The following is a 56,529-nucleotide window of genomic DNA, read 5'->3' on the forward strand; positions in this document are numbered from 1 at the left end:
TACCGGCGTTGAAATGTTCCGCAAGCTGCTGGATCAGGGCCAGGCGGGCGACAATATCGGTGCTCTGGTTCGCGGCATCCAGCGTGATGACGTCGAGCGTGGCCAGGTTCTGGTGAAGCCGGGTTCGGTCAAGCCGCACAAGAAGTTCAAGGCTGAAGCTTACATCCTGACGAAGGAAGAAGGCGGCCGTCATACGCCGTTCTTCACGAACTACCGTCCGCAGTTCTACTTCCGCACCACCGACGTGACGGGGATCGTCACGCTTCCGGAAGGTACGGAAATGGTCATGCCAGGCGACAACGTTACCGTTGACGTCGAACTGATCGTGCCGATCGCGATGGAAGAAAAGCTGCGCTTCGCTATCCGCGAAGGCGGCCGTACCGTCGGCGCAGGTATCGTCGCTTCGATCACCGAGTAAGCTTTTTAAAGCTTTCTGACTGATAAAACCCGGGGGCGGAAACGTCTCCGGGTTTTATATTGGCTTCGCCCAGCGGCGGACCTGGAACTTGCCGACGTACTGCGCATTGAGTCCGATTGTTCACATGAACGGTTTGTCTGTGTGTGGAGGGCAGCGTGAGTGGTTCATCAAGTGGAGTAAGGCGACGCGTGAGCGTGGAGACGACGTTTCCCGAACTTACGGTTCTTTTTCAGCGCATCAGAGAAACCTATGATCCGCTTGGCGTGTTTCTCTATGGAAGCCATGCCCGGGGAGATGCGGATCCTGATAGCGACTGGGAGATTAAGGTCATCCTTGGTGACGACGCGCCGGAGGCGCTTTTTTCACCGGAACTTGGATGGGAGGTGCAGGAGGGAAGCGGCGTCTATGCCGAGGTCTCTTGCGCGCGGATCTCCAAGTTCAAGAACGACCTTTCGATCGAAAACTCGATCGCGCGCGAAATTTCGAAGGAAGGAATTGTCCTTGAACTTGATTGATCGCGAGACGCGTCAATCAACATACCCGGCATCGTCCGGAGCGTTTTCGGAAAGCAGAACCTCGACGTCCTGATTATTGCCAGCCTTGACGGTGAAATCGTGCTGGTAGATACGGTCGCGATTCTTCGCGATGGCGGTATATTCGCCTTCTGAAAGCACCAAAGAGGCAAAGGCGCCCACCGACTCGCGTACCGGATCGCCGGAGCTTGTCAGGACCGACCACGCCGTATCGGCAATCGCTTCGCCGCCATGCTCACGCACCAGCTTCAGCGTTACTTCGGCTGCGTTGTGCTCGATCGTTGCCTCGGTAAGTTTACCCGCCTCGACGCGAATGTCGGAGCGCACGATGGCATTGACCCCGCCATAGGTGGAAACGACGTGATAAGTGCCCTCATTGAGACGGACAACGGTTCCGGGTGCGATGTCGCGCATGATGAGATTGCGTTCGCCGGCATCTTCATCGCCTTCGGATATGGAGAAGCGAAGCTTGTCTGCTTTGATCAATCGGCCGTCCGAAAGCGTGGCGTTCAGTTTCAGCCCGCCCGCGTCCAGCACAATGTTTTCGCGACGCGGGTCGCGCCCGACAGTGATGCGCTTGGTGGCACCGGCGCGGCCGAAGGCTGCATGAACGAGATAGCTGCCAGGTTCGAGCTGGAAGGTGGTCGTGCCGCCACGCGCGGTGGCAACCAGCGGCAGATTGCCGTCGGCGCCAGCCTCGGGACGGAAAACGCGCCAGACCATCCCCCGGGCAATATCCTTGCCCTCCCGAATTAGCTTGGCAGAAAGGGTGATATTTCCATCGGCTGCCACTGCGAGACTTTCATGCTGCTGCGGCGCGGCATAATTGGAAATTCCGGGAATATGGATATGCTTTGTAGGATCGATATCCGGTTGCGGCAACTCCTGCGCGACCACAGACGAGATGACAGAGAGTGGAAGCAGAATCGTGAGAGCAAGGCGGATGGATTGATGCATGGAAAAACCTTGAACCCCAAAGCGGTGGTTTTTTCAAGGCGTCATCGCCGTTCTCCGATACGTCCTGCTGCTTGACGCGCGCCGACAGATGAAAGACAGGTAGCCGAACCCGAAATCTGGAGCCAAATCATCTTGTCTTCCCCCATCCTCGATTTTCTTCTTTCCCGTCGTTCCGCGCCAATCAGTGCCATGACCGACCCCGGTCCGAGCGAGCAGGAAATCGAGACGCTGATTCGCATTGCCTCGCGCGTACCGGATCATGGCCGCCTTGTGCCTTGGCGCTTCATTCTCTATCGGGGCGATGCGCGCCTTGAAATTGGCGAGAAGCTGGCGGCCCTGGCTGTGGAGCGGGAAGGGGAATTGCCACAAGCGCGGCTGGACCAGGAGCGGCAACGCTTCGCCCGCGCGCCCCTGGTGATCGGAATCGTGTTTTGCCCGCGCGAAAGCATCAAGATCCCGCAATGGGAAATGTTCCTCTCGGGTGGCGCTTCTGCCATGAATCTTCTGACCGCTGCCAGCGCCATGGGATATGGCGCCGCCTGGATTACCAATTGGTATTCAGATGATGAAAAGGGTCGCGCGATCCTGGGCCTGGCGCCGGAGGAGCGCGTGGTCGGCTTCGTCCATATAGGCAATTATGATGGATCGAATGCGGATCGCCCGCGCCCTGAACTCGACGCGATCGTCAGCAACTATACCGGCCCATACGCAGGAGCAAAGTGATTATGTTCTATGAACCGAAGAATGGCCACGGGCTTCCGCACGATCCCTTCAAGGCGTTAGTCGGCCCGCGCCCCGTCGGCTGGATTTCGTCGATTGCGAAAGATGGCACCTACAATCTCGCTCCATACTCGTTCTTCAATGCGATCGGAGGCAATCCGCCGCTGGTCATGTTTTCGTCCGGCGGCTTGAAACACTCCGCCGCGAATATCCGCGAAACGGGTGAGTTTGTCTGCAACATCGTGAGCCGCCCGCTGGCGGAAAAAATGAACGCGACGAGCATAGATGCGCCGGAGAATATCAGCGAGTTCGACCATGCTGGCTTGACGCCCGCACAATGTCAGATCGTGAAGCCACCGCGCGTTGCCCAAGCGCCGGCCGCTCTTGAATGCATGGTCACGGAGATCATCGAACCCCGCGACATAACGCGAGAGAAGACCGGCGACATTGTCGTTATTGGTCAGGTTGTCGGGGTGCATATCGACGAGAGCGTGCTCAAGGACGGTCTCGTCGATGCGGTGGCTTTGGCGCAGGTTTCGCGCCTCGGCTATATGGATTTCTCTTTCGTCGAAAGCGTCTTTCAGCTCTACCGTCCGCGCTGGAAGGACTGAGCACGATCCAGAAGCCTTTCCGCCCGCCGCAGATGCGGGCGGTCGTACATTTTTCCTTCGATGCCGACGACGCCCCGATTTCCTGCCTGGGCAAAAGCGTCCACGATGCGCAGTGCTTGCGCAATGGCGTCCTTGCTGGGCGTGAAGACGTCGTTGATGATTGGTACCTGTGCCGGGTGGATCGCCATCTTGCCGGTGAAGCCGTCGCGCAACGCGGCTTCGCATTCACGTCGCAAGCCGCTCTCATCGCGATAATCGACAAATACCGTATCGATGGCCGCTGTCTGACAGGCATTGGCCGAAAGCAGTGTCACGGCGCGGGCAAGTCGGAAAACGTCCGTATAGGCGCCATTTGCATCGCGTGTGGCCAGCGCGCCAATATCGGCCGAAAGGTCTTCTGCCCCCCAGCTGAGGCCGGCGAGCCGCGGATGTGGCGCATTCCAGCTCGGCGTCGCGAGAACGCTGGCGGCGGTTTCCGTAATGATGGCGATGATCCGGGTGGCACCATCTGTGACATTAGCTTGCGCTTCGGCAACGCGCAGCATGACCGAAAATTCTGACAGGCTCGCCATGCCGCAGGCTTTCGGCAGCATGACGGCTTCGGGCTGTGCGCCCATGATTGCCTGAAGATCGCCGTCGGTTAGCTGGGTGTCGAGCGCATTCACGCGCACAAAAAGGCGAGGGCCTTCCTTTTCCTTACATGCATCTAGAAAGCTTCGAGTAATCTGGCGCGCTTCTGCCTTGTTTTCCTGCGAAACGGAATCCTCCAGGTCGATCAGCAGAACGTCTGCCCCGCTTGCAAAGCCCTTCTCGAGCTTGCGCTGCGAATCACCCGGCACAAAAAGCAAAGAACGCATCAGGCAGGTTTCCTCTGGATCATCGTTTGACGGGCGCACTGTGCAACGAGCCGGTCATGTTGATTATAGGCGCGATGTTCAAATTCGACGATGCCGCGGTCCGGCTTCGACTTCGAACCCCGTACGGAAAGGATGGTCGATTCGACCCGGATCGTATCGCCGTGGAAAACTGGATGGGGAAACTTCACGTCCGTCATGCCGAGATTGGCGATGATGGTCCCGAGCGTCGTTTCATGCACGGAGATGCCGATCATCAACCCAAGAGTAAAGAGCGAATTGACCAGCGGCTTGCCCCATTCGGACCTGGCCGCGTAGTCAAAATCTATGTGCAATGGCTGCGGATTGAGTGTCATGACGGAGAAGAGCATATTATCGCTCTCCGTTACCGTCTTGCGCATCACGTGGTGAAGCACCTGTCCTTCGTGGAACTCCTCCAGATAAAATCCCGCCATGCCATCCTCCCGAAATTGCTTAAGCATGATGGATAAAAGGTCTTCCGGTCGAGAACAACTATGTCAATGCGCAAGGGCTTGGAGAGAATTTTTCGTCAGGATGGAATCGAGCTTCCTTCGGCTATCCGGCTAGGTATTATCCTGCCTTGGACACGACATGATTTTGTAGCAAGCTGAGGCAAAGAAGAAGGATCAGCACTCCGGCTAGAGAGGAAACCTCGGACGCCGGAGCGGCGAAAATCGAGAGAGCAGTTTAGGCTTCCAAACAAGCTGCCTCTGGCGGACCGGGATCGCATTTTATGGCAAGTTCGCAAATCACCGATGACATGCTGATGGCCTATGTCGAGGGTGCGCTTGCACCCGATATAGCTGCCCAGGTGGAAGAAGCGCTTGCCGATGATCCCACGCTGAAAGCGCGCGCCCGGATGCTGCGCCAGACCAGACGGCGCGTACGTGCGACCATGGCGGCGGCCATCGCCAATGCTGCTACCCTGGAAAACTCCGCATCGGACAAAAAGGGATCGGGAAAGCGCTTTCGTGATGGGGGACGCTCTGCCGATGTTCCGCCTGTTGGCGAGACAGACAAGATCGCGCTTACACGCTCGCCGATCTATATATGTATTGGCGCATTCGGGCTTCTTCTGCTGGCTGCTGCGACGGGCTATCTTTCGGCTCTGCCAGAGCGTAGCAGGCTCGAAGTGCCGGTCGGCGCTTTGACGAGCGCGGAGACGGACAGGCAATTATCGCAATTACCGTCGGGGCAGGGCAAGACGCTTATGGATGCACGGGAGCTCGGCATGGTCGCTTCTTTCCGGGACGGTGACGGCAATCTATGCCGGCAGTACCGCCTGGTGGGCACCGATTTCGTGACAGATGCCGTGTCCTGCCTCTTTCAGGACAGGTGGAGCGTACGTCTGGCTGTGTCGGCACCGATTGTAGGAACAACGCCGATCATGATTCCGCCGCCGTCCAATATGGCTACCATCGACGCCTATCGGGCCGCAACGAGAGCCAGCGTACCGCTTAGCCCAGACGAGGAGCAACAGGTTCTTGCGCGGTTGAAACGATAGTCTGCGTATATAGGCGATTGCTAAAATAATTCTTTGTTTTCCGCCTGTTAACCAAATTGCGCCAATCATGGTTAACAGAAATGCTCGGGGGCGAGCATGGGGCAGCGGGGCAGGTCGCAGATATGGTGATTGGCGATTTTCTGAAATGGACGCGCAACGCGTCTGCGACGGATCGTGCGGCGGCGGCAACCGCATTGGCGCATGCCTATCTTGTCGATGAACTGGATTTGGACACGCGATGTGCGGCGGAAGCGGCGCTCACCTATCTGCTGGATGATCCCTCGCCGAAAGTGCGCCTGGCGCTGGCCGAAGTGCTGGCTCACAGTCCTGGCGCTCCGATCCAGGTCATCAGCGGTCTTGCGGATGACAATCCGGATATTGCCGGGCTTGTTCTTGCGCGCTCACCGATCCTTCAGGAGTACGATCTTGTCGATCGCGTGTTTGCCGGCCGCACCGATACGCAATGCGCTATTGCAGGCCGGCCGCAGGTGCCGATGGCATTATCTGCCGCGATTGCCGAAGTGGGATGTGCCGAATCTTGCGTTGCGCTGCTGCGAAATGACGGAGCCGATATTAAAGCGCTGAGTTTTCGCCGGATGAGCGAACGCCACGGTGCGGTCGCCGACGTGCGGGGGGCGTTGCTGGATGACGTCCGTCTTCCCAGCGATTGCCGCTATCACCTGCTTGACCATGTTTCGCAGGCCCTTGCTTCCTCGCCGCTGCTTTTGCGCGTCGTTGGAGAAGCGCGCGCCGATCGACTGACCAGGGAAGCGTGTTCTCGCGCATCAGTGCAGATTCTCGATCTAACACCGGTAGAGGATTTTCCTGCCCTGATCTCGCATCTGCGGCTCTCTGGCGAACTCACTACCTCGTTCCTGATTCGCACCGTTACCCACGGCAAGATTGATTTCTTCGGGGCGGCCCTTTCCGCACTGACGGGGCAAAGTGAAACACGTGTGCGCTTGATCTTGTCGTCTCGCCAGCGCTCGGTTCTGGTCGCACTGTTCGCCAAGGCGGGACTGCCTGCCTCCGCGCATCAAATATTGGGTGACGCAATCTTCCTTTGGCACGACGTGGCCCGTGGCAAACGCCTGGCGGGCGCGCAGGAAATTTCCTACGAGCTTTTGCAGCGCACATCCTGCGAACCGGGCGGGCGCGGCGATCTCGCACGTCTGCTCAAGGGCATTCATGTCGATCTTCTGCGTCAGAACGCGCGCAACCACGCGGTGGAGATCGCAGCCGCCTGATTGACCGGCCTTGTTTGAGGCCTATCATCATCCCGATCGAACATGAGGGATGATCATGACCGCAGAAATATCCAAGCTCGCCATCGTACCCTTTGTCAGCGTCGAGAACATGATGAGGCTAGTGCTGAAGGTCGGCGTCGAGGCGTTTCTGACCGGGTTGGCGCAGGCGATCGAAGAGGATTTCCTCCGGTGGGAAAGTTTTGACAAGACGCCGCGCGTAGCTTCTCACTCGGCCGACGGCGTGATCGAACTGATGCCGACCAGTGACGGCACGCTCTACGGCTTCAAATATGTAAACGGCCACCCGAAGAACATGCGCGAGGGACGCCAAACCGTTACGGCTTTCGGCGTTCTGGCTGATGTGGGTAATGGTTATCCGATGCTGCTCTCCGAAATGACGATCCTGACGGCGCTGCGCACGGCTGCGACATCTGCCGTTGCAGCTCGATATCTGGCTCGTAAGAATGCAAGGACGATGGCCATCATCGGCAATGGCGCGCAGAGTGAATTTCAGGCCCTGGCCTTCAAGGCACTGCTCGGGATTGACAAGGTGCGGCTCTACGATCTCGATCCGGCTGCGACGCAGAAATGCATGGGCAACCTCCGGGGAACAGGCATCGAACTCATCTCTTGTACTTCGGCACAGGAAGCGGTGGAGGGGGCCGATATCATCACCACCGTGACCGCCGATAAACAATATGCAACGATCCTGACAGACAACATGGTCGGACCGGGCGTCCATATCAACGCGGTGGGCGGAGATTGTCCGGGTAAGACCGAGCTGCACAAGGACATTTTGATGCGCTCCGATATATTCGTCGAATATCCGCCGCAGACTCGTATCGAGGGTGAAATCCAGCAATTGCCGCAAGATCATCCCGTTGTCGAATTATGGGAAGTGATGGCTGGCAAGGTCGAGGGGCGCAAGAATGAGCAGCAGATCACGCTCTTCGACAGTGTAGGCTTTGCGACCGAGGATTTTTCCGCGCTGCGCTTTGTACGCGAGAAGCTGCAGACCACCGGTCTCTACGAAGATCTCGATCTTCTGGCCGATCCGGACGAGCCCCGCGACCTCTATGGAATGCTGCGGCGTTTCGAACAGGGTATGAAGGAATGAGGCAATGTTGCAATCTGTCGCTGCCGTGACGCTCGGTATAGAAGATATTGCCCGGTCGAAGCGTTTCTATACGCAAGGTTTCGGCTGGAACCCTGTTTGGGAAAACGAAGAAATCATCTTCTATCAGATGAATGGATTTGTGCTCGGCACCTTTCTCAACACGTCGCTCGAAGAGGATATGAACCGCTCGGCTTCCGGCAATAGCGCGTTTTCTCTCGCGCATAATGTTACCGCGCAGGTGGAGGTGGAGAAGGTGATGCAGGCCTTGATCGATGCTGGCGGATCGCTCCTGCGGAAGGCGGATGCGCCACCGCATGGCGGTTTTCGCGGTTATGTCGCCGATCCGGACGGCCACGCGTGGGAAATCGCCCATAATGCGCAATGGCCGATCGATGCGCAGGGTCACGTAAGCTTCAGGCTCTGAGCCTACTCGGTTACAGACAGCACGATACCCGTATCGTGCTGTCGCACATAATCGACGCGACTGCCGTTCCAGTGATAGCTGTAATGACGGCCTTGCGTCGGGATCGGGATGAGGTCAGGCCAGAAGATACCGATACATTGACCACCTTCCATGCGAACGCTTTCCCAGACCAGACCATCGCTGCCGCCGTCGCGTAAAGCGGCACCGAGTTTCTGCGATACGCTGTAATCTACCGGATTGCGCGCGCCGGACACGGCGCTGACATCGTCCAGATCGAGATCCACGGAACCGATCAAGACGCGAAAATCTGCGGTCCAGCCTGGCCGCTCCGCTGTCGCCCGCATGAAGGAGGCATGATGATGGATGGTCTCTGCAACAGCAACTTCCTCGCGGTCGGCAGCATAATAAATACCGAAAGTGCCGTCACTGAACCTTCCCGGGTGTAGTGGCGAGCAATGGACAAAGGGTGCCATCACGAGGCTGGAGCCGGGACCGGAAACACGGCGTGCCGGAGGAACCTTCCCGAGATCGCCGATCTCCATGCGGATGCGCGGGTTGGTCTTCGATTCCACGGCAACCAACGCTTCCCAGTCATGCGGATCGGCGATGTCCTCGAACAGATGGATCGGCGGATGTATGGAACGAATGATGCGGTGGGTCTTTGGCCAACGGACACGCTTCTTCACCACGCGCCGCGCTCCGCATCGATCCATTCGCGCATGGTCGCCAGATCGGCAAGTTCGCCGCGCAGCATGAACTCGAGCGCGGATAGCCCGCCGAAGGTGGCGTTTGGTTTCCTGATCCACTCATAACCGCGCGCCGGTTCCTTGAAGAGGTAGCGTAAGCCTTTGTGGATGCCCATGAGATGCGCCATGCGCATACGCAGGTCCCGATCAATGCGGCCGATCTCACCATCCTTCCAGCGTGCCCAGGTGCGCGCAGCCATGTCACCAAGCAGAATTCGAGCTTCCGTGTCGCTCAATTGCCAGGCCCGAAAGAGGTTGACGGTCGTGCGGGCAAGGGCTGCTGCTTCCTCATCCGTGATGACCGGAGAGATCTCGACAGCGGGCGTATGTGCTAACTGATGAAGCTGCATGTTAGGTCTCCATTTGGCATAAATATAGTATAATTTCGCCAAATGACAAGTCTGGGAAGTTCCCAGAAGTTTGACTATGATTTTCCATGAAGAGCGCCGACCGAACCACCTGCATCTAGCTCCCGCGTTTAGCGAGGAGCGTGTGAGTCAGTCATGCGGCTCGTGCTTTTGCGCGCCTGCATGGCAAAAGTCGTCATCATCGGCACGGATGCTTGGAGTTCTTCAGGTGACCAATCCCAACATTATAGTCGGGGCGCTACAGCTACTATTCAAGCTATTATCATGGCCACAGTTTCGACGATTGCGCGCGTTTTCTCCTGCCGGTTGAGGGCAGGACCGCCTGATCATCGGAAGTTTCTGCTCGATCGGCTCTGGTGCGGCCTTTATCATGGCCGGTAATCAGGGCCATCGGCACGATTGGATCAGCACATTTCCATTTACTGGATGCCGGAGGTGGAATCCTTCGGATGTCGAAAACGGATATATGCCCGTTGGCGACCGGTGACGGCAATGACGTCTGGATAGGCTCGGAAGCAATCATCATGCCGGGTGTCACGGTAGGCAACGGCGCTATCATCGGCACGCACGCACTGGTAACGCGCAATGTGGAACCTTATGCTATTGTCGGCGGAAATCCGGCGGGACTGTCCGGACATGCTGGAGCGATGCGCAGGCATCCCAGCTTCTGGAAATGCAATGGTGGAACTGGAGCGATGTGCAGTTGAAGGGCGCTATGACGCTTCTGACGAGCGGTGATATCGTCCGTCTCTATCAGTACTCGAAAGAGAGCATTCAGACGATATAATTACCGACGGATCTGCCCGCCAATGACGGGCAGACTCCCGGTAAGATCAAATATCCAGGTCCTGCGCGAATTCCGCGCGTTCCTGAATGAAATTGAAGCGGGCTTCAGGCTTGGTACCCATCAAGGCATCGACGGCGTTCTTGGTCGTCTCCTGACTCTCGCGAACCTCGACTCGCAGAAGCATGCGCTTCTTCGGGTCCATCGTGGTTTCCTTGAGCTGGCTTGCCAGCATCTCACCAAGGCCCTTGAAGCGACCGATCTCGATCTTGCCGCGGCCGTTGAATTCCTTGGCCATCAGCTCCTCCTTATGCGCGTCGTCACGCGCATACATGGTCTTGCCGCCCTGGGTAATCTTGTAGAGCGGTGGCACGGCCAGGAAAAGATGACCTTCCTGAATGAGCTGCGGCATCTCCTGATAGAAGAAGGTGATGAGAAGCGAGGCAATATGCGCGCCATCCACGTCGGCGTCGGTCATGATGATGACGCGCTCGTAGCGAAGATCTTCCTCGCGATATTTTGAACGTGTACCGCAACCGAGTGCCTGCGTGAGATCGCCAATCTGCTGATTGGCCGTGAGCTTGTCACGACCAGCGCTGGCGACGTTCAAGATCTTGCCGCGTAGCGGAAGAACGGCCTGCGTGGCGCGATCGCGCGCCTGCTTGGCCGATCCCCCTGCCGAATCGCCCTCGACGATGAATATCTCGGCGCCCGCCGCCGAATTCTGCGAGCAATCCGCCAGCTTGCCGGGCAGGCGCAGCTTGCGCACGGCCGTCTTGCGATTAACCTCTTTTTCCTGGCGGCGTTTGATGCGCTCGTCGGCGCGTGCAATCACCCAGTCGAGCAGCTTGGAAGCTTCCTGCGGGCTGTCGGCGAGGAAGTGATCGAACTTGTCGCGGATCGCGTTCTCAACGATTCGTTGGGCTTCGACGGTCGCAAGCTTATCCTTGGTCTGGCCGACAAATTCGGGTTCACGGATGAAGACTGAGAGCATGCCAGCGGCCGTGGCCATCACATCGTCGGAGGTAATGACCGCGGCGCGCTTGTTGCCAACGAGTTCGGCATAGGCTTTCAGGCCGCGTGTCAGGACGTTGCGCAGGCCCGTCTCATGCGTACCGCCGTCGCCGGTTGGGATCGTATTACAATAGGAATGAATCAGACCATCGCCGGTATGCCAGGTGACTGCCCATTCGACCGCGCCATGTCCGTTCTGCTTCTCGCTCTTGCCGGCGAAAATATCACGCGTGACCTGGGTTTCGCCTTCGAGCGACGCGGACAGATAATCCTTCAGCCCGCCAGGAAAATGAAACTCGGCCTTGGCAGGAACGCCAGCCTTTTCGTTGACAAGAGAAGCGTCGCAGGACCAGCGGATCTTGACGCCGCCGAACAGATAGGCCTTTGAACGCGCCATCTTCATGATGCGCGCGGCTTCGAATTTAGAGCCCTTGCCGAAGATTTGTTCGTCCGGGTGGAAGCGCACCTTCGTTCCGCGACGATTGTGAACCTCGCCCAGATCTTCCAGCCCGCCTTGTGGAACGCCGCGCGAGAATGTCTGGCGATAGAGGCGCTTGCCACGCGCGACCTCAACAATGAGATCATCCGACAGTGCATTGACGACGGAAACGCCGACGCCGTGCAGGCCACCCGAGGTCTCGTAGGCCTTGGAATCGAACTTGCCGCCAGCATGCAGCGTTGTCATGATCACTTCGAGGGCCGACTTATCCTTGAATTTCGGATGCGGATCGACCGGAATGCCGCGCCCATTGTCCGTCACGGAAAGATAGCCCTCCGCATCGAGCTCGACATCGATCCAGGTCGCATGGCCGGCCACCGCTTCGTCCATCGAATTGTCGATGACCTCCGCAAAAAGGTGATGCAGCGCCTTGTCGTCGGTGCCCCCGATATACATGCCCGGTCGCCGGCGCACGGGTTCAAGCCCTTCAAGGACCTCGATGTCGGCTGCCGAATAGCTTTCATTGGGGTCGCGCGGTGCGACGGCGGAAGGAGTTGCCGCCTTCTTCGGTTTCTCCACGACAGGCTTTGGAGCAAGCTGGGGCTTGCTCGCCGGCGCCTGATCCGCAGTTCCGAAAAGATCGATTTCGTCCGCCATGCGTTTGCCTATGTCTCTCGTCGCAGCGAATGCAGGATGCATCCACAAATGCCCGTCATGCAATCTGTGTTTTCGTTCTGTTCTAAATGCAGAGGATCGGGATTACCAGTCCAATCTGCCGCACGAAAAGGCAAAAAGCGAGGCTGTGTAAGGCTTCAAGGGCGGTTTTGCCCAGAAAAACGTGGCCGGGAGCGGCTGTACAGGCTGCTTGTGACTCGTGGGAGCAAGTCTTGTCAGCGCATCCAGAACAGAATTGCTGGAAGCGTGAGAAGCGAGGTCGCCGTGGTGACGACGACCGTTGCCGAAGCGCGCTCCTGCCAGACGCCATATTGCTGCGCCAGCACGAAGACATTCGTCGCCGTCGGCAAGGCTGCCAGGAGGACGGCGGCACTGATCCAGATGGGTTCGAATGTGCCGAGACTGGTAAGGATCACATAAGCTAGCAAGGGGTGCAGCAGTAGCTTTGCGGGAACGAGATAGCCGATCTCGGCAGGGACACGTTTGATGGGACGCAGGGCAAGGGTGACGCCCATTGCAAACAGAGCGCAGGGAGCAGCGCATTGTGCGAGATAGTCGATCAGTTGCTGAATGGGCACGTATGGCCTGATTTCCAACAAGGCTGCCACGAAGCCCGCGATCATCGCGACGATAAACGGATGGGTGAGAACATTGCGTACAACGCTTGCGACGATGGCCAGTCCGGAGCGGCGATCGCCCTGCACGGCCATCAGGGCAGGCGCGGTGATGAAATGCGCAGCGTTTTCAAGGCACACGATCAGCGCCACGGGCGCCACGGCCTGCTCACCAAGCGCTACGATGGCAATGCCGGGTCCCATGTAGCCGATATTGCCATAGCTGCCGCCATATGCCTGAATCGCCGCCTCGCGTAACGATGCCTTCCGGAGGAAGAGCCCTGTGAGGAAAATCAGCGTGAAGATGCAATAGGTTGCCAGCAGGCTGAGACCAATGAAATCGAACCTGACGAGTTGGTCGAGCGGTGTGCTGATGATCAGGTCGAAAAAAAGCGCCGGTAGGGCGATGTAGATGATGAAGGTGTTCAGCCAGCCAAGGGCTTCGACCGGCTGTCTGGTGATGCGCGCTGCGATGTAGCCAATGGCAATGAGGCCGAAGAACGGCAGCATGAGCGCGGCGATTTCCAACATGAAGACTATCCGAGAATTGCAATGTCGACGTCAACGATTCGGCGCACAGCTTGCAACTGTTTGGCGACGATAGCGACGTGCAAAAATGAAATACCGCTGTGCCAGCCGGATAAAAGAACAACGCCGGCCACGGTGGCCGGCGTTGTGTAACGGTTACATATCAGTGCAATCAGCTTGCCAGGGCTTCCACCGGCGGGCAGGAGCAGATCAGGTTGCGGTCGCCGCCAACATTGTCGATGCGCGAGACCGGTGACCAGTATTTGGATGCAAACTCGCCCTTGCCCAGCGGAAAAGCGGCATCCGCGCGGGAATAGGGGTGCTGCCAGTGGTCCGACATGACTTCGGCGGAGGTATGCGGGGCGTTGACCAGAGGGTTGTCACCCTTCGGCCAGGTACCCTTGGCCACTTTGTCTGCTTCTTCGGCAATAGAGATCATCGCATCGCAGAAGCGGTCAAGCTCCTGCTTCGGCTCTGATTCTGTTGGCTCCACCATCAGAGTGCCCGGAACCGGGAATGACATGGTCGGTGCATGGAAACCGTAATCGATGAGGCGCTTGGCGATATCCTCGACGGTAACGCCGGTTTCAGCCTTCATGACGCGCGTATCGAGAATGCACTCATGCGCGACACGGCCGCGCTTGCCCTTGAAGAGGATCGGATAATGCTTCTCGAGGCGCGCGGCGATGTAATTGGCTGAGAGGATGGCAGCCTGCGTTGCCGCCTTCAGCCCGTTGCCGCCCATCATGCGAATATACATCCAAGTGATAGGTAGGATTGAGGCCGAGCCGAATGGCGCCGCCGAAACAGCGTTCTTGGTGCCTTGAACCACATGGCCGGGCAGGAACGGTGCAAGATGCGCTGCGACGCCGATCGGCCCGATGCCGGGGCCTCCGCCACCATGCGGGATGCAGAAGGTCTTGTGCAGGTTCATGTGGCAAACATCGGCGCCGATGTCGCCCGGTCGTGCAAGGCCGACCATGGCATTCAGGTTAGCGCCGTCGAGATAGACCTGACCGCCATGCGAATGGACGATCTCACAAATCTCCCTGATGCCTTCCTCGAACACGCCATGCGTGGACGGATAGGTGATCATCAGGCAGGCGATGCGGTCGGAGAACTGTTCGGCCTTGGCCTGCAGATCCTCAATGTCGACGTCGCCTTCCTCGAGGCATTTCACCACGACAATATCCATGCCGGCCATGGAGGCCGACGCCGGATTGGTGCCGTGTGCGGAGGCAGGAATGAGACAGACGGTGCGCTGGTCATCGCCGTTCTGCTTGTGATAGGCGCGGATTGCGAGCAATCCCGCATATTCGCCTTGGCTGCCGGCATTGGGCTGCAGGGAAACCGCGTCAAAGCCGGTAATTTCGCAGAGCCAGGCTTCCAGATCCGCGGTCATGGCGGCGTAACCCTTGGCGTGGCCGGCCGGGGCGAAAGGATGCATATGCGCGACATTCGCCCAGCTGACCGGCATCATCTCTGCGGCGGCGTTGAGCTTCATCGTGCAGGAACCGAGCGGGATCATCGCACGATCCAGCGCGAGATCCTTGTCTGCCAGACGACGCAGGAAGCGCATCATCTCCGTTTCGGAGCGATTCTCGCGGAAGGCAGGCTGCGTGAGGAATTTCTCGTCGCGCATCCGACCCGGAATTGTGCGTTCCGGCTTTTCAGCCGGCTGCGCGCCAAACAGAGCGGCGAGTGCAACGAGGTCTTCTTCCGTGGAGGTCTCGTCAAAGGCGATGGCCACGCGGTTGTCGTCCAGCACCCGAATGAGGCGGTTGTCCTTTTCCGCCTCGACCGCCAGGGCGTTCGACTTGCCCTTAACTGTAGCGGTAACCGTATCGAAAAAGCGGTCGGATGCGATTTCGATGCCAGCAGCCTTCAAGCCGGCAGCAAAACGCGATGCCAAGCCATGGACACGCGAGGCGATCATCTGCAGGCCCGCAGGGCCGTGGTAAATCGCATAGGCTGCCGCCATATTGGCAAGCAGGGCCTGCGCCGTGCAGATGTTGGAGGTCGCCTTGTCGCGGCGAATATGCTGTTCACGAGTCTGGAGCGCCAGACGGTAGCCGACGCGGCCCTGCGCATCCACCGACTGGCCGACGAGACGCCCCGGCATGAGGCGCGTCAGCTTGTCGGAAACGGCGCAATAGGCTGCATGCGGGCCACCAAAGCCCATCGGGACGCCGTAGCGCTGCATGGAGCCGACGGCGATATCAGCACCAAGTGAGGCGGGCGTATCGGAGATCGTCAGCGCAAGTGGATCGGCTGCAAAGATGACGATGGCACCAGCTTCCTTCGCCTTGGCGATAGCCTCTGCATGGTCGCCATAAACGCCATGCGTGTCAGGCCAGGAAACGATGAGTGCTGCCGTCTTGTCCGAAATTTCAGTCGATTCGACCAGGCCAAGCGGCTCCGCGCGGGTGATGACCACATCGCGCGTCTGCGCATGTGGCTCGCCGGCGAAAACGATTTCGGCACGACCCATGCGGTGATGGCGACAGGCAATACCCATGGCTTCGGCGACAGCCGTCCCTTCGTCGAGCAGCGAAGCGGAGGCGACAGGAAGCCCGGTCAACTCGTTTACCAGCGTCTGGAAATGGAAAAGCATTTCCAGACGACCTTGGCTGATCTCTGCCTGATAGGGCGTATAGGCGGTGTACCAGGCGGGATTTTCGAACATGTTGCGCTGAATGACGGGGGGCGTGTGCACACCGTAGTAGCCCGCGCCGATAAAGCTCTTCATCAGCACATTCTGCGCCATCTTCTGCGACAGTTCCTGAAGCGCTTCGGCTTCGGAAAGGGCAGCAGGAAGATCGAGTGCGCGATCGAGACGGATGGAAGCCGGAACGGCCTGCGAAATCAGCGTCTCGACGGAAGGAAGGCTGAGTTCTTTCAGCATGGCGCGTGTGTCATCGGCACTAGCACCGATATGACGACGCGAAAAGGGAATGCTCATCTCAGTCATAAGATTTCAACCTTATGCAATGGTTGCGTCGTAGGCGGCCTTGTCCATCAGGCCCCCAAGCTGGGAAACGTCGGCAAGCTTCATCTTCCAGAGCCAGCCGTCGCTTTCCGCGGCGTTGTTGACCAGCGCCGGGTCGGAGGACAATGCGTCGTTGACTTCCGTCACTTCGCCATCGACCGGACCGTAGACGTCTGATGCGGCCTTGACAGATTCAACGACCACGACGGCTTCACCCTTGGAGAACGTCTTGCCGACTTCCGGAAGCTCGACGAAGACCAGATCGCCCAGCTGTTCCTGCGCGTAATTGGTGATGCCGACGGTTGCGACGTCGCCTTCGACGGAAAGCCATTCGTGGTCGGCGGTGTAGTAGATCGTGCTCATGGGGATCAGCCTTTGAAATAGCGATGGGGAGTGAAGGGAAGGGGATGGATGGAGATGGCGATGCGGCGTCCGCGCACATCGGCAAAGAGCGGCGTGGCACCATCGGCATATTCCTTGGCAATCATGCCCATGGCGACAGGATGATCTGCGGAAGGGCCGAAGCCGCCCGAGGTGATGGCGCCGGCATGCACGCCGTCTCCGGTGACGAGACTTGTTCCCCCACGGACTGGCTGGCGGCCGTCGGCCTTAAGGCCGACGCGCTTTTGCGTCGCACCCTTTTCGCGGATGATCCGGAAGGCCTCTGCGCCGACGAAGGAACCACCCTCGCGGATCTCTTTTGGAATGGGCCACAGAAGCGTCGCGTTGACGGGGTCGGTCGCCGGCGTGATGTCATTGCCATGCAAACAGAGCCCCGCTTCCAGACGAAGCGAATCGCGGGCGGCCAAGCCGATCCATTCCACATCGGCGTCGGCCAGGAGTTTTTCGGCGAAGGGGCGGGCATCATCGAGCGGCAGGCCGATTTCGAACCCGTCCTCGCCCGTATAGCCCGAACGGCTGACGAACCAGCCTTTCTGCGTTTCCTTGCCCTGCATGAAGACAAGGCCTTCCATATCGAGCCCGACACGCTTTGCCACCTCCGCGGCCCTCGGCCCCTGGAGGGCCAGAAAGACGCGATCAAGCGGTGTAACCGTTACTTCGAAGCCCTTGGCGATTGTGCGCATATGCGCCTCGTCTTCTTCTGCGTTGCCGGCATTGGCCACAAGCATGAAGCGCAAATCGGACAGGCGCGTGACGATGAGATCGTCGATGATTCCAGCCTGCTCGTTGAGAAAGAAGGTATATTTCGCCTGAGATGGCGCAAGCTTCGATGCGTCGAGCGGGCAGGCGCGGTTCAGAAATTCGACCGCTTGCTTGCCCTCGATAGTAAAGAGCTTCATATGCGAAATGTCGAAGAGGCCAGCCTTTTCACGCGTGTGCAAATGTTCCTTCATCACGCCGAGCGGGTAGGTGAGCGGCATGTCCCATCCGGCGAAGCCACCAAACTTTGCGCCTGCCGCGATGTGTAGATCCTTGAGGGGAAGCGCCTTCAGCGCAGTGTTTTCGCCCATGTCTCCATCAGCCTTCGATACGAGTGCACGCTGACCAGCCGCTTGTCGCGTTTGGCCTGTTCGTGCCCCTCTGTCTGAAGCCTGAGAGACTTGCGTATGCAGAATACAGACGCTTACACCTTCGGCGCGGCCAGTTTGGATGCTGGCCGACTTTCCAGAGTTGTCGTTTCCGGCGACGGTTCATTTGCCTGAGAGATTTCGGGCGTTTTCCCCTTCGGCGGCAGATTTCTCTGCTCTCTCCCGCAACCGGACAGGGCATTTGCGCCCATGACAGCCCGCCAATACAGAAATTGACGGGAGCTGTCATTACAATGACGCGCGATTTCCCGCAAAATAATGCTGAATCGTTCAATTACGAAAGAAAGTTGCGTTGCCTCAAGGCAACGCAACCCAGCTGGGCGGCGGTTGTTTCGTACTCCGAAGCCCTTGCTGCGAGATCATATCATGGACGTTCTTCGCATTCTTATCGCCATCCTGCTGCCTCCGCTCGGCGTGTTCCTGCAAGTCGGGATAGGCCTGCATTTCTGGCTGAACATCCTGCTGACGCTGCTTGGTTATATTCCAGGTATCATCCATGCAGTCTGGGTGATCATGCGAAAGTAACGCCCCGGTTATGCATCCTGATCAGCCGCGTCCGCGATATCCGGGCACGCCCGTCTCCGGCAACCAGATGTGCTCCGGTGCCTTGCCTGTCTGCCAGAAAACATCGATAGGAATGCCGCCGCGGGGATACCAGTAGCCGCCAATGCGCAACCAGCGCGGTTCCAGAAGCTCGACCAGGCGACGGCCGATCGACACGGTGCAATCTTCATGAAACGCACCATGATTGCGAAACGAGGTCAAATAAAGCTTGAGCGACTTTGATTCGACCAGCCATTCGCCGGGAACGTAGTCGATTACAAGATGGGCGAAGTCCGGTTGACCGGTAACAGGGCAGAGCGAGGTGAATTCCGGTGCCGTAAAACGCGCGACATAATCCGTATCGGCCTGCGGATTGGGCACGCGCTCCAGTACGGCTTCTTCAGGCGATGCCGCAACAATGTTTGCACCGCCAAGCTGGGTGAGATGTTCGAGCGGATTTTTTGACATAGTTAGCTCCATGCGTTCGGGCAAGACAGGCCCGGGCATCCGGTATGTGGAAACAGAGGTGATAATGGCGCATCTTCATGCGAGGCGCGCCACTCTCGAATAACAGATGATCTGGAAAAGAAAGTGGCGCGAGTGACGGGGCTCGAACCCGCGACCCCCGGCGTGACAGGCCGGTACTCTAACCAACTGAGCTACACCCGCGCATTGGACCGAAGCAGGTCGTTTCGCTTCGGTGAGCGGCGATATACGGGGAGGATAGAGCCGTGTCAACGCGGCTTTTTCATTTAGCGGCGATTCTTTTCGACAAATTTGTTAAAAGAGGCGGCCGGGAATCTTACGAAATTTCAGGGAGATATGACGGCTTCTTCGCATCATGCTTCGAGCGCGCGCTTAAGCGGGCGGCCTGATTCGCAACATGTATAAAAAGGAGAAAATGGCGCGAGTGACGGGGCTCGAACCCGCGACCCCCGGCGTGACAGGCCGGTACTCTAACCAACTGAGCTACACCCGCGCATTGGACCGAAGCAGGTCGTTTCGCTTCGATGAATGGGCGTATACGGGGCGGGCATTTTCAAGTCAACTGCCTTTTGCCGATTTCATAACGTCGCTGGGGAAATTTTTGCTCCCGCACCGCCAAGCCAACATGAAGAGCAGAAATTCACAAACTTTATGCGACGATTTGATGAAAGGGCCCTTGCGTGGGCAAATCAAATCGCTTAGAGACGCGGCACACTGGCTTTTCGGGCGATTAGCTCAGTTGGTAGAGCGCCTCGTTTACACCGAGGATGTCGGGAGTTCGAGTCTCTCATCGCCCACCATTTTCCCATGTATGTCACCAGATGCCGTTTCCGGAACAAGTATCCATCATCGGCAGTTTTGTCCTTGCGTAAAATCCTGTGATTATCTGTCGCGCGTGCTTTCTTCCGAGCATCTGTGCGGCGACAACGCCTTTCATGGCCAAGCTCTATTTCCATTACGCAACGATGAATGCCGGCAAGTCGACACTGCTCCTGCAGGCATCCTATAATTACCGCGAACGCGGTATGCGCACGGTGATCTTTATCGCAGCGCTGGACGACCGGGCCGGGAAGGGACGCGTTTCCTCCCGGATCGGCCTTTCTTCCGAGGCGATTCCATTTGCGGAGGGGGACGATCTGTTCTCGATCATCTCCGAAATGCATGCGGTTGAGCCGATTGCCTGCGTTTTCATTGATGAGGCGCAGTTTCTGTCTGCCCGGCAGGTGTGGCAGTTGGCGCGCGTTTCAGACAGAAACGGCATTCCGGTGATGGCCTATGGCTTGCGAACCGATTTTCAAGGCAAGCTGTTTCCCGGTTCGCTCGAGCTCTTGGCCTTGGCCGACGAACTGCGCGAAATCAGAACTATCTGTTTTTGCGGACGCAAGGCGACAATGGTCGTCCGAGTCGATGAAGCGGGCAATGTCATACGGGAAGGCGCTCAGATCGAAGTGGGCGGCAATGAAAAATATGTATCGCTTTGCCGGCGCCACTGGGACGACAAGATGCGCTGCGACTAAGCCGCATTCGCATCTGCTTGCCGGTGCGCGCTTCTTGGCCCCGTCACCTTGATATTGACTGCGAAGCGGCGCGCGAAACTTCCACCATGTCGCAGTGACTTTTCGTGCTCGCTGTGCCATCGCTTCTTGTCATGAAAGCGATGCGCGCATTTTCGAGAGACAGGTTGCTTGCCTGGCCCATGCTGGGGCTGGTTGCTTATCTGCTCGTGCTGCAAGGCTTGATCGGCAATTACGCCCAGGCCGCGAGCGTTATGGGCGATGCCACCGGCGGGTCGGTCATCTGTACGCATCTTGGTGTGGTCGACAATAGCGAGCCAGGCGCGCCCGATCCGCTCAAGCATGATTGCTGCGCGATCGCGTGCCAGTCCGCGGGCGGCAAGGTGATGGGAAACGGTGCTGCCGCGCCCGTTCTGGCCCGGAATTTTACGGAAATTCGCGTTTCGCTGGATATGCGGGGGGCTGCCGCATGCCCGACCACCTGGACCGCGCAAGTGCCGGATGCGCGCGCACCGCCAGCCTTCTCCTGATTTTATTTCTCCACTCGCTATCGCAATGAACGCGCTTGCCCTGAGGCCAGTGCGTCGCGATGCAATTTCTCTTGCCAGAACAGGACTATTTCCATGCGCAAGTTTGCAGGCACTGCCGCTCTTCTTCTTTCGCTCGTTGCATCGGCTGCGGCGGCTCACGAATACAAGGTCGGTAATCTTGAAATCGGCCATCCCTGGAGCCGGGCTACGCTTCCGGGCGCTGTCGTAGGGGGCGGCTATCTCACGATAACCAATAATGGCACGGAAGACGACCGTCTCGTCGGCGGCACGACACCCGTCGCAAAGAAGGTCGAAATCCACGAAATGAAGATGGATGGCGGCGTCATGCAGATGCGTCAGCTCGATGGCGGCGTGGCCATTCCGGCAGGTCAGACGGTGAAGCTCGACACTGGCGGTTATCATCTGATGCTGCAGGAATTGAACGCGCCGTTGGAGAAGGATACGCGCGTGCCGCTGACCCTGGTTTTCGAGAAGGCGGGTAGCGTGCAGGTCGAACTTGCGGTCGGTCCAGCGGGCGGACGTGCGCCAGCACAGGACCATTCCAGTCACGGTGAGCATTCTCACGGCGCGCATCACTCGCACGAAGACGGGCATAAACATGACTGACGAGGCAGTTCTGCTTCCGGGAGAGCGGGTAAATGCCGGGCAAAGGGCAGCCGATCTTTATCGCGCTGTCTGGCGCTGGCATTTCTATGCCGGGCTTTTGGTTCTGCCCTTTCTCGTTTCATTGTCCCTTACCGGCGGCCTTTATCTCTTCAAGGATGAGATCGATCGCGCTGTGCACTCCGATCTTTTCGTCGTGGAGCAGGGAGCGGCGACTGTCGCACCTTCGCAGATAATTGACGCCGCAACGGCCCTGGTACCTGGCGCGGCGGTAAAATTCACCACCCCGCCGGACAGAACCCGTTCTGCGGAAGTCACCATCGTCGATGCGGGTGGGGCGCGGCAGGCCGTTTATGTCAATCCCTATACAGGCAAAGCACTTGGCACATTGCCTGATCGCGGCACTGTCATGTGGGTTGTGCGTTACTTGCACAGCCTGAAATTTTTCGGTCCCTATGCCCGCGCATTGATCGAGATTGCAGCGGGCTGGTCTATCCTTCTGGTGGCGACCGGCCTCTATCTCTGGTGGCCAAGGGGAAGGAATGGCGGTGTGCTAAGCGTGCGCGGCAAGCCGCGCCAGCGCATCTTCTGGCGCGACACGCACGCCGTGACGGGCGTCGTCGTGGGCGGTGTCATCGTCTTTCTGGCCATTACAGGCATGCCCTGGTCGAACGTCTGGGGCGGGAAGATCAATGAATGGGCAAACGGGAATAATTTCGGCTATCCCGCGGGCGTCCGCGTGGAGGTGCCGATGTCGGATCGTAAGCTGTCCGAAAATGGTCTCACGGCATGGTCAATGGAACAGGCGCAAATCCCGCGCTCGGCCCATGCCGGTCATGATGGACACATCGCCCAAGATCCGCATGCAGGCCATGGAGGGCATGAAAGCACCACGATTGTCGAAGCGGCTGGCGTGGATGCCGTCGGCATTGACCGCGTGGTTGAAAAATTCGAGACTCTCGGGTTGCATCCGGGCTTCGCCATCGTCTTGCCGAACGGCCCGACCGGCGTCTATAGCGGCTCGGTGTATCCGGACGATCTGAGCCAGCAGCGCGTCGTGCATCTCGATCAATATACCGGAGAGCCATTGCTCGATGCCTCTTATGCCGATTACGGCCCGATGGGGAGGGCGCTCGAATTCGGCATCAATGTTCACCTAGGCCAGGAATTCGGACTTACAAACCAGATCATCCTGGCGATCTTCTGCCTCGGAATCATCCTGCTCTCGGTGTCGGCGGGCGTCATGTGGTGGAAGCGGCGCCCGAGCGGACGGATGGGTGTGCCGCCCATGCCATCCGATCCACGTATCTTGCATGGTGTCGTGGCGATCCTGATTATTGGCGGGATCCTGTTTCCTCTGGTCGGGCTTTCGCTGATCATTATTCTCGTCATCGATGTCATGACCCGCAGAACGGTGCTATCGAAATGAACAAAAAACAGCGGTAAATTAAAGGTTTACCGCTGTTTCCGTATTCGAAAGATCAACCTTCGCTTCTGCGTTCCCCATCAACGAGAAGCTGACGAACCTTTTGGACTGCGACGTCGTTGCTGGTGCCATAAGGGATAAGCCCTTTCAGACGGCCATCCGAGCCCACCAGAAGAACATCCATGCTGTGCGCCATCGAATAACCGCCATTGCCGTTTGGCACTTTCCGCGCATAGAGTTTCCATCCATCTATCATCTTGCGCATTTCCGGCAGTTCGCCCGTAACGCCGGTGATGCGATCTGAAAACGCGTTTGCATAGGCATTTACCGTCTTCACATCGTCGCGCTCCGGATCGACGGTGAAGAAATAGGCATTCAAATTGCTGCCATCCTCGCCAAGAGCTTCCATCCATCCGGCCATCTCGTAAAGCGTGGTCGGGCAGACCTCCGGGCAGCGCGTGTAGCCGAAGGACATGATGGCAGGCGCGCCTTTCAGATTTTCCTCAGTGAAGGGGCGGCCTTCATCGTCGACAAGATGGAAGGCCGAATCAAAACGCTCATGGCTTGGCAGATTGAAGAAGAGCCAGGCCAGAACCGCAATGGTGAAGGCAGCAAGAAAGCTGCCTACGATTGCCGCAAAGCCCATATGGGGATTATTACGGTTCTTGTCAGAGAAAAGGTCGGATTTCTGATAAGCGGCCACACAGCTGCTCCATTTCATCGTCGTCGTTACGAAGGGTTTCTAGCGTACAAAAGTCCGGGTCCGCGATGTGGCAGATTGACCGGCTACCCTTTACGTTCTTCATTGCGTCGTTATCCTGCATATTCTACCTAAAAAAGGGCGTGGCGTCGTTGAAAGTCAAAATATTATGAAGGCTGGTTGGCCGTTTTTTGCACCTACGAGTGAGATGGCCCGGCAGATCATCGCTTTCGACTGGGCGGCACACCCGCTTGGACCGATAGATACCTGGCCGAAAACGCTTCTGATTACGGCTGGCATGATGCTGCGTTCGCCCTTTCCGAAGGCGATCGTCTGGGGCGAAAACATGACAACGCTCTATAATGATGCCTTCCGCCCGATCCTCGGCGCGAAAGAGAACACGCTGGGCGCTTCATTCTCGGATGTGTGGGCCGAAGCATGGGACGATCTGGGCGAGATCGCCGACCGTGCCTACGCGGGCGAGGGGACGTTTGTCGAAGACTTCCCCATGGTCATCAATCGGTTCGGCTACGAAGAGCAGGCCTATTTCACTTTTTCCTATAGTCCGATTCACGATGAGCAGGGTGATGTTTTGGGCTTCATGAACACAGTGATCGAGACGACAGGAAAGATCGAAGCTAATCGACGTTCTGCGATCGTCAACACGGAACTCGCGCATCGGATCAAGAACACGCTGACTATCGTACAATCCATCGCCAGTCAGACCTTGCGCACGGCGCCCGACATGCCTACAGCGCGCCGCCTGCTTTCGCAAAGATTGCAGACCCTTGCGCAGACGCATTCACTGCTGACCGGCGGAAGCAAGGGCGATGCACCCGTTCGCGACGTCGTGGAGAGTGCGCTCGCACTGCATATAGGCGATGGCTCTCGCGTTACATTGTCCGGGCCAGCACTGCATCTGGGTGAGCGCCAGGCTCTCTCGCTGGGTATGGCGGTGAATGAACTCGCGACCAATGCGCTGAAATATGGCGCCTTGTCGGTCGAGACGGGAAAAGTCCGGATCGAGTGGACGACCGGGGAAACGTTCCAGTTCCACTGGCTCGAACAGGGCGGTCCGATCATTTCCCCACCAAAACGGATCGGTTTTGGGTCCCGGCTTCTTAAAGACGTGGTTTCCTATGATTTCAAAGGGGTGGTGACGCTTGAGTTTGCGTCCACTGGCCTTTGTTACAAACTCAACTGCGACCCGCGCAACCTGCGGCCCGAGATGGCTTCTCAGCCAGGAGAAACTCAGCTGAAGCCGTGATAGCGGCCCGGCTTGTGGTTGACGGCAAGAATGACGTTCAGGATCGTCGCGCCAATGATCGATAGAAGAATGCCTTCCGGCGATAGCACAAACAAGGAAGCGACCAGAATTGCCAGATCCAGCCCCAGCTGGAAAAATCCCGCTCGAATGCCGAAATTCTCCTGAAGATAGATCGCCAGAATGTTTATGCCGCCGAGTCCGGTGCGATGGCGGAACAGAATGAGCAGGCCAACGCCGGAAAGCATTCCGCCAATGATCGCCGCATAAAGCGGTGACAGATGAGAAAAGTCGATCCAGTCGCCGTTCAGGCGAGAGAAGATGGACACAAGTCCGACGGCGATGAAGGTACGCAGCGTGAACTTCCAGCCGAGTCGCTTCCAGGCAAGAAGATAAAACGGCAGGTTGATTATAAAGAAGACGAGTCCAAAGGAGTAGCCGCTAATATATTGCAGGAGCAGGGCGATGCCAGCAGTGCTGCCAACGAGCAGCATGGACTTTGTATAAAGCAGCATGCCGAGTGAAACCAGAAGCGTTCCCATTATCAACGCCATTGCGTCTTCGAGAATGGAGTGGCGCTCGGTATGGGCTTCGATTGCTGGCGGATTGCTCAAAATCTTCTCCGAGTCGGTAGGTGCCGTGCGACTCTTTGCCTGCTTGCTGAAACCGGCGCAAGCGGCCAGATAAACGTCCCCTGTAGCGACTTTTGTTTTCCTCAAGAATCGTATGTGCGGGGAGCATTCTCGAAACTCGCCCATTCGAACAAATAAAACTTGACTATAATTATCACCTTTAATAAACGAAATATGTTAACAGCACGAAGTTGAGCGTTTGCGCCAATTCGTCTTCGTACCGTCTTTTTTTGGCCGACTTTCTTCGACTGCGGGCTTGCGTCCGCGGTCGCGCTGCGCTAACCGTCGCCGCGATGCAACTGGACACTATAGCTATGGGTCCACTGGTATAATCATTAGCGATTTACCCAAGGTTCCCGCGCTAAAGTCGCTCCAAATGCCAGCTACATGGAAAGTCGGACCATGGACGAACTTCTTACGTCTTATCTGCCCATCGTCGTTTTTCTTGGCGTTGCGGTACTTGTAGGCCTTTCGCTCACGATCGCGCCCTTCATCATTGCCTACCGCAATCCAGACCCGGAGAAGCTCTCTGCTTATGAGTGCGGCTTTAACGCGTTCGACGACGCGCGCATGAAATTTGACGTGCGCTTCTATCTTGTATCGATCCTCTTCATCATCTTCGATCTGGAAGTCGCATTCCTCTTCCCATGGGCGGTCGTATTTGGCGATATCGGCTGGTTCGGCTTCGCGTCGATGATGATCTTCCTCGGCGTTCTGACCATCGGCTTCATCTATGAATGGAAGAAGGGAGCGCTGGAATGGGATTGACCAGCAACAACCAGACGCTCGTTGCACCGCAGCCAAAGGGCATCATCGATCCGAACACCGGCAAGCCGGTTGGTTCCGACGACGCCTTCTTCGGTTCGATCAATGACGAGCTTTCCGACAAGGGCTTCATCCTGACCTCTTCGGAAGCGCTGATCACGTGGGCGCGTTCCGGTTCACTCATGTTCATGACATTCGGTCTTGCATGCTGCGCCGTGGAGATGATCCATACCTCCATGCCGCGCTATGATTCCGAACGTTTCGGCGTTGCGCCCCGCGCATCACCGCGCCAGTCCGACGTCATGATCGTCGCCGGCACACTGACCAACAAGATGGCGCCCGCTCTGCGCAAGGTCTATGACCAGATGCCTGAGCCGCGCTACGTCATCTCGATGGGTTCCTGCGCCAACGGCGGCGGCTATTATCACTATTCTTATTCGGTCGTGCGCGGCTGCGATCGCGTGGTTCCTGTCGACATTTATGTTCCAGGCTGCCCGCCCTCCGCCGAGGCGCTTCTCTATGGCATTCTCATGCTGCAGAAGAAGATCCGCCGCACCGGTACGATCGAGCGCTGAGGGCTAAGGCATGAGCGAATCCTTGAAAGAGCTGCAGGCCTATCTGGATGAGAAACTGGGCGCCAGAATCGAAGAAAGCGTTATGGCTTTCGGCGAACTTTCCATCACCGTTGCCCCGGTCGATCTGATTGCGACGCTGGAGTTCCTGAAGAACGACGTGCAGTGCCAGTTCGTCTCCTATATTGATGCCAGCGGCGCGGATTATCCGGCCCGCGAGCGTCGTTTCGATCTGGTGCATCACCTTCTTTCGCCGCGTCAGAACCTGCGTATCCGCGTCCGCGTGATGGTTGACGAGGACACTGCCGTTCCTTCGGCAACAGGCGTCTATCCAGGTGCCAACTGGTTCGAGCGCGAGGCGTATGATCTCTACGGCATTCTTTTCTCCGGCCACCCGGATTTGCGTCGCATCCTGACCGACTATGGTTTCGAAGGTCATCCGCTGCGCAAGGATTTCCCGCTGACGGGCTTTGTTGAAGTGCGCTACGACGATGAAATCAAGCGCGTTGTCTACGAGCCGGTTTCCCTGCGCCAGGAGTTTCGCAATTTCGATTTCACGTCTCCTTGGGAAGGGACGGATTACGTTCTTCCCGGCGATGAGAAGGCGCAAGCATGAGTGACGCCGGTTTCGAAGCAAAAGGTGCATGTCTTTGCGGCGCTGTAAAATTCACTGCGACCGCGCAAGGTCACATGGATGTTTGCCATTGCTCCATGTGTCGTCGCTGGACGGGTGGTGTATTCATGGGCGTAAGCTGCTCCGACGTGCAGATCGAGGATGAAAGCGCGCTTGGCGTTTACGCTTCCTCCGAACATGGCGAGCGCTGTTTCTGCAAGACTTGCGGCTCGTCCTTCATGTGGCGTTCGGAGCAGCTCGGCTTCTACTCCGTATCCGCACAGGCTTTCGAAGATCCGGCAGCTTTCGATTTTACCACTGAAATCTTCATAGACAGCAAGCCTGCCAATTATGATTTCGCCAATCCGACGCAGAAACTGACCGCTGCCGAGGTGATGGCCATGTTCTCGTCCGAGGGAGCACCGGAATGACCGAACACAATGTTCGAAATTTCAATATCAACTTTGGCCCGCAGCACCCTGCCGCCCACGGCGTGCTGCGCCTTGTGCTGGAGCTGGACGGCGAAGTATGCGAACGCGTCGATCCGCATATCGGCCTGCTGCATCGCGGCACCGAAAAGCTGATCGAGAACAAGACTTATCTTCAGGCGGTTCCCTATCTCGATCGCCTCGACTATTGCGCGCCGATGAACCAGGAGCATGCGTTCGCTCTCGGCGTCGAACGTTTGCTCGGCATCGAAGTGCCGCGTCGCGGCCAGCTCATCCGCGTACTCTACTCCGAAATAAGCCGCATCATGTCGCACATTCTGAATGTGACGACGCAGGCCATGGATGTCGGCGCGTTGACGCCGCCGCTATGGGGCTTCGAAGAACGCGAAAAGCTCATGGTTTTTTATGAGCGCGCCTCGGGTTCGCGCATGCATGCTGCATATTTTCGCCCTGGCGGCGTTCACCAGGATCTTCCCGATCAGCTGGTTGAGGATATCGGCAAGTGGATCGATCCGTTCCTGCAGATTGTGCAGGATCTCGATGATCTCCTGACGCCCAACCGCATCTTCAAGCAGCGTAACGTCGATATTGGCGTAGTTTCACTGGAAGACGCATGGGCGCTCGGCTTCTCCGGCGTCATGGTTCGCGGCTCCGGTGCGGCGTGGGATTTGCGCAAGTCGCAGCCCTATGAGTGCTATGAGGAAATGGAATTCGACGTGCCGATCGGCAAGAACGGCGACTGCTACGACCGCTATCTCATCCGCATGGAAGAGATGCGCCAGTCGGCCTCGATCATTCGTCAGTGCGTCAACCTGTTGATGCAGGACAAGAACCGTGGCCCGGTTTCCAATGTCGATGGCAAGATCGTTCCGCCGAAGCGACAGGCAATGAAGCGTTCGATGGAAGCGCTTATCCACCATTTCAAGCTTTACACCGAGGGCTATCACGTCCCTGCCGGTGAAGTGTATGCGGCGGTGGAAGCGCCAAAGGGCGAATTCGGCGTCTATCTCGTGTCCGACGGCACTAACAAGCCGTATCGCTGCAAGCTGCGCGCTCCGGGCTTTGCCCATCTGAGCGCCATGGATTTCATGTGCCGAGGCCATCTGCTGGCAGACGTTTCTGCCGTTCTTGGTTCTCTCGACATCGTCTTCGGAGAGGTCGATCGATAATGTCCGTCCGCCGTCTAGCAGATAATGCCGTCCAACCCGCGATCTTTGCATTCTCCGAGGAGAACAAGGTCTGGGCGGAAGCCACCATCAGAAAATACCCGGAAGGTCGCCAGCAATCGGCGGTCATTCCGCTTCTGATGCGTGCACAGGAACAGGATGGTTGGGTCACCAAGGCCGCTATCGAATATGTCGCGGACCTGCTTCGCATGCCTTATATTCGTGTGCTCGAAGTCGCGACCTTCTATACGCAGTTTCAGCTGAAGCCGGTGGGGCGCCACGCGCATATCCAGGTTTGCGGCACGACGCCCTGCATGTTGCGTGGCTCGGAAGCTTTGATGGAAGTGTGCAAGCGCCGCATCCATACCGAGCAGTTCGAGACCAATGCCGACGGCACGCTGTCCTGGGAAGAAGTCGAATGCCTCGGTGCTTGCGTCAACGCGCCGATGGTCATGGTCTTCAAGGACACCTACGAGGATCTGACGCCGGAACGTCTGGAGCAGATGATCGACATGTTCGAGGCAGGCAAGACGGCGGAAGTGCCGGTCGGCCCGCAGAATGACCGTGCCAATTCCGAGCCGGAAGGCGGCCTTACATCGCTGACCGACGAAAGCGTCGTGACTGGCTCTGTCGCGCGCCGTAATCCTGCGCCTGCCGCAGATCAGGGTAATGGCGTGACACCGCCTTCCGAGGCTGCGCGTCCGAAGACGGATGCCGCTGAAACCGATCCCGCCATCAAGTCTCCTTCGCCAGTAAAGACAAGCACGGCTGGCGAGAAGGCAGCAAGCGTTGCAGCGCCGAAGGAAAACGAGATCGAAGCCAATAAAACGGCAACCGAGGCCGAAACCGTTGCGCGCCAGCGCAAGGAGCCGGCTGGCGAGAAAGCCGACAAGGAAGGCAAGGGCGTTGCGGTCGAAGGCGCACGCGCCGGTTCGCTTCGCGAAGGCGAAAAGACCGTACTCGACCATCCCGATCGCCCGACCGCTATCGCCAAACCCGAAACCGTAGACGATCTCAAGCTGATCTCCGGCGTCGGTCCGAAGATCGAGACGATTTTGCATTCCATCGGCATCTACACTTTCGCGCAAGTTGCGGAATGGAGCGAGGCCGAGTGCGCCTGGGTGGACAATTATCTGCGCTTCCACGGACGCATCGCGCGTGACAACTGGATCGCGCAGGCAGGCGCTCTCGCGCGCGGCGGCGTCGAGGAATATGTCCGTGTTTTCGGCAAGAAGCCGGTTTAAGGGGTGAGTGATGCTGCAAGATAAAGACCGCATCTTTACCAATATTTACGGCCTGTTTGACAAGAGCCTTAAGGGCGCCATGTCGCGTGGCCATTGGGACAATACCCGCGATATCATTTCCAAGGGTCGCGACTGGATCATCAATGAGATGAAGGCATCCGGCCTGCGTGGTCGTGGCGGCGCTGGCTTTCCGACAGGCCTCAAGTGGTCCTTCATGCCCAAGGAAGTGGGAGAGCGCCCGCATTACCTCGTCGTCAATGCCGACGAATCGGAACCGGGCACCTGCAAAGACCGCGAAATTCTGCGTCACGACCCGCATACGCTGATTGAAGGCTGCGTGGTCGCCGGCTGCGCCATGGGCGCGCACACCGCCTATATCTATGTGCGCGGCGAGTTTGTGCGTGAACGCGAGGCGCTGCAGGCCGCGATCGACGAATGTTATGATGCAGGGCTTCTCGGCAAGGATAACAAGACGGGCTGGGACATGGACGTTTTCGTTCATCACGGCGCCGGTGCCTATATTTGCGGCGAGGAAACCGCTCTGCTCGAAAGCCTGGAAGGCAAGAAGGGCCAACCGCGCCTCAAGCCGCCATTTCCGGCCAATATGGGGCTCTATGGCTGCCCGACGACGGTGAACAACGTCGAGTCGATCGCCGTTGCGCCAACCATTCTGCGCCGTGGCGCGTCATGGTTCTCGTCATTCGGTCGTCCGAACAACGTCGGCACCAAGCTGTTCATGATCTCCGGCCACGTCAACACGCCGTGCACCGTGGAAGAAAGCCTCGGCATCACCTTCCGCGAATTGATCGAAAAGCACGCCGGCGGTATCCGTGGCGGATGGGACAATCTGCTTGCCGTCATTCCCGGCGGTGCTTCGTGTCCGATCGTGAAGGCGGAAGACATTATCGACTGCCAGATGGACTTTGACGGTCTTCGCGAGAAGAAGTCCTCCTTCGGTACCGGTGGCGTCATCGTTATGGACAAGTCCACCGACGTCGTGAAGGCGATCGCGCGCCTTGCCTACTTCTTCAAGCATGAAAGCTGCGGTCAGTGTACGCCATGTCGCGAAGGCACGGGTTGGATGTGGCGGGTGATGGAGCGTCTGGTGCGCGGCGAAGCGCACAAACGCGAAATCGATATGCTGCTCGATGTGACCAAGCAGGTCGAAGGGCACACGATCTGTGCGCTGGGTGACGCGGCCGCGTGGCCGATCCAGGGTCTTATCCGCAATTTCCGTCCGGAAATCGAACGTCGCATCGACGAGTTCACGCGCAATTCCCATCGCGCGGAACCTGTCATGGTCGCGGCAGAGTAACGGTCGGGTTGGAATTTTGAGAGCGGCGGCAAACGCCGGGAGCTAGAGAATGGCAAATATCAAGGTAGACGGCAAAGAGATCGAAGTTCCCGATCACTACACGCTGCTGCAGGCTGCGGAAGCAGCCGGCGCGGAAGTGCCGCGCTTTTGTTTCCATGAGCGTTTGTCGATCGCCGGCAACTGCCGCATGTGCCTCGTCGAGGTGAAGGGTGGACCACCGAAGCCGGCGGCCTCATGCGCCATGGGCGTACGCGACCTGCGTCCCGGCCCGAACGGCGAAAGCCCCGAGATCTTCACCAATACGCCCATGGTCAAGAAGGCCCGCGAAGGCGTGATGGAATTCCTGCTGATCAATCATCCGCTCGATTGCCCGATCTGCGATCAGGGTGGCGAGTGCGATCTACAGGATCAGGCCATGGCCTTCGGCGTGGACTCCTCGCGCTATGCCGAGAACAAGCGGGCAGTCGAAGACAAGTATATCGGCCCGCTCGTCAAGACGATCATGACGCGCTGCATCCACTGCACGCGCTGCGTCCGCTTTACGACCGAAGTTGCGGGCATTTCCGAGCTGGGGCTGATCGGTCGCGGCGAAGATGCCGAGATCACCACCTATCTCGAACATGCGATGACGTCCGAGCTGCAGGGCAACGTGATCGATCTTTGTCCGGTCGGTGCGCTGACCTCCAAGCCTTATGCCTTCCAGGCGCGTCCGTGGGAGTTGACCAAAACCGAATCCATCGACGTGATGGACGCGGTTGGCTCGGCCATTCGCGTCGACAGCCGTGGTCGCGAAGTGATGCGCATCCTGCCGCGCGTCAACGAGCAGGTTAATGAAGAGTGGATTTCCGACAAGAGCCGCTTTATCTGGGACGGTTTGCGTACGCAGCGCCTTGATCGCCCTTACGTGCGTCGCGACGGCAAGTTGCGTCCCGCAAGCTGGGGCGAAGCCTTCGCTGCCATCAAGGAGGCAGTTGCCAGGACGAGCGGCGACAGGATCGGTGCCATTGCCGGCGACCTCGCTGCCGTGGAAGAGCTTTATGCGCTGAAGCTTCTCATGGCTTCGCTCGGCTCAGCCAATATCGATTGCCGCCAGGATGGCGCTGCGCTCGATCCGGCTCTTGGTCGTGCCAGCTACATTTTCAACCCGACCATCGAGGGGATCGAAAACGCCGACGCCGTGCTGATCATCGGCGCGAACCCGCGCTTCGAGGCTTCGGTACTGAATGCGCGCATTCGCAAGCGGTGGCGCCAGGGCGGCCTTCCGGTCGGCGTTATCGGCCAGATGGGCGATCTGCGTTACGATTACGAGCTGCTTGGCGCAGGCACCGATACGCTGGCCGATCTTGCATCGGGCAGAATCGGCTTCCTCGACACGCTGAAGAATGCCCAGCGCCCCATGATTATTGTCGGCCAGGGCGCGCTGTCGCGGGGCGATGGTAGCGCGGTACTGGGTGCTGCTGCCAAACTGGCTTCGGATGTCGGCGCTGTTTCGGCCGAGTGGAATGGCTTTGCCGTCCTTCATACTGCTGCTTCGCGTGTCGGTGCGCTCGACATCGGCTTCGTGCCGGGCGAGGGCGGTCGCAAGGTTGCCGAGATGATGGGGGCGCTCGACGTGCTCTTCCTGGCCGGTGCCGACGAGATCGAAACGGCGAAGATCGGCAATGCCTTCACCATCTATATGGGCACGCATGGCGATGCCGGTGCGCATCGCGCCGATGTCATTCTGCCAGCTTCCGCCTACACGGAAAAATCTGCGACCTACGTAAACACGGAGGGCCGTGTGCAGATGACCAATCGTGCGGTTTTTGCACCGGGAGATGCCAAGGAAGACTGGGCTATCATCCGCGCGCTTTCGGACGTCCTGGGCCACAAGCTGCCATTCGACTCGCTCGCGCAGCTTCGCGCCAGGCTCTACGGTGAATTCCCGCATCTGGCGGCAATCGATCAGGTTGCGCCTGCCGATATCGCGGGCGTTGCAGAGGCTGCCAAGCTCAATGGCGTGCTTGCCAAGGACGCTTTCGTTTCCTCCGTCGACGACTTCTACCTGACCAATCCGATCGCGCGCAGCTCTGCCGTCATGGCCGAGTGCTCCGCGCTCGCCAAGGGCAGCATCAAACAGGCAGCTGAGTGACCATGGAACCCATCTTCTTCGATTACATCCTGCCTGTGCTGATCATCCTGGCAAAGTGCCTCGCACTCGTCGTCGTCCTGCTGATCTTCGTGGCCTATATCCTTTATGCCGACCGCAAGATCTGGGCCGCCGTTCAGTTGCGCCGCGGTCCGAACGTCGTCGGACCGTTCGGGTTGTTCCAGTCCTTTGCCGATCTTGGCAAGTTCGTCCTCAAGGAGCCGGTCATTCCGTCTGGCGCCAACAAGGGTGTCTTCCTGCTGGCTCCGCTCGTTTCGGCTATCACGGCGCTTACCGCCTGGGCGGTCATCCCGGTCAGTGAAGGCTGGGCGATGGCGAATATCAATGTCGGCATTCTGTTCATCTTCGCGGTTACGTCGCTGGAGGTTTATGGCGTGATCATGGGCGGTTGGGCGTCGAACTCGAAATATCCGTTCCTTGGCGCGCTTCGTTCCGCTGCGCAGATGGTTTCCTACGAAGTTTCGATCGGCTTTGTCATTGTCACCGTTCTGCTCTGCGTCGGCTCGTTGAACCTGACCGATATCGTTCTTGCGCAGAATTCGGGCCTTGGCACGATGGTCGGCCTGCCGAACTCGTTCCTCGACTGGCACTGGCTGCCGCTCTTCCCGATGTTCGTCGTGTTCTTCATCTCGGCGCTGGCTGAAACGAACCGGCCGCCATTCGATCTGGTGGAAGCTGAATCGGAGCTCGTTGCAGGCCACATGATCGAGTATTCCTCGACGCCGTTCCTGCTGTTCTTCCTTGGTGAATATGTCGCCATCGTATTGATGTGCGCACTGACGACAGTGCTTTTCCTCGGTGGCTGGCTGCCTCCGTTCGACTTCGCGCCATTCACCTGGGTGCCGGGCGTCGTCTGGTTCGTGCTGAAGGTGTGCCTCGTGTTCTTCGGCTTCTCGATCGTCAAGGCATTTGTGCCACGCTACCGCTACGACCAGCTGATGCGTCTGGGCTGGAAGGTCTTCCTGCCGCTGTCGCTCTTCATGGTGGTTGCCACCGCACTCGTTCTGAAACTCGGAGGCTGGGCATAATATGTCGGCACTCGCTCAAGCTGCAAAATCGCTTCTCTTGAAGGAATTCGTCAGCGCTTTCTTCCTGTCGATGCGCTATTTCTTCAAGCCGAAGACGACGTTGAACTATCCCTACGAAAAGGGACCGCTGTCCCCCCGTTTCCGTGGCGAACATGCATTGCGCCGCTATCCGAACGGGGAAGAGCGCTGCATCGCTTGCAAGCTTTGCGAAGCGATCTGCCCGGCGCAGGCCATTACCATTGAGGCCGGTCCGCGCCGCAACGACGGCACACGTCGCACGGTGCGCTACGACATCGATATGGTTAAGTGCATCTATTGCGGGTTCTGCCAGGAAGCTTGTCCCGTAGACGCCATCGTCGAAGGTCCGAATTTCGAATTCTCGACGGAAACGCGCGAAGAACTTTACTACGACAAGGAAAAGCTCCTCGCCAACGGCGACCGCTGGGAACGCGAAATCGCGCGCAACATCGCGCTGGACTCGCCGTACCGATAAGAGATTGAAACGGGAATGCTCCTTGAGCCGCCAGGAGGCGGCTTAGGGTTTAGGAAGACGAAATCCTAGTAAAAACAGTAGCTAATTGAATTTTGTTGAGACGCGGAGCGAGCAACGACTGGTTCCGCAGGTCAAGGATCGGGGTCTTACATGCTGAACGGTATAGAGGCGATCTTCTTCTACCTCTTCGCCTTCGTGGCGGTTGCGTCAGCCTTCATGGTCATTTCTGCGCGCAATCCGGTGCATTCGGTGCTCTTTCTGATCCTCGCATTCGTCAATGCGGCGGGTCTCTTCCTGCTGACAGGGGCGGAGTTCCTGGCGATGATCCTGATCGTCGTCTATGTCGGCGCGGTCGCGGTTCTCTTCCTCTTCGTCGTGATGATGCTGGATGTGGATTTTGCCGATTTGAAGCGGGGCGCGCTGCAATATGCACCGATCGGGGCAATGGTGGGGCTCATCCTTGCGGCCGAACTCGTTATCGTCCTCGGCGGCACGGCATTTTCTCCTGAGCTTGCACAGTCGCCAGCCGTTCCGATTCCGCCGGTCGCTGAGCGCCATAACACAGCGGCCCTCGGCGACGTGCTTTATACGAACTATGTCTATTTCTTCCAGCTGGCCGGTCTGGTTCTGCTGGTTGCGATGATCGGCGCCATCGTTCTGACATTGCGCCACAAGCCGGGCGTTCGCCGCCAGGATATCTCGACCCAGGTTGCCCGCACGCCGGAAACCGCAATCGAGATCAAGAAGGTCGAAACGGGCAAGGGTATCTAAAAAGCCATGACTGTAGGAATTTCACATTATCTCACCGTCTCGGCGATCCTGTTCACGATCGGCGTCTTCGGCATCTTCCTCAACCGGAAGAACGTCATCGTCATTCTCATGTCGGTCGAGCTTATCCTGCTCGCCGTCAATCTGAATTTCATTGCCTTCTCTTCGGTGCTGAACGATATCGTCGGACAGGTCTTCGCGCTCTTTGTGCTGACTGTCGCGGCGGCTGAGGCTGCCATCGGCCTCGCAATCCTCGTGGTATTCTTCCGTAACCGCGGCTCCATCGCGGTGGAAGACGTTAATATGATGAAGGGCTGACGGGTAAATGTTTCACGCCATCGTCTTCCTGCCGCTCGTCGGCTTTCTGATTGCGGGTCTCTTCGGTCGCAAGATCGGCGCGACCGCCAGCGAATATGTGACCTCCGCATTTGTGGGGATTGCAGCGCTGCTTTCCTGGGTTGTGTTCTTCCAGTACGCGCTGGGCGACGCCGAGAAGGTTTCCGTGCCGGTCCTGACCTTCCTCCAGTCAGGTGGCCTCGATGTTTCCTGGGCATTGCGCATTGATACGCTGACGGCAGTGATGCTGGTCGTTGTGAACTCGGTTTCAACGCTGGTTCACGTCTACTCGATCGGCTATATGCATCACGACCCGCATCGGCCGCGCTTCTTCGCCTATCTTTCGCTCTTCACCTTCGCCATGCTTTCGCTGGTGACCGCCGACAATCTAGTGCAGATGTTCTTCGGCTGGGAAGGTGTCGGTCTGGCCTCGTATCTGCTGATCGGCTTCTGGTTCAAGAAGCAGTCTGCCGGTGCTGCCGCGATGAAAGCGTTCATCGTCAACCGCGTGGGTGACTTCGGCTTCCTGCTTGGAATATTCGGCCTCTACGTTCTGACCGGCTCGGTGAATTTCGACACGATCTTCGCCAATATTCAGAGCATGTATGCGGGCGAGGGTGCAGCTTCCGCAGATGTCGCGCTTAATTTCCTCGGCTACGCCCTGAACCCGCAGGCGGCTCTCACCATTGTCTGCCTGCTGCTCTTCATGGGCGCCATGGGCAAGTCGGCGCAGGTTCCGCTGCACACCTGGCTACCGGACGCCATGGAAGGCCCGACACCCGTTTCGGCGTTGATCCATGCTGCCACCATGGTCACGGCCGGCGTCGTGATGCTGGCGCGCATGTCCCCGGTCTTCGAGTTCAGCCACACGGCGCTGACCGTCGTAACCATTATCGGCGCGATCACTGCTATCTTTGCAGCGACCGTTGGCCTGGTGCAGAACGATATCAAGCGCGTCATTGCTTATTCGACCTGTTCGCAGCTCGGTTACATGTTCGTGGCGCTTGGCCTCGGCTTCTACTCCGCGGCCGTGTTCCATCTCTTCACGCACGCCTTCTTCAAGGCACTCCTGTTCCTTGGTTCAGGTTCGGTAATCCACGCCGTTTCCGACGAACAGGACATGCGCAAGATGGGCGGCTTGCGTAAACTCATCCCGAATACCTACTGGATGATGATAATCGGTACGATCGCGCTGACTGGCGTCGGTATTCCCGGCACCGTTATCGGCACCGCCGGTTTCTTCTCGAAGGATGCGATCATTGAAGGCGCCTTCTCGGCTCATGGCGCGGCAGCAGGCTTTGCATTCATCCTCCTCACGGTTGCTGCATGCATGACCAGTTTCTATTCCTGGCGCCTGATTTTCATGACCTTCCACGGCAAGCCTCGTGCAACTGCCGATGTCATGAGCCACGTGCATGAATCGCCGCCGGTCATGTTGATCCCGCTTTACATTCTCGCCGTTGGCGCGCTGTTTGCTGGTTTCCTGTTCCACGACGCCTTCATAGGCGAAGCCTATGGCGAGTTCTGGAAGGTTTCGCTCTTCACGCTGGAAAGCAATCATATCCTGCACGAGTTCCACCACGTTCCGTTCTGGGTAAAGCTTGCTCCGTTCGTGGCAATGCTGCTCGGTTTCGCTCTGGCCTATCAGTTCTACATCCGCTCGCCGGAAACGCCGGTGAAGCTGGCGGAGCGCCATCGCGGCCTCTACGCCTTCCTGCTCAACAAGTGGTACTTCGACGAGCTGTATGATTTCCTCTTCGTGCGTCCGGCCAACTGTCTTGGCCGCATCCTCTGGAAGACCGGTGACGGCACGCTGATCGATGGTCTTGGACCGAATGGCGTGGCGGCCCGCGTCGTCGACGTGACCAACCGTGTCGTGAAAATGCAGACCGGCTACCTTTATCACTACGCATTCGCAATGCTCATCGGTGTCGCAGCCCTTGTGACCTGGATGATGCTCGGGAGTTCCTTCTGATGACCGATTGGCCCATTCTTTCCGCGGTCACCTTCCTTCCACTCGTTGGCGCGCTGATCATTCTTCTGATCCGTGACGAAGGGGCGGCGTCGGTTCGCAACATCCGTAACGTGGCGCTGCTCACGACGATCATCACCTTTATCCTGTCGCTGTTCATCTGGATCGGTTTCGACCAGACGAATCCGGGCTTCCAGTTCGTGGAAGAAGCCGAGTGGCTAGGCGGCAATATCGGCTACCGCATGGGCGTCGACGGCATTTCCATGCTCTTCGTCATCCTGACGACGTTCCTTATGCCCATCTGCATTCTCGCCAGCTGGGTTTCGATCGAAAAGCGCATCAAGGATTACATGATCGCGTTTCTGATCCTGGAAACGTTGATGATCGGTGTGTTCACCGCGCTCGACCTGATGCTCTTCTACGTCTTCTTCGAGGCGGGCCTCATTCCGATGTTCATCATCATCGGCGTGTGGGGCGGCAAACGCCGCGTCTATGCTTCCTACAAGTTCTTCCTGTATACGCTGCTTGGCTCCGTGCTGATGCTGCTTGCCATCATGGCCATGTATTGGAATGCCGGCACGACCGACATTCGCGTATTGCTCGAGCATGATTTCCCGGCCGGTATGCAAACATGGCTCTGGCTGGCCTTCTTCGCCTCCTTCGCGGTAAAGATGCCGATGTGGCCCGTTCATACCTGGCTGCCGGATGCGCACGTGGAAGCGCCAACCGCAGGCTCGGTACTCCTTGCAGGCATTCTTCTGAAGCTTGGCGGTTACGGGTTCCTGCGCTTCTCGCTGCCGATGTTCCCGCTGGCTTCGGCCGACTTCGCTCCCTTTATCTTCACCTTGTCGGTGATTGGCATCATCTACACCTCGCTGGTTGCGCTGGTGCAGGAAGACATGAAGAAGCTGATCGCCTATTCCTCGGTCGCGCACATGGGCTATGTCACCATGGGTATCTTCGCGATGAACCCGGAGGGTGTTCAGGGCGCAATCTTCCAGATGCTGTCGCATGGTATCGTCTCCGGCGCGCTGTTTCTCTGCGTCGGCGTCGTCTACGACCGGATGCATACGCGTGACATCGCAGCCTATGGCGGCCTCGTGCACAACATGCCGAAATATGCAGTCGTGTTCCTGATCTTCACCATGGCCAATGTCGGCCTGCCCGGCACGTCCGGCTTCGTCGGCGAGTTCCTGACGCTGTTCGGCGTCTTCCAGGTCAACACGTGGGTAGCGTTCTTCGCTGCAACTGGTGTGATCTTGTCCGCAGCCTACGCACTGTGGCTCTATCGCCGGATCATCTTCGGCGTGCTTTCCAAGGACAGCCTGAAGGGTTTGCTCGACCTGTCGCCGCGCGAACAGCTCATCATCTACCCGCTGGTGGTGCTGACAATTCTGTTCGGGTTCTACCCGACGCCGCTGATTGCGCCGACGGCTGCGTCCGTCAATGCGCTGATCGAAAATATCAATGCCTCGCTCGCAGCTGCATCGCAGCTCGCAGCGGTCGCCGCTCAGTAAGAAGGGGCTTAACGCAAATGACGCCGGAACTTCTTTCCGCCAGCCTTTTGATTGCGGCACCTGAATTGATCATCGCCATTGGTGCGTTGGCCCTTCTCATGGTCGGCGTGTTTATGGGCGAGAAATCGAGCGCGACCGTGACAGGTCTTGCTGTCGCCGTGCTTCTCGCCGCAGGGGCATGGATGCTCCTGTTCCCGACGAATGGCGATGCGTTCAATAATGCCTTCGTCAACGATTCCTTCGCACGCTTCATGAAGATCCTGACGCTGATCGGCTCGGTCGTCACGCTCGTCATGTCGGTGGGCTTCGCCAAGGCAGAGAAGTTCGACAAATTCGAATATCCGATCCTCGTCATGCTGGCGACGCTCGGCATGTTGCTGATGGTTTCGGCCAATGACATGCTGTCGCTCTACATGGCGCTCGAATTGCAATCGCTCGCTCTCTACGTCGTTGCCGCCTTCAACCGCGAAAACGTTCGTTCGACCGAAGCGGGCCTCAAGTATTTTGTGCTAGGCGCTCTGTCTTCGGGCATGATGCTCTACGGTATTTCGTTGGTCTATGGCTACACCGGCCAGACGGGCTTCGAAGCAATCGCGACGGCTCTTGCGGGCGGCGAGCGCCAGCTTGGCCTTGTTTTCGGTCTCGTATTTGTGCTGGCTGGCCTCGCGTTCAAGATTTCGGCAGTGCCGTTCCACATGTGGACGCCGGATGTCTATGAGGGTGCGCCGACGCCGGTAACGGCGTTCTTCGCGGCTGCACCGAAGATGGCAGCCGTCGCACTGACCGTACGTGTCGTCATGACCGCGTTTGAACCAATCGCCGCAGACTGGCGCCAGATCGTCGTATTCATCGCGATAGCCTCCATGCTGCTTGGTTCCTTTGCTGCCATCGGCCAGAAGAACATAAAGCGACTGATGGCATATTCGTCCATCGGCCATATCGGCTTTGCGCTGGTCGGCCTTGCTGCCAACAGCGTGGAGGGCGTGCAGGGCGTTGCGCTTTACATGGCGATTTATCTCGCCATGACGCTCGGTACCTTCGCGCTCATTCTCGGAATGCGTCGCAAGGATGGCAATGTCGAAATGGTAGACGATCTGGCAGGCCTTGCCTCGACAAACAAGATGATGGCCGTAATCCTGACCATCCTCATGTTCTCATTGGCTGGTATCCCACCGTTCGCCGGCTTCTTCGCCAAATGGTACGTCTTCTCCGCGGCCATCAATGCCGAGCTTTATGGCTTGGCCGTCGTTGGTGTTCTGGCGTCTGTCGTGGGTGCATATTACTATCTGCGCGTTATCAAGCTCATGTGGTTCGATGATGCGACGGGTAGCTTCGTACCGATGGCTGGCGAACTTCGCCTCGTTCTCGGTGCCTCCGGCGCATTCGTGCTGCTCTATCCGCTCTTTGGCGGGTTGCTTGCAAGCTGGGCTTCGGCCGCCGCAGCGAGCTTTTTCTGATCGACATGGCTTTTTCGCTGTCACCCCGCGCTCTCGGGCAAGGCTATCGTCTGGAAGCCCATGAGAGCGTCGGTTCCACCAATGCACTGGCGCTAGAACACGCCATGTCAGGTGACGCCGGCAAGCTTTGGGTAGTGGCGAAAAAGCAGGAATCGGGCAGGGGACGGCGCGGACGCCCTTGGGAAACGCCGTCGGGTAATCTGGCGGCGACCGTCTTGATGGCGGGTGGCTTCGAACCGCGCCACGCTGCAACGCTTGGTTTTGTTGCCGGGCTTTCGCTTTCTGATGCACTGCAGGCCGCACTACCCGACCAGCGCATCGACATGGCGCTGGACGGAGCTAACCATGACAAGAACCGTTTTACGTTGAAGTGGCCGAACGACGTGCTGGCCGATGGAGCCAAACTCTCCGGCATCCTGCTTGAATCGACCATGCTGAAGAGTGACAAGATGGCGGTTGTCATCGGTATTGGCGTCAATGTGATCGCACATCCTGCCGACACGCCTTATCCAGCCACATCGCTGGCCGCGATGGGTTCGGACTTCGATGCAGAGGCACTTTTCCTTGCGCTTTCGGATGCCTGGGTCGATAACATGGCCTTATGGCGCGGCGGTGATGGCCTTTCGTCCATCCGCGACAAATGGCTCTCTCGCGCGGCTGGTCTCGGGGGAGAAGTGGCGGTAAAAACCGGTGAAACGATCACGCGCGGTATTTTCGAAACCATCGATGAGGAATGCCGCTTCATTATTCGCACGGATGACGGTACGCGTGTGCCGATTGCCGCGGGCGATGTGCATTTTGGCGCGGTCGCGTCGGCAGGAGCTATTTAGGCGTTCCGGCAAAAGCGGCATCGATTTTGCCTTCGGAGGACAATGGAGCAGTCTGCACCTGCGGAACTGTTCAAGAAATTTGCTGCCTTAGCAGCCAATCCCGCCGTGACGTTCTTCCAGGCGTCGCGGCGGTCATATCATATGGAAGACCAGAGAAACGCCGCATAAGCTGCAGAGACAGCGCGGCATGCAAGGTGGCGAAAGAAAGCCGCCAAAAGGAAAAAAATGACTGAAAACGATAATTCCGAGCTGGTTTTTGTTCCGCTCGGTGGTGTCGGCGAGATCGGCATGAACCTCGCCCTTTACGGATTTGGCCCTGCCTCGCACCGTGAATATCTTCTGGTGGACTGCGGCGTCACTTTTCCCGGTCCGGACCTGCCAGGTGTCGATCTGGTGCTGCCCGATATTAACTTTGTGCTGAAGCACAAGGATCGCCTGCGCGGCATGATCATCACCCACGCACATGAAGACCATTACGGCGCCGTGCTCGACCTGTGGCCGCGTTTGCGTGTGCCGCTTTACGCAACGCCATTCTGCGCCGGACTGCTCGAGGCAAAGGCGGAGGGCGAAGCCGGCGCACCCGAGATCAAGGTCAACGTCTTCAAGGGAGGAGAGCGCTTCAATGTCGGGCCTTTCGAGATCGAAGCGATTGACGTGACGCACTCGATCCCGGAACCTGTAGCGCTGGCGATTACCACGCCGGCCGGCACGGTTGTGCATACCGGAGACTGGAAGATCGATCCCACACCATCGCTTGGACCAATCACCAACGGTCAGCGCTTCACCGAGCTGGGCGACAAGGGCGTGCTGGCACTGATCTGCGATTCCACCAACGCACTGCGTGAAGGCGTCTCGCCATCGGAGGCGGATGTCGAGGTAGGACTGCGCGACTTGATCACCGACGCGCCGGGACGTGTCGTCATCACGACGTTCTCTTCCAATGTTGGACGCATTCGTTCCATTGCCAAGGCGGCGCAGGATGCGGGTCGTCAAACGCTTCTGCTTGGTCGCTCGATCAAGCGTGTCGTCGAAGTGGCGGGCGAACTTGGTTACATGGAAGGCCTGTCGGACTTCATCGCCGAGGACGAATATGGCTATATTCCGCGCGAGAATCTCGTCGTGATCTGCACAGGCTCGCAAGGCGAAAACCGCGCTGCACTTGCCAAGCTGGCACGCGATGAAATGCGCCATGTTTCGGTAGCGGCCGGCGATACGGTCGTGTTTTCTTCGCGCGCCATTCCGGGCAACGAAAAGGAAATCGGGGGCATCAAGAACCAGTTCATCGATCGTGGCATCCGTGTTGTCGAAGACGGCAGCGAATATCTGGTCCATGTGTCGGGCCACCCGCGGCGCAGCGAACTGAAGCAGATGTATGAATGGGTGCGCCCGAAGATCGCCGTTCCCGTACATGGGGAGGCTGCTCATCTGACCGGCCATGCAGCCTTTGCAGCACAGCTTGGCGTGCCGACCGTCGCCCGCGTGCGCAATGGAGACATGATTCGCCTGTGGCCGGGACAGCCGGAAGTTGTCGCGGAAGTGCCTTTTGGGCGCATCTACAAGGACGGGCGGGTGATCGGCAATGAAGACCAGGTGGGCGTACGCGACCGTCGCAAGCTCTCCTTTGCCGGGCACGTGGCGGTCAACGTCGTCCTCGACGAAAAGCTGCGCCTGAATGGCGATCCAGACATTGTTTCGATCGGTGTGGCCGAAAAGAACGTGAAGGGCGTCTATCTCGACGAGTTGATGCTGGAAGCCGCGGTCAGCGCCGTCGATTCGATTCCGCGTGTGCGTCGCAAGGACCTCGATCTGGTGCAGGAAGCGGTGCGCCGGGCCGTGCGGGCCGCCGCCAACGAGCATTGGGGCAAGAAGCCGCTGGTGACGGTGTTCGTCACCCAGTGATAAGAAACAAGGGCTGCCGAATGGCGGCCCTTTTGCTTTCTACATTGCTATACAATGATCAAAGTCCGGGAGGAAACATATGATCGGTCGTTTGAACCACGTCGCCATTGCCGTGCCGGATCTCGCGGCAGCTGTGAAAACTTATGAGGCGGCGCTGGGAGCCAGGGTGAGCGCCCCGCAGGTTTTGCCGGAGCACGGCGTCACGGTGGTTTTCATAGATCTGGGGAATAGCAAGGTGGAGCTTCTGGAGCCTCTGGGAGAGAATTCGACAATTGCGGCATTCATCGAACGCAATCCGACCGGCGGCATGCACCACATCTGCTACGAAGTGGAGGATATTGCAACGGCGCGGGAGCGGTTGATGGCGCAGGGCGCGCGCGTGCTTGGCGACGGCAATCCCAAGATCGGGGCGCATGGCAAGCCCGTTCTCTTCCTGCATCCTAAGGATTTCAATGGCACGCTGGTGGAACTCGAAGAGGTTTGAACGATGACGATCTTTTCCGCAGTCGCCGTCTATTTCGTGATCTGGTGGACGGTGCTTTTCGCCAGCATTCCGTTCGGGCTACGCACGCAGGAAGAAGAGGGGAGCGTGATACCTGGCACCACTGCGAGCGCTCCGGCGGGTTCGCATATGCGTCGCGTCGTCATTCGCAACAGCATCGTTGCGGCACTCATCTATGGAGCTCTCTACGGGGGCAATTACTGGCTTGGGTGGAGCCTCGATGATTTGCCGAGAATAATTCCTGATTTTCCTGACTGAGGGAGGATCTGCTGTACAACAAAAAATGCGAGGCCGAAGCCTCGCATTTTTATTGGAAAAGATTTGGTCTGAAGTTCTCTTCCTTTCTTAAAAAGGCGGCAGCGGGTTAGCGCGCCAGAACTTCGATTCCTCCCAAAACCTGACCATTTCATAGGCAGATTTCTCTGCCATTCTCTTTTCCAGGTTAAATTTAGGATATTTTTTACGCAGGAGTCATCAAAAAATTGTGCTGCGCTGCACAAAATAAATGCATTGTATCGCAATACAAATGTTCATCCGATGACGATAGATGCCAACTTGTCGCGGCCGCCATAAAATTTGCGCGACTACAGTTTTTGAAACTGCCTTGCTCCGGATCGCGGCTTTCCATTCTGCCTTGAAATGGCTATGAAACCGGGACAAGAAACCATACCGCGCTAGTGATTCATGGTGCCTGGAAGGCACGGGAGTCGGATCGCGTCAGCGGGCATCCGGAAAATCGATCCGTTTCAGCCCGCATTGTTCAGACGAATGGGATTTTACATGCGCCTTTCGCGTTTTTTTCTGCCGATCTTGAAGGAAAACCCCCGTGAGGCTGAAATCGTCTCGCACCGCCTGATGCTGCGCGCCGGTATGATCCGCCAGCAGGGGCAGGGCTCTGTTTCCTGGCTGCCGTTGGGGAAACGCGTTCTGGACAAGGTCTGCGCGATCATCCGCGAGGAGCAGGATCGCTCCGGCGCGCAAGAAATCCTCATGCCGACCATCCAATCAGCCGATCTTTGGCGCGAAAGCGGTCGCTATGATGCCTATGGCAAGGAGATGCTGCGCATCAAGGACCGCAACGACCGCGACATGCTGTTTGGCCCGACCAATGAGGAGATGGTGACGGATATTTTCCGGGCCTATGTAAAGTCCTACAAGGACCTGCCGTTGAACCTCTACCATATCCAGTGGAAATATCGCGACGAGATCCGTCCGCGCTTCGGCGTCATGCGTTCGCGCGAGTTTCTGATGAAGGACGCCTATTCCTTCGATATTGACTATGACGCAGCGCGATCTGCGTATAATCGCATGTTCATTGCATATTTGCGTACTTTTGCGCGTATGGGCCTGAAGGCGGTGCCAATGCGCGCCGATACCGGGCCAATCGGCGGTGATCTCAGCCATGAATTCATCGTTCTGGCTGAAACCGGCGAAAGCCAGGTCTTCTGCCACAAGGATTATCTTGAATTCGCTATCCCTGGCGAAGACACTGATTTCAGCGATATCGAAGCAATGGAGAAGACGGTCCGGCACTGGACCTCGCTCTACGCGGCGACTGACGAGATGCACGATGAAACTGCCTGGAATGCGCTTCCAGACGACGTCAAAATTGATGCGCGGGGCATCGAGGTCGGCCATATCTTCCACTTCGGGGAGAAATATTCCGCGCCGATGGGCGCGTCGGTAACGGGGCCGGACGGTAAGGAGCACAATGTTTCGATGGGTTCCTACGGGATCGGTCCAAGCCGTCTGCTCGGCGCGTTGATCGAAGCCAATCATGACGAGAACGGCATTATCTGGCCGGAATCGGTTGCGCCATTCGATATCGCCCTGATCAACATGAAGGCGGGCGATGCGGAATGCGACGCAGTTTGCGAGAAGCTCTACGCTGCCTTCACAGAGAAGAAGCGTGACGTACTTTACGACGACACCGATCAGCGTGCTGGCGGCAAATTCGCGACTGCGGACCTGATCGGCCTGCCATGGCAGGTAATCATCGGCCCGCGCGGCGTTGCCAGCGGCGAAGTCGAAGTGAAGCACCGCCGCAGTGGCGAACGCTTCAACGTTTCGCTCGACCGCGTGGTCGACGAAGTTCTCGCACGGAGCAACAAGGCGTAATGGCTGAAACGAAGGCAGTATCCTCGAGGCCGTTTTCGGCATTCGAGCGCATGGTAGCGTGGCGCTATTTGCGTTCGCGCCGCAAGGAGGCGGTGATTTCGGTGATCGCGTCTATCTCCTTCATAGGCATCATGCTGGGCGTGGCGACGTTGATTATCGTCATGGCAGTGATGAACGGCTTCCGTGAAGAACTGCTGACACGCATCCTTGGCATTAATGGTCATCTGATTGTCCAGCCGGTGGATACGCCGCTTGATGACTACGAGGCGGTTGCACAGCGTATCGCCGGCGTCAACGGCGTACGCATCGCCATGCCGATCGTCGAGGGGCAGGTCTTTGCTTCGGGGGCGGTGGGCGCTGGCACGGGCGCACTGGTACGCGGCGTGAAGGGCGAGGACCTCGCCAAGATCGATCTCGTCGCCAAAAATCTTCGCTTCGGCTCGCTGGAAGAGTTCCGCGGCGAGGGAGTGGCGATCGGATCACGCATGGCCAATAATCTCGGTCTGGAAATAGGCGATCTGATCACGCTCTATTCTCCACAGGGCGACGTGACGCCGCTCGGCACGACGCCGCGGGTGAAATCCTACCCGATCAATGCGATCTTCGAGATCGGAATGTCGGAGTATGATGCCTCGATCATCTTCATGCCGCTCGACGAAGCGCAGCTTTTCTTTAATAGCGAGGGGCGTGTCGGGTCGCTCGAGCTCTACGTCAACAATCCTGACAATGTTTCCTCACTCCGCTCGGCTGTGGAGGCGGCTGCGCAACGACCGGTCTATCTGACCGAATGGCGCGAGCGCAACCAGACGCTGTTCTCGGCGCTTCAGGTCGAGCGCAACGTCATGTTCATGATCCTGACACTGATCGTGCTCGTCGCCGCGCTCAATATCATTTCCGGGCTGATCATGCTGGTGAAGGACAAGAGCCACGACATCGCCATTCTGCGCACCATGGGCGCAACGTCCGGGGCGATCCTGCGTATCTTCGTCATGACGGGGGCGGCGATCGGTATTACCGGAACATTGGCCGGATTCGGTCTTGGCATGCTTGTCTGCGCAAATATTGAACGCATTCGCCAATTCTTCTCCTGGCTTTCCGGCCAGACGCTGTTCGACCCGGAGCTCTACTTCCTGAGCCAGCTTCCGGCCCGCATCGACATGGGCGAAACGCTCTCCGTGCTTTTGATGGCGCTGGTCCTGTCTTTCCTGGCAACGATCTTCCCGGCCTGGCGCGCAGCGCGTTTAGACCCGGTTGAAGCTTTGAGGTATGAATAATGGCCAAGTCGACCGTTGTTCTCGAGGTCAAAAATGTCGAGCGCCACTATGCGCAGGGTGAAAAGAAGCTGACCATTCTGAATGGGGCCAATCTCACGCTGAAGCGTGGGGAGATGGTGGCGCTTGTCGCGCCCTCGGGCTCCGGAAAGTCGACGCTGTTGCACATGGCGGGCTTGCTCGAAAAACCCGACGCCGGCGAGGTCATCATCGGCGGACGCTCCTGCGGAACGCTGTCGGACGACGCACGCACGGCGATCCGCCGCAACGACATAGGCTTTGTCTATCAATTCCACCATCTGTTGCCGGAATTCAGTGCTCTTGAAAATGTGATGTTGCCGCAGCTCGTTCATGGGCTTCCCAAAAAGGATGCTGCCGAGCGCGCACAGCAATTGCTGGAGTATATGCGTATCGGAGCCCGTGCGAAGCACCGTCCGACCGAGTTGTCGGGCGGCGAGCAGCAGCGTGTGGCAATTGCACGGGCGGTTGCAAACGCTCCGCTTCTACTTCTTGCCGACGAACCGACCGGCAATCTGGACCCAGTGACCGCTGGCTATGTGTTCGAGGCGCTAGGCGCCCTGGTCAAACAGTCTGGTCTCTGCGCGCTTATAGCCACCCATAATCACGAGCTTGCCTCGCGGATGGACCGCGGCGTTACACTGCACAAGGGGAAGCTTGTGGAGTGGAAGCCAGCCCTCTCCTTGTGAGAGGAAGAGGACGCTTGCCTTGCCGGAAAATGCTCTCCGAGTCCGCTTCGAATAAATGCCGCTATTGAACGGCGCTTGACGAGACGGTCGACAGCTGTCGGGGCAAGAGGTGAGGGGATGATCGCGACGCAGGGCGATTTTTGCGGAGGAAGGGCCTGACTGGAGACTTTTCTTCCGACCCGCGATTGCGTCGTGACTTTCCTGTCGAGAGGAAGGTTGGCGTTGCTGTGATCCAAGCTGGCCAATATCCAACAACACAGCAGAAAAATCCGCCACGGCGCGTGCCGCACGGTTGATGGGAAATGAAATGGGATCAGGGCATGTGGCCCGTTGCATTTCATTCAGTTTCGCATGCTTCCACATGCCCTGACGGTGTCTGGAAGAACCCGAAGAGGAGAGAAGGTCGTAAATCTTCTCTCGTTCGGCCCTCCGTCCGGCTTGCCAGGCCAAACGGCGGTTTCCGCCCGCTGTCTCAGCGTCTCGGTGTTCGGGAGCTCACCTATCCCTGACGCACGAGAAGTATCGCGCAGCCGGCCAGGGTGTGGGTGGATTGGGCGATCTATCGGCGCGAAAAAATTACAAGTACCTGATTTGATTGCCGGATATAAATGCGCGGCTTGAAAATCATTCACGTCTACATTTTAGATAAAGATTTTTAGCTAAACCTAGGTTTTCAAAACGAAAACGGAAAAGGCCAGCTCTCAGAGCTGGCCTTCGATCTTTTGCGTATAGGATGTCACTCAGGACAGGCGACCTGCGGCATGAGCAAGCATCGTATAGACCTTGCCGGTATCGGAAGTCAGGTAGTTCTGTGCGGTGCCATTATCCGGCACGTCGCGTAGCAGACGCTCGAAATCCTCGCAGTAGCGATCGACGGCACTGCGGAACTCCGAGTCGGCACGATATTTGCGACGGACTTCCTCGAAGGTGCGCTGCCCCTTGATCGTGTAGAGACGGCGCATGAAGACGTCGCGCTCACCACGGCGGTAGCGGTCCCACAATTCGATCGCTGCATCATGGTCGATCGCCTTGGCAATATCGACGGAAAGCGAGTTGAGCGATTCCATCACGTGATGGGCGGGACGGCGGTTCATGTCCTGCGGCGCCGCAGTATTGCGACCCTCACGCGAGGCACCGCGCAAAAGATCGCTTACCCAATTGCCCGAGCGCTGTGCTTCCGCTTCCGGCGCAATAGGGCCGCGAAGGCTGCGCGGCGCTTCCGCAACAGCTGCCTGTTGACGCGAAGCAGGCGCTGGCGTCGGTGCCGGAGCAGGGCGCTGCGGCTGCTGTGCTGCGGGCGCAGCGGTACGTGTCTGTGCAGCCCCGTGAACGGCGCGACCGGACTTGGCAACGATATCCGACAGTTCCTTCAGTGCGTTTATCTGCTCCGAAACTGCGCGACGGATAGCCGTGGTCGACTCCTTGGCTTCTACCGGCATGTCAAGAACACCGCGCTTGAGTTCGGCACGGGTCGCATCCAGTTCCTGACGGATCGTCAGCGCAGTGCGGCGCATTTCTTCCGTCGCACCGGCAAATCGCTCGGTGGCGGACTCGACGACGTCGTTGACCCGCTTGCGCAGATCATCCGTCGAAGCGCTGGTACGCTCCTCAGCCTGCACCATGACGCGGTTGATGACGTCCTCGAAGGAGCGCATGGAACGCTCGATTTCCTCGGACTTGCGAACCAGCCCCACAGCGAGGTCTTCCAAGGCGCTCTGACGCTCGTCGAGCGTGCTCGTCAGCGTGCCTTGTGCGGCGGCAAGGAGATCGGAAGCGTTGGAAAGGAGCTTGCTGTGATCGTCGAAACGATGGGCGATCTGAGCAATTTCCTTCAGGGTGTTGGAGGAGAGATCTGCCAGACGTCCGGCATTGGCATCGATGAGGCGCGCAGAGCTTGCGAAGGTCTGCGAGGCCTTTTCGGTAGTCGCGGCAAAACTCTGCGTCGTAGAGGACAGGCGATGGTCGATGCCGTCGAGATTGTGCTCGGCGATCTCGATCAGGTCGCGCAGCTTGTTCGAGGAGGCAGAGAGTCGGTCGATGAGATCGCCCACGCCTTCCGAAAGGCCTTCACGTGCCTGTTCCATGGCCGACAGCGTTTCAGCCGTGCGGCTGGCAAGCGCATTGACCAGGGCGGAGTTCTGGTTACGCAGGCGCTCCGTGGCACTGGCGGTTGCCGCTTCGAGGCTACGCTGCAATTCGCCACCGCTTTCGGCCATCAGGTCGGTCAGCGGCTTCGCTGTCTCGTCGAGGACGCGGACGATTTCCTGCGAACGTGCAGCCAGTGTTTCGTTAAGCGTGCGGGTGTTCTCGGAGAGTAGCTGCGCTGTTTCATGTGCGCGGTTGCTCAGATTTTCGCCTAGGCCGTCGAAGGTCGAGGAGATTGACTGGGCGCGCTCGGAGAGGTGGCGTTCTGTTTCATCGAACTGGTGCTGCAGGGTTTCGCCGACCGAACGTGCAACATCGATCATGCGGCCCTCGGCTTCACCAATATAGTTGGTGACGCGTTCACGCAGCGCTTCGGTATTGGCATTGAACTCATCGCTTGAGGACGACAGGGTTTCGCCCAGCGCCTGCGTATGCGCTTCAAGACCCGCCATGACTGCCTTGGTACGACCGTCAAGAGCATCGGCGACATTGCGGACGCGTTCGTCTATGCCATCGGTAATGCCGCGAGTGCGCTCTTCAAGATTGTCGACAATGGCGCTGCTGCGCTGATCAAGAACCTCGCCAATGGAACGGGTGCGATCCTCCAGCGTGGCATTGATGGCGCGTGCACGTTCGTCGAAGGCCTCGGTAACGAGACGCGTCTGCTCGGACATGACCTGAGCGGTTTCTTCGGTCCGCGAACGAATTCGCTCGTCGGTTTCCTGGAAAATCGAGATGAGCTGTTCAGCCCGCGCAGCGAGAGCCTGCGAGGTTGCATCCGTGCGCGCCATGATGCGTTCATCCGCGCCCTCAAAGACCTTCCCGGTCTCCTCGTGAAGCGTCGTCATAACGTCGCGGATACGGTCGCGCAACGTGACAGCAACGATCCCGGCGCTCTTTTCCAGCGTGGTGCGAACGCCCTCTACTCCGGTTTCCAGGGCTGCCTGCATACGGCTGGTGCGATCGTCAATGAGACCGGTCTGGCGCTGGAAGGCTTCTTCCAGACGCTGGATGTCGCTTTCGAGCGCACCCGAAACGCCGGTCGTCTGCCGCGAGATGGCCTGGACATGCTCAACCATGGCAGCGTCGATTTCATTGCGCGTGACAGCAAGCTGCTGAAGATCGGCCTGCAAGGCCGCCGACAGGGTTTCGCGACCTTCCGAGAGACGGGCAACCTGACCGGCTACTGTCTCGTCAATGCGGGCGCGGGCTTCTGCCAGCTTCTCGAGGTCTTCTGCCATGACCCGCGCAAGCGAGGCGCGGCCCATATCGATGCGCTCGAGCTGATCGCCAAGTGCGGCGTCGATCGATGCACGATATTCCGTGATCTTGCGCAGATCATCCTCAAAAACCTTGGAGATGTCGTCGCTGCGATTGGTAAGCGTCTGGCTGTGATGTGCAATTGCATCTTCGATGCGGGCGCGAACGGCTTCGAGCCTGGCGATGTTAGCTTCGACGTTTTCGGAAACAACGTCCTGACCGCCGGAAAGGCGCTCGGCAATGTCGTTCGTACGTTCTTCAAGCGTCCGCGTATGATGCGCGAGGGCTTCCTCGACGCGGGCGCGCGCTGCTTCCAGCTTTTCGATATTGGCGTCGACATTGGCGGATACCAGGTCCTGTCCACCCGAAAGACGCTCGGCAATATCGCGTGTACGCTCCTCAAGGATCCTGCTCGCCTGATCGGCAAGGCCGGACATCTGGTCGTTGAGAACCGACTTGCTTTCCTCGACACGGAGCGAAAACTGATCACGGCCCTTGACGAACGTGTCCGCGAGATCGCGCGCCCGCTCCATCAGGGTTTCGTTGATCTGGCGGGCGCGGCTTTCGAGCGCATCGTTAAGGCGTTGCGTACCGGCATCAAGAGCCTGAGCGCGCGTTTCAAACGCGCCAATGAGGCTCGATCCGCGTTCGGCCAGCGTCTGCTCGATCTGTTCGAGGCGGCTCTGCAGGTCTTCATTAACACGGCTGGCCGTGTCGCCCAGGAGCGAAGCCATACCGCTCGAGCGGTCATCGAAGATCTGGGCGATGGTGCGGGTCGCTTCGTCGCTTGCCTGGTTCAGCGTCGCGATGCGGGTGTCCAGCATGGTGGCGAAGGCCTCGCCGGAGGTGGACATGCGCTCGTCGAGCGAGCTCATCTTTTCGCTGATGGCGTTCGCGATCTCGTTGCCGCGTTCACCGAAGCGACCGACGAACTCGTCGCCGGCACTGGTAATCGACAAGGAAAGCTTGCCGCTAGCATCCTCGATGTTGCGGCGGATCAGGTCTCCAGCGCTTTCCAGTTCCTCGCGCAGCGTTTCATGCGCACCGGAAATGGAGGAACGTACGCGCTCGGCATGGCTCACGACGGCTTCGCGTTCATTGCCCAGACCATCGACCAGCTGACGGATACGCATTTCGTTCTGCGAATAGGCGCGTTCCAGCTCCGACACTTCCGTATGGACCAGCGTTTCAAGTTCGACAGCGCGGGCAAGCGTGCGCTCAATGCCTTCACCCATAGCGGCGACTTCGCGGCGGACGGCATGACCAAGCTGCATGACGCGGTCCTGGGCAACCGTTTCGGGTTCCGCAAGACGAAGCGCAGCGTCGGCCATGGTCTGAGCTGCGTGACGCATTTCGCTGGCGCGACGCACAAGCATTGCGAACGCCCAGAACAGAAGAACGGGCAGAACAGCAATGATCGTTGTAACTATGAGTGACGGGCTGAGGCCGAGCGTGGAGGATGAATCCCACAGGGACGAGCCATAAAGCGCATTGGCGATATAGAAGGTTGCACCGATCCATGCGGCAGAAACAGCGAAGAGTGCCAGATAGGTCTTGCCACCAGAAGGACGACGCAACGGCGCGACAGGAGCAGTCGCATAAGCCTTCTTGCGATCATCATTGGCGGCGGTGAAGGCCGATGATGATTGCGCGCTTACGGTTTCGACCGGGCTGAGCCCCGAAGGCTTCGGCTCGGCAGCAGCAGACTCTGGGGCAACAGGTCGTTGCGCAACTTGCTCGGCCTGGGTTTCTGTGCGGGCAGGGCGAGCGACTGGCGCAATGACTGCCGATGGCGCAGGAGTGAAACCCGAGGGCTGAGCGCTCTTGCTTTCCTTCGCCAGTTCCGCAGCTGCTTCCGAAATCTGAAGCTCCAGATCGACCATGGATGAGGCGATATCAAGCTGGCCGGTATCGTCGACATCATCGAAGTCAAAATCCAGGACCGATTCCAGTTCCTTGGCGATATCATCGTCGAGGGTCTCTTTAGTCGACGCTCTCCTAGCCATGACACTACCACCTTACTCGTTGTGTCCGCCTACAGGGGGGGCTGCGGACAAGGTATACAAAACATTAACGTATCGTAATCGCCTGCGCATCATGTGAAAACCCTAGATCGCGGGCGATCCATAAAAGTTTAAATACAAGGTTAACGCATAAGGTGCAGGCGGGGCGAAACGCATGTAAACGAACATCCTACCACCCAGTCTCCATTAGATGCTAATATTTAAACATCTATCCACAACCTCTTGATAACTTTAATTAAAATCAGCTACATTTCGTTATTGTGAAAGAAGGTTTTGACCAGCATGGCACAGCAGATCCCATATGCGGCAAATGACGATGCGCCACCGATCGATCTCGACTTTCTCCGGCGTCAAACGCTTGGAAACGGCGTCCTGCAACAAGAGCTTCTAAGCATGTTCCGCGATCAGATCGCAGAGACGCAGGAGCATCTCGCGCACGGTTTACCGGCAGGACATCGCGAAATCCTGCACGCACTGCGCGGCGCAGCTCTTAATCTTGGCGCCTTTCTGCTGGCGGAAAAATTGCGAGAGCTGGACGAAAGCGAAACCGGCTCCTATCAGGACCTGGAATGCATGCTGGATCGCATGCTGCAATTTCTCGAACAGCGTTTCGGCTGATTTGACGGCGCTCGTCATGATCGGCAATTGACACAGCGAACCAAGCGTTTATTCCGGCATCAGATTCAACTTCCCTAACGGAGAAGGCCAGGCATGACCAAGCTCACCTTTGTCGGTATCGATGAGACGCGTTTCGAAGTCGAAGCGGAACCGGGATCGACGGTGATGGAAAATGCGATACGCAACGGCGTGCCGGGTATTGAAGCCGAATGTGGTGGCGCCTGTGCCTGTGCGACCTGCCACGTCTATGTGGATGATGACTGGGCGGATGCTGTCGGCGGGCCGGAGCCGATGGAAGAGGACATGCTGGACTTCGCTTACGACGTGCGCCCGACGTCGCGCCTATCTTGCCAGATCAAGGTAAAGCCAGAGTTTGACGGTCTTGTCGTCCATATCCCGGAACGCCAGGGATAAACGGTTATTTCATGGCGCTCTGCGCGCGCTCCAGACGATATTGCATCAAAGACATGAGGCGACGTTCGAAGTTCTTGGCTTCAATGCGGTCGAAATCGGCCTGCGCCTGATCGTGTTTCGTAATGACACGATCAACTATGCCGGCTGCAAAGGTGCGTGCAGCCTTACAATCCCTGTGACGCCCCGATTTCAGTAGCCGATCTTCCATCTCACGTGCATGATTCTTGGCAATGACCACGTGACTTTCTTCATGGCGCTTGATATCGGCTGCCAGCGTATTCCAGATCAAGCGGGTAAGGCCATTTGCCTCCTTCGTTCCGCGCCATTTTGGCAGGATCACGCTTGCCTTGACCTGAACCCGGGCCCGCGAAATTATGCAGCCGCGAGAGATCTCCTTATAGTCAAGCTTGGTGACAAATTCGAGCTGCGTTGCACCGGGATGCCGGCGACCTGTCATAGCGACGTTCGGTCCGTGCGCGGATAGCTCTTTTTCGATCTCGTCGATCGTGCTGCCCTTGATCGAAAAATAGCTGTAGGTCTTGGTGAGCGAAGCGGCTGTAGCCGGCATCATGAAGAGCGATAGGCCGATGGCTGCCATGGCTGTAACGCGCCGCATATCATTTCCCTCTCAATCCGCTTGCTCTTTTTCGGAAATAGATGCTTAGCATCATTGGTTCCGTAAATGGGCAAAACTTGCCGGTTTTGCCCAGCGTTTTAGATACTGGTTAAGCAAGCGTTAGAAGATTTAAGCAATGAATAATGATGCGATTTGGAGCCTGGCCCACGGCCGCAGCCTCGACCTTTCCGGCCGTGCCGCGATCTGTGGAATAGTCAATGTCACGCCGGACAGCTTCTCGGACGGGGGGCAGTTTGACGACCCGGATCGTGCGCTCGAACAGGCGCTGGCATTACAATTGGATGGCGCGACAATTATCGACATTGGCGGTGAGTCGACACGCCCCGGCGCTGCTCAGGTCTCCGCGGAAGACGAACAGCAACGCGTTCTACCCGTTGTGAAGGCTTTGCTGTCGCGTTCTGATATATTAATTTCCGTTGATAGCTATC

Annotated in this window: 54 protein-coding genes, 3 tRNA genes, 1 pseudogene and 2 riboswitches (1 of these 60 only partly in view); of the genes and pseudogenes, 41 read left to right on the forward strand and 17 right to left on the reverse strand. The window is 58.0% G+C overall.

What is annotated here, in order from left to right:
• Both IE151_RS00005 and IE151_RS00010 read left to right on the forward strand, forming a co-directional pair.
• The coding region (locus IE151_RS00005; RefSeq protein ID WP_487343530.1) for an EF-Tu C-terminal domain-related protein at positions 1-418 on the forward strand (418 nt) is incomplete at its 5' end.
• 155 nt (positions 419-573) lie between these two features.
• Positions 574-933 (forward strand): nucleotidyltransferase domain-containing protein, encoded by a 360-nt coding sequence (locus IE151_RS00010; protein WP_189486577.1) that lies wholly within the window; start codon positions 574-576, stop codon positions 931-933.
• 12 nt (positions 934-945) lie between these two features.
• Here IE151_RS00010 and IE151_RS00015 read toward each other — a convergent pair whose 3' ends face one another.
• Entirely contained in the window at positions 946-1,908 is a 963-nt protein-coding gene (locus tag IE151_RS00015) for a hypothetical protein (RefSeq protein WP_189486578.1), read from the reverse strand.
• A 132-nt stretch (positions 1,909-2,040) separates the two neighbouring features.
• On the opposite strand from IE151_RS00015, the gene IE151_RS00020 reads away from it, so the two are divergent.
• Together IE151_RS00020 and IE151_RS00025 are read left to right on the forward strand one after the other, a co-directional pair.
• Complete coding sequence (locus IE151_RS00020) at positions 2,041-2,631, forward strand: nitroreductase family protein (protein ID WP_189486580.1); 591 nt, start codon at positions 2,041-2,043, stop codon at positions 2,629-2,631.
• Between the two features lie 2 nt (positions 2,632-2,633).
• On the forward strand, positions 2,634-3,239 hold the full coding sequence (locus IE151_RS00025) for a flavin reductase family protein (protein WP_189486582.1): 606 nt from the start codon (positions 2,634-2,636) through the stop codon (positions 3,237-3,239).
• On the opposite strand, the gene IE151_RS00030 is transcribed toward IE151_RS00025, so the two are convergent.
• Positions 3,215-4,096, reverse strand: a complete 882-nt coding sequence (locus IE151_RS00030; RefSeq protein ID WP_189486584.1) for an HpcH/HpaI aldolase/citrate lyase family protein — start codon at positions 4,094-4,096, stop codon at positions 3,215-3,217. The two genes, IE151_RS00025 and IE151_RS00030, sit on opposite strands and share 25 nt — an antisense overlap.
• Entirely contained in the window at positions 4,096-4,548 is a 453-nt protein-coding gene (locus IE151_RS00035; protein ID WP_189486586.1) for a MaoC family dehydratase, read from the reverse strand. The genes IE151_RS00030 and IE151_RS00035 overlap by 1 nt, the downstream gene beginning before the upstream one ends.
• Positions 4,549-4,847: 299 nt before the next feature.
• Here IE151_RS00035 and IE151_RS00040 point away from each other — a divergent pair, with 299 nt between their 5' ends.
• The 4 genes from IE151_RS00040 (at position 4,848) to IE151_RS00055 (ending at position 8,406) form a co-directional block, all read left to right on the forward strand.
• Complete coding sequence (locus IE151_RS00040; RefSeq protein ID WP_189486588.1) at positions 4,848-5,618, forward strand: anti-sigma factor family protein; 771 nt, start codon at positions 4,848-4,850, stop codon at positions 5,616-5,618.
• Positions 5,619-5,698: 80 nt separating this feature from the next.
• Positions 5,699-6,865 carry a DUF2336 domain-containing protein gene (locus tag IE151_RS00045; protein WP_244636545.1) on the forward strand — a complete coding sequence of 389 codons (1,167 nt, stop codon included), beginning with the start codon at positions 5,699-5,701 and terminating at the stop codon, positions 6,863-6,865.
• 55 nt (positions 6,866-6,920) lie between these two features.
• Positions 6,921-7,982 (forward strand): ornithine cyclodeaminase, encoded by a 1,062-nt coding sequence (locus IE151_RS00050; protein ID WP_244636546.1) that lies wholly within the window; start codon positions 6,921-6,923, stop codon positions 7,980-7,982.
• Positions 7,983-7,986: 4 nt separating this feature from the next.
• On the forward strand, positions 7,987-8,406 hold the full coding sequence (locus IE151_RS00055) for a VOC family protein (protein WP_189486592.1): 420 nt from the start codon (positions 7,987-7,989) through the stop codon (positions 8,404-8,406).
• 2 nt (positions 8,407-8,408) lie between these two features.
• On the opposite strand, the gene IE151_RS00060 is transcribed toward IE151_RS00055, so the two are convergent.
• Entirely contained in the window at positions 8,409-9,119 is a 711-nt protein-coding gene (locus IE151_RS00060) for an RES family NAD+ phosphorylase (RefSeq protein WP_189486594.1), read from the reverse strand.
• Entirely contained in the window at positions 9,089-9,502 is a 414-nt protein-coding gene (locus tag IE151_RS00065; RefSeq protein ID WP_189486596.1) for an antitoxin Xre-like helix-turn-helix domain-containing protein, read from the reverse strand. The genes IE151_RS00060 and IE151_RS00065 overlap by 31 nt, the downstream gene beginning before the upstream one ends.
• 208 nt (positions 9,503-9,710) lie before the next feature.
• Here IE151_RS00065 and IE151_RS00070 point away from each other — a divergent pair.
• Positions 9,711-10,307 (forward strand): annotated as a pseudogene (locus tag IE151_RS00070) (CatB-related O-acetyltransferase).
• Positions 10,308-10,353: 46 nt separating this feature from the next.
• Here the strand turns inward: IE151_RS00070 and parE are convergent.
• The 5 genes from parE to gcvT all read right to left on the reverse strand — a co-directional run bounded on the left by parE (position 10,354) and on the right by gcvT (position 18,035).
• Complete coding sequence (gene parE, locus IE151_RS00075) at positions 10,354-12,414, reverse strand: DNA topoisomerase IV subunit B (protein ID WP_189486598.1); 2,061 nt, start codon at positions 12,412-12,414, stop codon at positions 10,354-10,356.
• A 233-nt stretch (positions 12,415-12,647) separates the two neighbouring features.
• Positions 12,648-13,577 carry an AEC family transporter gene (locus IE151_RS00080; protein ID WP_189486600.1) on the reverse strand — a complete coding sequence of 310 codons (930 nt, stop codon included), beginning with the start codon at positions 13,575-13,577 and terminating at the stop codon, positions 12,648-12,650.
• Positions 13,578-13,746: 169 nt separating this feature from the next.
• Positions 13,747-16,545 (reverse strand): aminomethyl-transferring glycine dehydrogenase, encoded by a 2,799-nt coding sequence (gene gcvP / locus IE151_RS00085; protein WP_189486602.1) that lies wholly within the window; start codon positions 16,543-16,545, stop codon positions 13,747-13,749.
• A 12-nt stretch (positions 16,546-16,557) separates the two neighbouring features.
• Positions 16,558-16,926, reverse strand: coding sequence for a glycine cleavage system protein GcvH (gene gcvH / locus IE151_RS00090; RefSeq protein WP_189486604.1), 369 nt, complete (start codon positions 16,924-16,926; stop codon positions 16,558-16,560).
• A gap of 5 nt (positions 16,927-16,931) precedes the next feature.
• Entirely contained in the window at positions 16,932-18,035 is a 1,104-nt protein-coding gene (gcvT, locus tag IE151_RS00095; protein WP_189486607.1) for a glycine cleavage system aminomethyltransferase GcvT, read from the reverse strand.
• Between the two features lie 60 nt (positions 18,036-18,095).
• A riboswitch (glycine riboswitch) is annotated at positions 18,096-18,201 on the reverse strand.
• Positions 18,202-18,288: riboswitch (glycine riboswitch) on the reverse strand.
• A gap of 191 nt (positions 18,289-18,479) precedes the next feature.
• Here gcvT and IE151_RS00100 point away from each other — a divergent pair.
• Positions 18,480-18,638: a YqaE/Pmp3 family membrane protein gene (locus IE151_RS00100; RefSeq protein WP_189486609.1), complete on the forward strand. Its 159-nt coding sequence runs from the start codon at positions 18,480-18,482 to the stop codon at positions 18,636-18,638.
• Positions 18,639-18,659: 21 nt separating this feature from the next.
• Here the strand turns inward: IE151_RS00100 and queF are convergent, their stop codons facing one another.
• The 3 genes from queF to IE151_RS00115 form a co-directional block, all read right to left on the reverse strand.
• A complete protein-coding gene (gene queF / locus IE151_RS00105; protein ID WP_189486611.1) occupies positions 18,660-19,124 on the reverse strand; it encodes a preQ(1) synthase in 465 nt (154 codons plus the stop codon).
• Positions 19,125-19,248: 124 nt separating this feature from the next.
• A tRNA-Asp gene (locus tag IE151_RS00110) sits at positions 19,249-19,325 on the reverse strand.
• 233 nt (positions 19,326-19,558) lie between these two features.
• A tRNA-Asp gene (locus IE151_RS00115) sits at positions 19,559-19,635 on the reverse strand.
• 231 nt (positions 19,636-19,866) lie between these two features.
• Here IE151_RS00115 and IE151_RS00120 point away from each other — a divergent pair.
• The 5 genes from IE151_RS00120 to IE151_RS00140 all read left to right on the forward strand — a co-directional run bounded on the left by IE151_RS00120 (position 19,867) and on the right by IE151_RS00140 (position 23,239).
• Positions 19,867-19,942, forward strand: a tRNA-Val gene (locus IE151_RS00120).
• A gap of 135 nt (positions 19,943-20,077) precedes the next feature.
• Positions 20,078-20,659, forward strand: a complete 582-nt coding sequence (locus IE151_RS00125; RefSeq protein ID WP_189486613.1) for a thymidine kinase — start codon at positions 20,078-20,080, stop codon at positions 20,657-20,659.
• 140 nt (positions 20,660-20,799) lie between these two features.
• The gene (locus IE151_RS00130; RefSeq protein WP_189486615.1) at positions 20,800-21,186 is read left to right on the forward strand and encodes a hypothetical protein; all 387 of its coding nucleotides are present in this window, start codon (positions 20,800-20,802) and stop codon (positions 21,184-21,186) included.
• A gap of 93 nt (positions 21,187-21,279) precedes the next feature.
• A complete protein-coding gene (locus IE151_RS00135) occupies positions 21,280-21,813 on the forward strand; it encodes a copper chaperone PCu(A)C (protein WP_189486617.1) in 534 nt (177 codons plus the stop codon).
• A complete protein-coding gene (locus IE151_RS00140; RefSeq protein WP_189486619.1) occupies positions 21,806-23,239 on the forward strand; it encodes a PepSY-associated TM helix domain-containing protein in 1,434 nt (477 codons plus the stop codon). Before IE151_RS00135 ends, IE151_RS00140 begins: the two co-directional genes overlap by 8 nt.
• Positions 23,240-23,291: 52 nt before the next feature.
• On the opposite strand, the gene IE151_RS00145 is transcribed toward IE151_RS00140, so the two are convergent.
• Positions 23,292-23,939 carry an SCO family protein gene (locus tag IE151_RS00145; protein WP_244636547.1) on the reverse strand — a complete coding sequence of 216 codons (648 nt, stop codon included), beginning with the start codon at positions 23,937-23,939 and terminating at the stop codon, positions 23,292-23,294.
• 205 nt (positions 23,940-24,144) lie between these two features.
• On the opposite strand from IE151_RS00145, the gene IE151_RS00150 reads away from it, so the two are divergent.
• The gene (locus IE151_RS00150; protein WP_189486621.1) at positions 24,145-25,203 is read left to right on the forward strand and encodes a sensor histidine kinase; all 1,059 of its coding nucleotides are present in this window, start codon (positions 24,145-24,147) and stop codon (positions 25,201-25,203) included.
• Here IE151_RS00150 and IE151_RS00155 read toward each other — a convergent pair.
• Positions 25,188-25,754: a YitT family protein gene (locus IE151_RS00155; protein ID WP_189487548.1), complete on the reverse strand. Its 567-nt coding sequence runs from the start codon at positions 25,752-25,754 to the stop codon at positions 25,188-25,190. The two genes, IE151_RS00150 and IE151_RS00155, sit on opposite strands and share 16 nt — an antisense overlap.
• Before the next feature lie 480 nt (positions 25,755-26,234).
• On the opposite strand from IE151_RS00155, the gene IE151_RS00160 reads away from it, so the two are divergent.
• The 22 genes from IE151_RS00160 to IE151_RS00265 all read left to right on the forward strand — a co-directional run bounded on the left by IE151_RS00160 (position 26,235) and on the right by IE151_RS00265 (position 49,003).
• Positions 26,235-26,600 (forward strand): NADH-quinone oxidoreductase subunit A, encoded by a 366-nt coding sequence (locus tag IE151_RS00160; RefSeq protein WP_189486623.1) that lies wholly within the window; start codon positions 26,235-26,237, stop codon positions 26,598-26,600.
• Positions 26,591-27,172, forward strand: a complete 582-nt coding sequence (locus tag IE151_RS00165) for a NuoB/complex I 20 kDa subunit family protein (protein ID WP_189486624.1) — start codon at positions 26,591-26,593, stop codon at positions 27,170-27,172. Before IE151_RS00160 ends, IE151_RS00165 begins: the two co-directional genes overlap by 10 nt.
• 10 nt (positions 27,173-27,182) lie before the next feature.
• A complete protein-coding gene (locus IE151_RS00170; protein ID WP_189486626.1) occupies positions 27,183-27,785 on the forward strand; it encodes an NADH-quinone oxidoreductase subunit C in 603 nt (200 codons plus the stop codon).
• Positions 27,782-28,213 (forward strand): GFA family protein, encoded by a 432-nt coding sequence (locus tag IE151_RS00175; RefSeq protein ID WP_189486628.1) that lies wholly within the window; start codon positions 27,782-27,784, stop codon positions 28,211-28,213. The genes IE151_RS00170 and IE151_RS00175 overlap by 4 nt, the downstream gene beginning before the upstream one ends.
• The gene (locus IE151_RS00180; RefSeq protein WP_189486630.1) at positions 28,210-29,400 is read left to right on the forward strand and encodes an NADH-quinone oxidoreductase subunit D; all 1,191 of its coding nucleotides are present in this window, start codon (positions 28,210-28,212) and stop codon (positions 29,398-29,400) included. The genes IE151_RS00175 and IE151_RS00180 overlap by 4 nt, the downstream gene beginning before the upstream one ends.
• Positions 29,400-30,641, forward strand: coding sequence for an NADH-quinone oxidoreductase subunit E (locus IE151_RS00185; RefSeq protein WP_189486632.1), 1,242 nt, complete (start codon positions 29,400-29,402; stop codon positions 30,639-30,641). Before IE151_RS00180 ends, IE151_RS00185 begins: the two co-directional genes overlap by 1 nt.
• Before the next feature lie 10 nt (positions 30,642-30,651).
• Positions 30,652-31,956, forward strand: coding sequence for an NADH-quinone oxidoreductase subunit NuoF (gene nuoF, locus IE151_RS00190; RefSeq protein ID WP_189486634.1), 1,305 nt, complete (start codon positions 30,652-30,654; stop codon positions 31,954-31,956).
• 49 nt (positions 31,957-32,005) lie between these two features.
• Entirely contained in the window at positions 32,006-34,087 is a 2,082-nt protein-coding gene (nuoG, locus tag IE151_RS00195; RefSeq protein ID WP_189486636.1) for an NADH-quinone oxidoreductase subunit NuoG, read from the forward strand.
• A gap of 2 nt (positions 34,088-34,089) precedes the next feature.
• A complete protein-coding gene (nuoH, locus tag IE151_RS00200; protein WP_189487551.1) occupies positions 34,090-35,133 on the forward strand; it encodes an NADH-quinone oxidoreductase subunit NuoH in 1,044 nt (347 codons plus the stop codon).
• Position 35,134: 1 nt separating this feature from the next.
• On the forward strand, positions 35,135-35,626 hold the full coding sequence (gene nuoI, locus IE151_RS00205) for an NADH-quinone oxidoreductase subunit NuoI (protein ID WP_189486638.1): 492 nt from the start codon (positions 35,135-35,137) through the stop codon (positions 35,624-35,626).
• Between the two features lie 150 nt (positions 35,627-35,776).
• Entirely contained in the window at positions 35,777-36,397 is a 621-nt protein-coding gene (locus IE151_RS00210) for an NADH-quinone oxidoreductase subunit J (protein WP_189486640.1), read from the forward strand.
• A gap of 6 nt (positions 36,398-36,403) precedes the next feature.
• Positions 36,404-36,712 carry an NADH-quinone oxidoreductase subunit NuoK gene (nuoK, locus tag IE151_RS00215; protein WP_189486642.1) on the forward strand — a complete coding sequence of 103 codons (309 nt, stop codon included), beginning with the start codon at positions 36,404-36,406 and terminating at the stop codon, positions 36,710-36,712.
• 7 nt (positions 36,713-36,719) lie between these two features.
• Positions 36,720-38,705: an NADH-quinone oxidoreductase subunit L gene (gene nuoL, locus IE151_RS00220; RefSeq protein ID WP_189486644.1), complete on the forward strand. Its 1,986-nt coding sequence runs from the start codon at positions 36,720-36,722 to the stop codon at positions 38,703-38,705.
• Positions 38,705-40,219 (forward strand): NADH-quinone oxidoreductase subunit M, encoded by a 1,515-nt coding sequence (locus IE151_RS00225; protein WP_189486646.1) that lies wholly within the window; start codon positions 38,705-38,707, stop codon positions 40,217-40,219. Before nuoL ends, IE151_RS00225 begins: the two co-directional genes overlap by 1 nt.
• Positions 40,220-40,236: 17 nt before the next feature.
• Positions 40,237-41,676, forward strand: a complete 1,440-nt coding sequence (gene nuoN / locus IE151_RS00230; RefSeq protein ID WP_189486649.1) for an NADH-quinone oxidoreductase subunit NuoN — start codon at positions 40,237-40,239, stop codon at positions 41,674-41,676.
• Positions 41,677-41,681: 5 nt separating this feature from the next.
• Complete coding sequence (locus tag IE151_RS00235) at positions 41,682-42,506, forward strand: biotin--[acetyl-CoA-carboxylase] ligase (protein ID WP_189486651.1); 825 nt, start codon at positions 41,682-41,684, stop codon at positions 42,504-42,506.
• A 225-nt stretch (positions 42,507-42,731) separates the two neighbouring features.
• A complete protein-coding gene (locus IE151_RS00240; RefSeq protein WP_189486653.1) occupies positions 42,732-44,405 on the forward strand; it encodes a ribonuclease J in 1,674 nt (557 codons plus the stop codon).
• A 79-nt stretch (positions 44,406-44,484) separates the two neighbouring features.
• Complete coding sequence (gene mce, locus IE151_RS00245) at positions 44,485-44,889, forward strand: methylmalonyl-CoA epimerase (RefSeq protein ID WP_189486655.1); 405 nt, start codon at positions 44,485-44,487, stop codon at positions 44,887-44,889.
• A 3-nt stretch (positions 44,890-44,892) separates the two neighbouring features.
• Complete coding sequence (locus IE151_RS00250; RefSeq protein ID WP_189486657.1) at positions 44,893-45,165, forward strand: DUF1467 family protein; 273 nt, start codon at positions 44,893-44,895, stop codon at positions 45,163-45,165.
• A gap of 522 nt (positions 45,166-45,687) precedes the next feature.
• A complete protein-coding gene (gene proS / locus IE151_RS00255; RefSeq protein ID WP_189486659.1) occupies positions 45,688-47,025 on the forward strand; it encodes a proline--tRNA ligase in 1,338 nt (445 codons plus the stop codon).
• Positions 47,025-48,299, forward strand: coding sequence for a lipoprotein-releasing ABC transporter permease subunit (locus IE151_RS00260; RefSeq protein WP_189486661.1), 1,275 nt, complete (start codon positions 47,025-47,027; stop codon positions 48,297-48,299). The genes proS and IE151_RS00260 overlap by 1 nt, the downstream gene beginning before the upstream one ends.
• Positions 48,299-49,003: an ABC transporter ATP-binding protein gene (locus tag IE151_RS00265; protein ID WP_189486663.1), complete on the forward strand. Its 705-nt coding sequence runs from the start codon at positions 48,299-48,301 to the stop codon at positions 49,001-49,003. The genes IE151_RS00260 and IE151_RS00265 overlap by 1 nt, the downstream gene beginning before the upstream one ends.
• A gap of 740 nt (positions 49,004-49,743) precedes the next feature.
• Here IE151_RS00265 and IE151_RS00270 read toward each other — a convergent pair.
• Positions 49,744-54,414, reverse strand: coding sequence for an apolipoprotein A-IV repeat region-like domain-containing protein (locus tag IE151_RS00270; RefSeq protein WP_189486665.1), 4,671 nt, complete (start codon positions 54,412-54,414; stop codon positions 49,744-49,746).
• Positions 54,415-54,714: 300 nt separating this feature from the next.
• Here IE151_RS00270 and IE151_RS00275 point away from each other — a divergent pair, with 300 nt between their 5' ends.
• Together IE151_RS00275 and IE151_RS00280 are read left to right on the forward strand one after the other, a co-directional pair.
• On the forward strand, positions 54,715-55,050 hold the full coding sequence (locus IE151_RS00275; protein ID WP_189486667.1) for a hypothetical protein: 336 nt from the start codon (positions 54,715-54,717) through the stop codon (positions 55,048-55,050).
• 93 nt (positions 55,051-55,143) lie between these two features.
• Positions 55,144-55,464, forward strand: a complete 321-nt coding sequence (locus IE151_RS00280) for a 2Fe-2S iron-sulfur cluster-binding protein (protein WP_189486670.1) — start codon at positions 55,144-55,146, stop codon at positions 55,462-55,464.
• A gap of 4 nt (positions 55,465-55,468) precedes the next feature.
• On the opposite strand, the gene IE151_RS00285 is transcribed toward IE151_RS00280, so the two are convergent.
• Positions 55,469-56,080 (reverse strand): DUF922 domain-containing Zn-dependent protease, encoded by a 612-nt coding sequence (locus tag IE151_RS00285; protein WP_189486672.1) that lies wholly within the window; start codon positions 56,078-56,080, stop codon positions 55,469-55,471.
• 136 nt (positions 56,081-56,216) lie between these two features.
• On the opposite strand from IE151_RS00285, the gene folP reads away from it, so the two are divergent.
• A protein-coding gene (gene folP / locus IE151_RS00290) for a dihydropteroate synthase (RefSeq protein WP_189486674.1) crosses the window boundary here: on the forward strand, positions 56,217-56,529 show its 5' portion. Its footprint extends 575 nt past the window's final position; 313 of the gene's 888 nt are visible here — the first part of the coding sequence; its start codon is at positions 56,217-56,219; the stop codon falls past the right edge of the window.

Source organism: Limoniibacter endophyticus (assembly GCF_014652835.1).
Classification (GTDB): domain Bacteria; phylum Pseudomonadota; class Alphaproteobacteria; order Rhizobiales; family Rhizobiaceae; genus Limoniibacter; species Limoniibacter endophyticus.

Coding starts and splice junctions, on each gene's coding strand:
- IE151_RS00015 (WP_189486578.1), bottom strand. CDS start 1,908: ATGCATCAATCCATCCGCCTTGCTCTCACGATTCTGCTTCCACTCTCT.
- IE151_RS00025 (WP_189486582.1), top strand. CDS start 2,634: ATGTTCTATGAACCGAAGAATGGCCACGGGCTTCCGCACGATCCCTTC.
- IE151_RS00030 (WP_189486584.1), bottom strand. CDS start 4,096: ATGCGTTCTTTGCTTTTTGTGCCGGGTGATTCGCAGCGCAAGCTCGAG.
- IE151_RS00035 (WP_189486586.1), bottom strand. CDS start 4,548: ATGGCGGGATTTTATCTGGAGGAGTTCCACGAAGGACAGGTGCTTCAC.
- IE151_RS00040 (WP_189486588.1), top strand. CDS start 4,848: ATGGCAAGTTCGCAAATCACCGATGACATGCTGATGGCCTATGTCGAG.
- IE151_RS00045 (WP_244636545.1), top strand. CDS start 5,699: ATGCTCGGGGGCGAGCATGGGGCAGCGGGGCAGGTCGCAGATATGGTG.
- IE151_RS00050 (WP_244636546.1), top strand. CDS start 6,921: ATGACCGCAGAAATATCCAAGCTCGCCATCGTACCCTTTGTCAGCGTC.
- IE151_RS00055 (WP_189486592.1), top strand. CDS start 7,987: ATGTTGCAATCTGTCGCTGCCGTGACGCTCGGTATAGAAGATATTGCC.
- IE151_RS00060 (WP_189486594.1), bottom strand. CDS start 9,119: ATGGATCGATGCGGAGCGCGGCGCGTGGTGAAGAAGCGTGTCCGTTGG.
- IE151_RS00065 (WP_189486596.1), bottom strand. CDS start 9,502: ATGCAGCTTCATCAGTTAGCACATACGCCCGCTGTCGAGATCTCTCCG.
- parE (WP_189486598.1), bottom strand. CDS start 12,414: ATGGCGGACGAAATCGATCTTTTCGGAACTGCGGATCAGGCGCCGGCG.
- IE151_RS00080 (WP_189486600.1), bottom strand. CDS start 13,577: ATGTTGGAAATCGCCGCGCTCATGCTGCCGTTCTTCGGCCTCATTGCC.
- gcvP (WP_189486602.1), bottom strand. CDS start 16,545: ATGACTGAGATGAGCATTCCCTTTTCGCGTCGTCATATCGGTGCTAGT.
- gcvH (WP_189486604.1), bottom strand. CDS start 16,926: ATGAGCACGATCTACTACACCGCCGACCACGAATGGCTTTCCGTCGAA.
- gcvT (WP_189486607.1), bottom strand. CDS start 18,035: ATGGGCGAAAACACTGCGCTGAAGGCGCTTCCCCTCAAGGATCTACAC.
- IE151_RS00100 (WP_189486609.1), top strand. CDS start 18,480: ATGGACGTTCTTCGCATTCTTATCGCCATCCTGCTGCCTCCGCTCGGC.
- queF (WP_189486611.1), bottom strand. CDS start 19,124: ATGTCAAAAAATCCGCTCGAACATCTCACCCAGCTTGGCGGTGCAAAC.
- IE151_RS00125 (WP_189486613.1), top strand. CDS start 20,078: ATGGCCAAGCTCTATTTCCATTACGCAACGATGAATGCCGGCAAGTCG.
- IE151_RS00130 (WP_189486615.1), top strand. CDS start 20,800: ATGCGCGCATTTTCGAGAGACAGGTTGCTTGCCTGGCCCATGCTGGGG.
- IE151_RS00135 (WP_189486617.1), top strand. CDS start 21,280: ATGCGCAAGTTTGCAGGCACTGCCGCTCTTCTTCTTTCGCTCGTTGCA.
- IE151_RS00140 (WP_189486619.1), top strand. CDS start 21,806: ATGACTGACGAGGCAGTTCTGCTTCCGGGAGAGCGGGTAAATGCCGGG.
- IE151_RS00150 (WP_189486621.1), top strand. CDS start 24,145: ATGGCCCGGCAGATCATCGCTTTCGACTGGGCGGCACACCCGCTTGGA.
- IE151_RS00155 (WP_189487548.1), bottom strand. CDS start 25,754: ATGGCGTTGATAATGGGAACGCTTCTGGTTTCACTCGGCATGCTGCTT.
- IE151_RS00160 (WP_189486623.1), top strand. CDS start 26,235: ATGGACGAACTTCTTACGTCTTATCTGCCCATCGTCGTTTTTCTTGGC.
- IE151_RS00165 (WP_189486624.1), top strand. CDS start 26,591: ATGGGATTGACCAGCAACAACCAGACGCTCGTTGCACCGCAGCCAAAG.
- IE151_RS00170 (WP_189486626.1), top strand. CDS start 27,183: ATGAGCGAATCCTTGAAAGAGCTGCAGGCCTATCTGGATGAGAAACTG.
- IE151_RS00175 (WP_189486628.1), top strand. CDS start 27,782: ATGAGTGACGCCGGTTTCGAAGCAAAAGGTGCATGTCTTTGCGGCGCT.
- IE151_RS00180 (WP_189486630.1), top strand. CDS start 28,210: ATGACCGAACACAATGTTCGAAATTTCAATATCAACTTTGGCCCGCAG.
- IE151_RS00185 (WP_189486632.1), top strand. CDS start 29,400: ATGTCCGTCCGCCGTCTAGCAGATAATGCCGTCCAACCCGCGATCTTT.
- nuoF (WP_189486634.1), top strand. CDS start 30,652: ATGCTGCAAGATAAAGACCGCATCTTTACCAATATTTACGGCCTGTTT.
- nuoG (WP_189486636.1), top strand. CDS start 32,006: ATGGCAAATATCAAGGTAGACGGCAAAGAGATCGAAGTTCCCGATCAC.
- nuoH (WP_189487551.1), top strand. CDS start 34,090: ATGGAACCCATCTTCTTCGATTACATCCTGCCTGTGCTGATCATCCTG.
- nuoI (WP_189486638.1), top strand. CDS start 35,135: ATGTCGGCACTCGCTCAAGCTGCAAAATCGCTTCTCTTGAAGGAATTC.
- IE151_RS00210 (WP_189486640.1), top strand. CDS start 35,777: ATGCTGAACGGTATAGAGGCGATCTTCTTCTACCTCTTCGCCTTCGTG.
- nuoK (WP_189486642.1), top strand. CDS start 36,404: ATGACTGTAGGAATTTCACATTATCTCACCGTCTCGGCGATCCTGTTC.
- nuoL (WP_189486644.1), top strand. CDS start 36,720: ATGTTTCACGCCATCGTCTTCCTGCCGCTCGTCGGCTTTCTGATTGCG.
- IE151_RS00225 (WP_189486646.1), top strand. CDS start 38,705: ATGACCGATTGGCCCATTCTTTCCGCGGTCACCTTCCTTCCACTCGTT.
- nuoN (WP_189486649.1), top strand. CDS start 40,237: ATGACGCCGGAACTTCTTTCCGCCAGCCTTTTGATTGCGGCACCTGAA.
- IE151_RS00235 (WP_189486651.1), top strand. CDS start 41,682: ATGGCTTTTTCGCTGTCACCCCGCGCTCTCGGGCAAGGCTATCGTCTG.
- IE151_RS00240 (WP_189486653.1), top strand. CDS start 42,732: ATGACTGAAAACGATAATTCCGAGCTGGTTTTTGTTCCGCTCGGTGGT.
- mce (WP_189486655.1), top strand. CDS start 44,485: ATGATCGGTCGTTTGAACCACGTCGCCATTGCCGTGCCGGATCTCGCG.
- IE151_RS00250 (WP_189486657.1), top strand. CDS start 44,893: ATGACGATCTTTTCCGCAGTCGCCGTCTATTTCGTGATCTGGTGGACG.
- proS (WP_189486659.1), top strand. CDS start 45,688: ATGCGCCTTTCGCGTTTTTTTCTGCCGATCTTGAAGGAAAACCCCCGT.
- IE151_RS00260 (WP_189486661.1), top strand. CDS start 47,025: ATGGCTGAAACGAAGGCAGTATCCTCGAGGCCGTTTTCGGCATTCGAG.
- IE151_RS00265 (WP_189486663.1), top strand. CDS start 48,299: ATGGCCAAGTCGACCGTTGTTCTCGAGGTCAAAAATGTCGAGCGCCAC.
- IE151_RS00270 (WP_189486665.1), bottom strand. CDS start 54,414: ATGGCTAGGAGAGCGTCGACTAAAGAGACCCTCGACGATGATATCGCC.
- IE151_RS00275 (WP_189486667.1), top strand. CDS start 54,715: ATGGCACAGCAGATCCCATATGCGGCAAATGACGATGCGCCACCGATC.
- IE151_RS00280 (WP_189486670.1), top strand. CDS start 55,144: ATGACCAAGCTCACCTTTGTCGGTATCGATGAGACGCGTTTCGAAGTC.
- IE151_RS00285 (WP_189486672.1), bottom strand. CDS start 56,080: ATGCGGCGCGTTACAGCCATGGCAGCCATCGGCCTATCGCTCTTCATG.